At 55.9% G+C, this 56,233-nt stretch carries 55 protein-coding genes, 2 pseudogenes and 1 other annotated feature (1 of these 58 cut by a window edge); of the genes and pseudogenes, 35 read left to right on the top strand and 22 right to left on the bottom strand.

The genetic code is table 11. The features are described 5' to 3' along the window. The 3 genes in view from RRU01S_RS23250 to RRU01S_RS23240 are tightly spaced (at most 1 nt apart) and all read left to right on the top strand, a layout consistent with a single transcriptional unit that may run on beyond the window. Positions 1-1,162, top strand: the 3' portion of a protein-coding gene (locus RRU01S_RS23250) for a sugar ABC transporter ATP-binding protein (protein ID WP_045232608.1). 395 nt of this gene lie to the left of the window's left edge; the window shows 1,162 of its 1,557 coding nt (coding positions 396-1,557); the start codon falls outside the window, past its left edge; its stop codon occupies positions 1,160-1,162. Beyond that, a complete protein-coding gene (locus RRU01S_RS23245; protein ID WP_081880181.1) occupies positions 1,152-2,186 on the top strand; it encodes an ABC transporter permease in 1,035 nt (344 codons plus the stop codon). The genes RRU01S_RS23250 and RRU01S_RS23245 overlap by 11 nt, the downstream gene beginning before the upstream one ends. Before the next feature lies 1 nt (position 2,187). Continuing rightward, entirely contained in the window at positions 2,188-3,192 is a 1,005-nt protein-coding gene (locus RRU01S_RS23240; RefSeq protein WP_045232607.1) for an ABC transporter permease, read from the top strand. 58 nt (positions 3,193-3,250) lie between these two features. Here the strand turns inward: RRU01S_RS23240 and RRU01S_RS23235 are convergent. Next, positions 3,251-3,509 (bottom strand): annotated as a pseudogene (locus RRU01S_RS23235) (5,10-methylene tetrahydromethanopterin reductase); the annotation flags it as partial. A gap of 393 nt (positions 3,510-3,902) precedes the next feature. Here RRU01S_RS23235 and RRU01S_RS23230 point away from each other — a divergent pair. The 4 genes and pseudogenes from RRU01S_RS23230 to RRU01S_RS26585 form a co-directional block, all read left to right on the top strand. Beyond that, positions 3,903-5,852 (top strand): ABC transporter ATP-binding protein/permease, encoded by a 1,950-nt coding sequence (locus tag RRU01S_RS23230; protein WP_045232605.1) that lies wholly within the window; start codon positions 3,903-3,905, stop codon positions 5,850-5,852. A 575-nt stretch (positions 5,853-6,427) separates the two neighbouring features. Further along, positions 6,428-6,742 (top strand): helix-turn-helix domain-containing protein, encoded by a 315-nt coding sequence (locus tag RRU01S_RS23225; protein WP_045232604.1) that lies wholly within the window; start codon positions 6,428-6,430, stop codon positions 6,740-6,742. Further along, the gene (locus RRU01S_RS23220) at positions 6,735-7,988 is read left to right on the top strand and encodes a type II toxin-antitoxin system HipA family toxin (protein ID WP_045232603.1); all 1,254 of its coding nucleotides are present in this window, start codon (positions 6,735-6,737) and stop codon (positions 7,986-7,988) included. The genes RRU01S_RS23225 and RRU01S_RS23220 overlap by 8 nt, the downstream gene beginning before the upstream one ends. Before the next feature lie 325 nt (positions 7,989-8,313). Further along, positions 8,314-8,918: pseudogene (locus tag RRU01S_RS26585) on the top strand (HNH endonuclease); the annotation flags it as partial. Here the strand turns inward: RRU01S_RS26585 and RRU01S_RS23215 are convergent. From RRU01S_RS23215 to RRU01S_RS23205, 3 genes are all read right to left on the bottom strand, one after another. Further along, the gene (locus RRU01S_RS23215; RefSeq protein ID WP_234936199.1) at positions 8,908-10,416 is read right to left on the bottom strand and encodes an efflux transporter outer membrane subunit; all 1,509 of its coding nucleotides are present in this window, start codon (positions 10,414-10,416) and stop codon (positions 8,908-8,910) included. The pseudogene RRU01S_RS26585 and the gene RRU01S_RS23215 sit on opposite strands and share 11 nt — an antisense overlap. A 178-nt stretch (positions 10,417-10,594) precedes the next feature. Then, complete coding sequence (locus RRU01S_RS23210; RefSeq protein WP_045232602.1) at positions 10,595-11,860, bottom strand: HAMP domain-containing sensor histidine kinase; 1,266 nt, start codon at positions 11,858-11,860, stop codon at positions 10,595-10,597. 2 nt (positions 11,861-11,862) lie between these two features. Next, positions 11,863-12,549 (bottom strand): response regulator, encoded by a 687-nt coding sequence (locus RRU01S_RS23205; RefSeq protein ID WP_045232619.1) that lies wholly within the window; start codon positions 12,547-12,549, stop codon positions 11,863-11,865. Between the two features lie 148 nt (positions 12,550-12,697). On the opposite strand from RRU01S_RS23205, the gene RRU01S_RS23200 reads away from it, so the two are divergent. The 5 genes from RRU01S_RS23200 to RRU01S_RS23180 all read left to right on the top strand — a co-directional run bounded on the left by RRU01S_RS23200 (position 12,698) and on the right by RRU01S_RS23180 (position 20,319). Further along, a complete protein-coding gene (locus tag RRU01S_RS23200; protein WP_045232601.1) occupies positions 12,698-14,122 on the top strand; it encodes an efflux transporter outer membrane subunit in 1,425 nt (474 codons plus the stop codon). Then, the gene (locus RRU01S_RS23195; RefSeq protein WP_045232600.1) at positions 14,122-15,243 is read left to right on the top strand and encodes an efflux RND transporter periplasmic adaptor subunit; all 1,122 of its coding nucleotides are present in this window, start codon (positions 14,122-14,124) and stop codon (positions 15,241-15,243) included. The genes RRU01S_RS23200 and RRU01S_RS23195 overlap by 1 nt, the downstream gene beginning before the upstream one ends. Beyond that, the gene (locus tag RRU01S_RS23190) at positions 15,240-18,329 is read left to right on the top strand and encodes an efflux RND transporter permease subunit (RefSeq protein ID WP_045232599.1); all 3,090 of its coding nucleotides are present in this window, start codon (positions 15,240-15,242) and stop codon (positions 18,327-18,329) included. Before RRU01S_RS23195 ends, RRU01S_RS23190 begins: the two co-directional genes overlap by 4 nt. A 293-nt stretch (positions 18,330-18,622) precedes the next feature. Further along, entirely contained in the window at positions 18,623-19,606 is a 984-nt protein-coding gene (locus RRU01S_RS23185) for a patatin-like phospholipase family protein (protein WP_327787147.1), read from the top strand. Positions 19,607-20,010: 404 nt separating this feature from the next. Then, complete coding sequence (locus tag RRU01S_RS23180; protein ID WP_045232598.1) at positions 20,011-20,319, top strand: hypothetical protein; 309 nt, start codon at positions 20,011-20,013, stop codon at positions 20,317-20,319. 374 nt (positions 20,320-20,693) lie between these two features. Here RRU01S_RS23180 and arsH read toward each other — a convergent pair whose 3' ends face one another. The 6 genes from arsH to RRU01S_RS23150 all read right to left on the bottom strand — a co-directional run bounded on the left by arsH (position 20,694) and on the right by RRU01S_RS23150 (position 24,207). Further along, positions 20,694-21,380 carry an arsenical resistance protein ArsH gene (gene arsH / locus RRU01S_RS23175; protein WP_045232597.1) on the bottom strand — a complete coding sequence of 229 codons (687 nt, stop codon included), beginning with the start codon at positions 21,378-21,380 and terminating at the stop codon, positions 20,694-20,696. A gap of 10 nt (positions 21,381-21,390) precedes the next feature. Beyond that, on the bottom strand, positions 21,391-21,813 hold the full coding sequence (gene arsC, locus RRU01S_RS23170; RefSeq protein WP_045232596.1) for an arsenate reductase (glutaredoxin): 423 nt from the start codon (positions 21,811-21,813) through the stop codon (positions 21,391-21,393). A gap of 2 nt (positions 21,814-21,815) precedes the next feature. Next, positions 21,816-22,874 (bottom strand): ACR3 family arsenite efflux transporter, encoded by a 1,059-nt coding sequence (arsB, locus tag RRU01S_RS23165; RefSeq protein ID WP_045232595.1) that lies wholly within the window; start codon positions 22,872-22,874, stop codon positions 21,816-21,818. Continuing rightward, complete coding sequence (locus tag RRU01S_RS23160; protein WP_045232594.1) at positions 22,874-23,401, bottom strand: arsenate reductase ArsC; 528 nt, start codon at positions 23,399-23,401, stop codon at positions 22,874-22,876. The genes arsB and RRU01S_RS23160 overlap by 1 nt, the downstream gene beginning before the upstream one ends. Before the next feature lie 210 nt (positions 23,402-23,611). Next, a complete protein-coding gene (locus tag RRU01S_RS26580) occupies positions 23,612-23,857 on the bottom strand; it encodes a GNAT family N-acetyltransferase (RefSeq protein WP_234936198.1) in 246 nt (81 codons plus the stop codon). Further along, a complete protein-coding gene (locus RRU01S_RS23150; protein ID WP_045232593.1) occupies positions 23,854-24,207 on the bottom strand; it encodes an ArsR/SmtB family transcription factor in 354 nt (117 codons plus the stop codon). Before RRU01S_RS23150 ends, RRU01S_RS26580 begins: the two co-directional genes overlap by 4 nt. A gap of 168 nt (positions 24,208-24,375) precedes the next feature. Next, positions 24,376-24,426: a sequence feature (sul1 is cis-regulatory element that is thought to sense ions involved in sulfur or methionine metabolism; They are found in Alphaproteobacteria), on the top strand. A gap of 220 nt (positions 24,427-24,646) precedes the next feature. Here RRU01S_RS23150 and RRU01S_RS23145 point away from each other — a divergent pair. The 5 genes from RRU01S_RS23145 to RRU01S_RS23130 are packed head-to-tail and all read left to right on the top strand — an operon-like array spanning position 24,647 to position 28,438. Next, positions 24,647-26,137, top strand: a complete 1,491-nt coding sequence (locus RRU01S_RS23145) for a SulP family inorganic anion transporter (protein WP_045232592.1) — start codon at positions 24,647-24,649, stop codon at positions 26,135-26,137. Positions 26,138-26,147: 10 nt separating this feature from the next. Beyond that, on the top strand, positions 26,148-26,468 hold the full coding sequence (locus RRU01S_RS23140) for a hypothetical protein (RefSeq protein WP_045232591.1): 321 nt from the start codon (positions 26,148-26,150) through the stop codon (positions 26,466-26,468). Positions 26,469-26,497: 29 nt separating this feature from the next. Next, complete coding sequence (locus RRU01S_RS26800) at positions 26,498-26,632, top strand: universal stress protein (RefSeq protein ID WP_327787145.1); 135 nt, start codon at positions 26,498-26,500, stop codon at positions 26,630-26,632. 49 nt (positions 26,633-26,681) lie between these two features. Continuing rightward, positions 26,682-27,239 (top strand): NYN domain-containing protein, encoded by a 558-nt coding sequence (locus tag RRU01S_RS23135; protein ID WP_065699161.1) that lies wholly within the window; start codon positions 26,682-26,684, stop codon positions 27,237-27,239. Further along, positions 27,236-28,438, top strand: coding sequence for an MFS transporter (locus RRU01S_RS23130; protein WP_045232590.1), 1,203 nt, complete (start codon positions 27,236-27,238; stop codon positions 28,436-28,438). Before RRU01S_RS23135 ends, RRU01S_RS23130 begins: the two co-directional genes overlap by 4 nt. 416 nt (positions 28,439-28,854) lie before the next feature. On the opposite strand, the gene RRU01S_RS23125 is transcribed toward RRU01S_RS23130, so the two are convergent. Beyond that, positions 28,855-29,100, bottom strand: coding sequence for a SemiSWEET family sugar transporter (locus RRU01S_RS23125; RefSeq protein WP_045232589.1), 246 nt, complete (start codon positions 29,098-29,100; stop codon positions 28,855-28,857). Positions 29,101-29,463: 363 nt separating this feature from the next. Here RRU01S_RS23125 and RRU01S_RS23120 point away from each other — a divergent pair, with 363 nt between their 5' ends. Both RRU01S_RS23120 and RRU01S_RS23115 read left to right on the top strand, forming a co-directional pair. Then, entirely contained in the window at positions 29,464-29,913 is a 450-nt protein-coding gene (locus RRU01S_RS23120) for a MarR family winged helix-turn-helix transcriptional regulator (RefSeq protein ID WP_045232588.1), read from the top strand. A gap of 54 nt (positions 29,914-29,967) precedes the next feature. After that, on the top strand, positions 29,968-31,182 hold the full coding sequence (locus RRU01S_RS23115) for an FAD-dependent monooxygenase (protein ID WP_045232587.1): 1,215 nt from the start codon (positions 29,968-29,970) through the stop codon (positions 31,180-31,182). A 45-nt stretch (positions 31,183-31,227) separates the two neighbouring features. Here RRU01S_RS23115 and RRU01S_RS23110 read toward each other — a convergent pair whose 3' ends face one another. Beyond that, a complete protein-coding gene (locus RRU01S_RS23110; protein WP_045232586.1) occupies positions 31,228-31,950 on the bottom strand; it encodes an SDR family oxidoreductase in 723 nt (240 codons plus the stop codon). 121 nt (positions 31,951-32,071) lie between these two features. Between RRU01S_RS23110 and RRU01S_RS23105 the strand changes: the two genes are divergently transcribed. Beyond that, positions 32,072-32,983, top strand: coding sequence for a LysR family transcriptional regulator (locus RRU01S_RS23105; RefSeq protein WP_045232617.1), 912 nt, complete (start codon positions 32,072-32,074; stop codon positions 32,981-32,983). A gap of 101 nt (positions 32,984-33,084) precedes the next feature. Beyond that, a complete protein-coding gene (locus RRU01S_RS23100) occupies positions 33,085-33,672 on the top strand; it encodes a DUF1349 domain-containing protein (protein WP_045232585.1) in 588 nt (195 codons plus the stop codon). A 99-nt stretch (positions 33,673-33,771) separates the two neighbouring features. On the opposite strand, the gene RRU01S_RS23095 is transcribed toward RRU01S_RS23100, so the two are convergent. The 4 genes from RRU01S_RS23095 to RRU01S_RS23075 all read right to left on the bottom strand — a co-directional run bounded on the left by RRU01S_RS23095 (position 33,772) and on the right by RRU01S_RS23075 (position 39,118). Continuing rightward, complete coding sequence (locus RRU01S_RS23095) at positions 33,772-34,668, bottom strand: hypothetical protein (RefSeq protein ID WP_412674301.1); 897 nt, start codon at positions 34,666-34,668, stop codon at positions 33,772-33,774. Between the two features lie 542 nt (positions 34,669-35,210). Beyond that, positions 35,211-36,284 carry a DNA polymerase IV gene (gene dinB / locus RRU01S_RS23085; RefSeq protein WP_045232582.1) on the bottom strand — a complete coding sequence of 358 codons (1,074 nt, stop codon included), beginning with the start codon at positions 36,282-36,284 and terminating at the stop codon, positions 35,211-35,213. Positions 36,285-36,364: 80 nt separating this feature from the next. Beyond that, a complete protein-coding gene (locus tag RRU01S_RS23080) occupies positions 36,365-37,042 on the bottom strand; it encodes an SOS response-associated peptidase (protein WP_045232581.1) in 678 nt (225 codons plus the stop codon). Positions 37,043-37,051: 9 nt separating this feature from the next. Then, positions 37,052-39,118 carry an ATP-dependent helicase gene (locus tag RRU01S_RS23075; protein ID WP_045232580.1) on the bottom strand — a complete coding sequence of 689 codons (2,067 nt, stop codon included), beginning with the start codon at positions 39,116-39,118 and terminating at the stop codon, positions 37,052-37,054. A gap of 241 nt (positions 39,119-39,359) precedes the next feature. Here RRU01S_RS23075 and RRU01S_RS23070 point away from each other — a divergent pair, with 241 nt between their 5' ends. The 7 genes from RRU01S_RS23070 (at position 39,360) to ligD (ending at position 47,455) form a co-directional block, all read left to right on the top strand. Then, entirely contained in the window at positions 39,360-40,223 is an 864-nt protein-coding gene (locus RRU01S_RS23070) for a TIGR02587 family membrane protein (protein ID WP_045232616.1), read from the top strand. Positions 40,224-40,230: 7 nt separating this feature from the next. After that, positions 40,231-40,638, top strand: coding sequence for a TIGR02588 family protein (locus tag RRU01S_RS23065; protein ID WP_045232579.1), 408 nt, complete (start codon positions 40,231-40,233; stop codon positions 40,636-40,638). A 179-nt stretch (positions 40,639-40,817) separates the two neighbouring features. Beyond that, entirely contained in the window at positions 40,818-42,611 is a 1,794-nt protein-coding gene (locus RRU01S_RS23060; RefSeq protein ID WP_108722721.1) for a YbhB/YbcL family Raf kinase inhibitor-like protein, read from the top strand. 34 nt (positions 42,612-42,645) lie between these two features. Continuing rightward, entirely contained in the window at positions 42,646-43,740 is a 1,095-nt protein-coding gene (locus RRU01S_RS23055; protein WP_045232578.1) for an alpha/beta hydrolase, read from the top strand. A gap of 23 nt (positions 43,741-43,763) precedes the next feature. Continuing rightward, positions 43,764-44,309: a DUF4142 domain-containing protein gene (locus RRU01S_RS23050; RefSeq protein WP_045232614.1), complete on the top strand. Its 546-nt coding sequence runs from the start codon at positions 43,764-43,766 to the stop codon at positions 44,307-44,309. Positions 44,310-44,436: 127 nt separating this feature from the next. After that, positions 44,437-44,748, top strand: coding sequence for a hypothetical protein (locus tag RRU01S_RS23045; RefSeq protein ID WP_045232577.1), 312 nt, complete (start codon positions 44,437-44,439; stop codon positions 44,746-44,748). Between the two features lie 34 nt (positions 44,749-44,782). Continuing rightward, positions 44,783-47,455: a DNA ligase D gene (gene ligD, locus RRU01S_RS23040; RefSeq protein ID WP_045232576.1), complete on the top strand. Its 2,673-nt coding sequence runs from the start codon at positions 44,783-44,785 to the stop codon at positions 47,453-47,455. Positions 47,456-47,461: 6 nt separating this feature from the next. Here the strand turns inward: ligD and ku (RRU01S_RS23035) are convergent, their stop codons facing one another. Further along, on the bottom strand, positions 47,462-48,271 hold the full coding sequence (ku, locus tag RRU01S_RS23035) for a non-homologous end joining protein Ku (protein WP_045232575.1): 810 nt from the start codon (positions 48,269-48,271) through the stop codon (positions 47,462-47,464). Between the two features lie 12 nt (positions 48,272-48,283). Beyond that, positions 48,284-49,177: a non-homologous end joining protein Ku gene (gene ku / locus RRU01S_RS23030; RefSeq protein ID WP_045232574.1), complete on the bottom strand. Its 894-nt coding sequence runs from the start codon at positions 49,175-49,177 to the stop codon at positions 48,284-48,286. A 199-nt stretch (positions 49,178-49,376) separates the two neighbouring features. Here ku (RRU01S_RS23030) and RRU01S_RS23025 point away from each other — a divergent pair, with 199 nt between their 5' ends. From RRU01S_RS23025 to RRU01S_RS23015, 3 genes are read left to right on the top strand one after another with little or no spacing between them, the layout of a single operon-like run. Continuing rightward, entirely contained in the window at positions 49,377-49,553 is a 177-nt protein-coding gene (locus RRU01S_RS23025; protein ID WP_080803337.1) for a hypothetical protein, read from the top strand. Between the two features lie 9 nt (positions 49,554-49,562). After that, positions 49,563-50,363 carry an exodeoxyribonuclease III gene (gene xth, locus RRU01S_RS23020; RefSeq protein ID WP_045232572.1) on the top strand — a complete coding sequence of 267 codons (801 nt, stop codon included), beginning with the start codon at positions 49,563-49,565 and terminating at the stop codon, positions 50,361-50,363. Next, a complete protein-coding gene (locus tag RRU01S_RS23015; protein WP_045232571.1) occupies positions 50,360-50,584 on the top strand; it encodes a hypothetical protein in 225 nt (74 codons plus the stop codon). The genes xth and RRU01S_RS23015 overlap by 4 nt, the downstream gene beginning before the upstream one ends. Before the next feature lie 47 nt (positions 50,585-50,631). Here RRU01S_RS23015 and budC read toward each other — a convergent pair whose 3' ends face one another. Beyond that, positions 50,632-51,393, bottom strand: a complete 762-nt coding sequence (budC, locus tag RRU01S_RS23010; protein ID WP_045232613.1) for a meso-2,3-butanediol dehydrogenase — start codon at positions 51,391-51,393, stop codon at positions 50,632-50,634. Between the two features lie 186 nt (positions 51,394-51,579). Between budC and RRU01S_RS23005 the strand changes: the two genes are divergently transcribed. From RRU01S_RS23005 to RRU01S_RS23000, 3 genes are all read left to right on the top strand, one after another. Further along, positions 51,580-52,374, top strand: coding sequence for an alpha/beta hydrolase (locus RRU01S_RS23005; RefSeq protein WP_234936197.1), 795 nt, complete (start codon positions 51,580-51,582; stop codon positions 52,372-52,374). A gap of 184 nt (positions 52,375-52,558) precedes the next feature. Beyond that, positions 52,559-52,696, top strand: a complete 138-nt coding sequence (locus RRU01S_RS26795) for an SDR family NAD(P)-dependent oxidoreductase (RefSeq protein ID WP_327787144.1) — start codon at positions 52,559-52,561, stop codon at positions 52,694-52,696. Beyond that, entirely contained in the window at positions 52,693-53,247 is a 555-nt protein-coding gene (locus RRU01S_RS23000; RefSeq protein ID WP_369346780.1) for an SDR family NAD(P)-dependent oxidoreductase, read from the top strand. The genes RRU01S_RS26795 and RRU01S_RS23000 overlap by 4 nt, the downstream gene beginning before the upstream one ends. Here the strand turns inward: RRU01S_RS23000 and RRU01S_RS22995 are convergent. Then, the gene (locus RRU01S_RS22995; RefSeq protein WP_045232570.1) at positions 53,222-54,112 is read right to left on the bottom strand and encodes a LysR family transcriptional regulator; all 891 of its coding nucleotides are present in this window, start codon (positions 54,110-54,112) and stop codon (positions 53,222-53,224) included. The genes RRU01S_RS23000 and RRU01S_RS22995 overlap by 26 nt on opposite strands. A gap of 98 nt (positions 54,113-54,210) precedes the next feature. Here RRU01S_RS22995 and RRU01S_RS22990 point away from each other — a divergent pair, with 98 nt between their 5' ends. Further along, positions 54,211-55,314, top strand: coding sequence for an aldo/keto reductase (locus tag RRU01S_RS22990; protein WP_045232569.1), 1,104 nt, complete (start codon positions 54,211-54,213; stop codon positions 55,312-55,314). An 83-nt stretch (positions 55,315-55,397) separates the two neighbouring features. Here RRU01S_RS22990 and RRU01S_RS22985 read toward each other — a convergent pair whose 3' ends face one another. Both RRU01S_RS22985 and RRU01S_RS26570 read right to left on the bottom strand, forming a co-directional pair. After that, a complete protein-coding gene (locus tag RRU01S_RS22985; RefSeq protein ID WP_045232568.1) occupies positions 55,398-55,691 on the bottom strand; it encodes a PRC-barrel domain-containing protein in 294 nt (97 codons plus the stop codon). A gap of 144 nt (positions 55,692-55,835) precedes the next feature. After that, the gene (locus RRU01S_RS26570; RefSeq protein ID WP_081880177.1) at positions 55,836-56,147 is read right to left on the bottom strand and encodes a GCG_CRPN prefix-to-repeats domain-containing protein; all 312 of its coding nucleotides are present in this window, start codon (positions 56,145-56,147) and stop codon (positions 55,836-55,838) included. Positions 56,148-56,233 lie beyond the last annotated feature (86 nt).

Here is a 56,233-nt window from a genome sequence, read left to right as displayed (position 1 = left end):
GATGCGGCGGCGGGCAGCGCAGACGCTGGAACGCTATTTCGGCGTGAGATTGCCGACTTCCGCGTTGATCTTGGAACTGACTGCGGCGGAAAAGCAGATAGTTCAGATCACGCGTGCGCTTTTGGATAACCCCAAGGTTCTGGTGTTCGACGAGCCCACGGCAGCGCTGGTGCGGCAGGAGGCCGATCTTCTCTTCGGTCTCATTCGCAAGCTTCGCGCCGACGGGATCACCGTCATCTATATCTCGCATTATCTTGGCGAGATCATTGACATTTGCGACACCGTTACCGTGTTGCGCAATGGCCGCGATGTGGCGACGCTGCCTGTCTCAGAGACATCCGCTACCCATATCGGCACCCTCATGGTCAACCGGACGATCGATGAGCTTTACCCCAAGGCAGACGTGGCTTTTGGAGAAACACTGCTGAATGTCGAAGCGCTGGAGCTTACGGGCAAGTACTGCGATGTCTGCTTCGGTTTAAGGCGGGGCGAGGTTGTCGGTTTGACCGGTCTGGTGGGATCGGGTGCGAAAGACCTGATCCTCTCACTGTTTGGGCTTGAAAGGCCGTCCGCGGGGTCGATCCGGGTGCTGGGAGAAAGTGTGTCTCTATCATCGCCTGCAACAGCCACCACGCGCAGGATTGCCCTCGTGCCGGAAGATCGCAGGCGTGACGGCGTTGCGCTGGATATGACGGTTGGTGAAAACATGACGCTTGCCAGTCTGGTGCGTTTTTCGGGGCTGGGATTTTTAGACAGACGCAAAGAGCAAAAGCATGCCAATGATCTCATAGCGCGTTTGCACATCAAAGCCGATGGCACCGATGCGCTGGTCCGTACACTCTCTGGCGGCAACCAGCAGAAGGTCGCCCTGGCAAAGTGGCTCAGCCGCCAATCCGAAATTTATCTGCTCGATGAGCCCTCGGTGGGCGTCGATGTCGCCGCCAAGGTCGAGATTTACACGCTGATCAGCGAACTGGTGGGGCGCGGCGCGGGTGTTATTGTACTGTCGTCGGATATCGAGGAACTGCTCGGCATCACGGATCGAATTCTGGTGTTCTACCGCGGTCGGATCACGCGCGAGTTACAGTCATCGCAAGCAAGCCAGCAGCAGGTGCTAGCAGAAGTCACGGGCGCTTTGGAAGGGCATGACCATGGTCGCTGATACATCCTATCCGGCCACTGTCGCGCTCGATGGCGTTGGTGCGGGTCATTCAGATAAAATTCGTTTGTCGAAGCATTTCGAAATTCTGTTTCTGCGTGGTGGTGCGCTGGCCGTCTTCGGGCTTGTGTTCGGGTATTTCTCTGTCGCAACGCCGTTTTTTTTGTCTGTCGGAAACCTCGGCAATGTTCTGTCGCAGTCGGCCATTGCGGGTGTGCTTGCCATTGGGCTCACTGTCGTTTTGATCGCGGGGGGATCGAATGTCGTCAAAGGTGGCATAGATCTGTCGCTTGCTGCCAATATGGGGCTGAGTGCGGCCGTCTATGCCACGCTGTTGCAGAGCGGGCATGGCGATGGTGTTGCCGCAGCAGGTGCCTTGGGCGTGGGGCTGCTGATTGGTGCGGTCAACGCTTTCGCGGTGACGATCGCTGGAATAGCGCCTTTGCTTGCGACATTGGCGGTGATGAATATCGTTGCCGGTCTGGAACTCGTGCTCACCCAGAACACGGTCATCTCGGCGTCCTCGGATGTTCTCTCAGCCTTTTCCGGTTATGGTCCTCTGGACATTCCAGTCCTGGCCTACGTGCTTGTGATCGTTACCATTTTTGCAGCGGCAATCGTGCAATACACGCCGGTTGGTTTGCGGCTTTATGCGGTGGGAGAGTTCCCCGAGGCAGCAACGGCATCCGGCCTGCGGGTGAAACGCTTCGTTGCGGGTTCATTTCTGGCCAGCGGCTTTTGCGGTGGTGTGGCCGGTATTCTGTCGGTATCGTATTTGAGCGGAAGCACGACCGGTGCCGGGGAAATGCTGTTGCCGGTGGTCGTCATCGCACTGTTGGGTTCGGTATTTTCCCGCAGGCTCGTGCCGACAATAACCGGTACATTTCTGTCTGCGATCTTCATCGGATGCCTCATCAACGGCTTTCAGTTACTCAACATTTCCAGCACATTGGTCAATGGTATCCAGGGCGTTCTGATCCTGCTGGTGGTCTCTGCCACAACCATTCTGCGCAGGGAGAACCGCTAAGATGGCATTTCAATCCGCATCTCTTCCAAAGACGGAAACACCGGCGCAAAGCCGCTCTTCTTTCGTCACGCGATACGCATTGCCGATCATTCTGCTCGCCGTGTTCATCCTGTTTTCCTATGCAGCACCAGGATTTCTGACATCGGCCAATTTGACGAGCCTGCTTGTCAACAACTTCACGCTGCTGGCGATCACTGCAATCGCCATGACATTCGTGGTCGCGTCGGGTGGCATCGACCTTTCGGTTGGCACATCCATCGATTTCGCCAGCTTCTTTTTCGTCTCCCTCGTCGTTGCCGGCCAGCCTGTCTGGGTTGCTGCCTTGGCTGGGCTTTTAGGCGGCGGAATGGTCGGTGTGTTCAATGCCATTCTCATCTCCGGAATTGGCATTTCGCCGTTTCTGGCAACGCTTGGTACGCTGTTTGTGGGGCGCAGCATCCAGCAGCTTCTGACCAATGGCGGCAACCCTGTCTATCTGCCGCCTGCGACGATTCCGGATGCGTTCAAGGCCCTCGGTCACGGCAATCTTCTCGGCATTCCTGTCCCGCTTGTCATCGCCTTTGTCGTTATCGTGGCGGCATGGGCAGTGCTGTCGCGAAGCCGGTTCGGCAGGATGGTGATTGCCTCGGGTATTCAGGCGAGTGTGGTGCGCTATTCAGGAATTCGCTGGTCGCGGCAGATCGCCACGACCTACATCGTCGCAGCCCTGATCGCCGCACTGGCCGGGTTGATCGTCACCTCGACGGTCACCGTCTATATTCCTTCATCCGGCAACGCTTTCCTGCTCAATGCCATCGGCGCGACATTCATCGGCACGACCCTCAATCCCCATGGGCGACCAAACGTGGCTGGCACCGTGCTGGGTGTGCTGTTGCTGAGCATCGTTACCAACGGTCTCTTGTTGTCAGGCCTTAATTTCTACTGGCAACAGGTGGCCACCGGTGTGCTGATTTTTCTTGTGCTGGTGGCCGGTGCGGCCAATCGCAGGGCTTTGGAACGTCACTAGGCTTCACCGCCTTCACGAAAACGCGCCACCGCTCTTCAAGGCGGTGGCGCTCTGCTTTTCAGGCAACGGCAGCTCTCGGTGCTGACGCCATAAGGGCAGCCCCCTCGCGTTTGACCGCTTGAATGTCGCGATAACGGTGTGCCGGGTGGTTTGCGGGTAAATAGTTGCCCGCGCCGAACAGCTTTTCCCGCAATGTGCCCGGCTTGTAAGCCGTGGGATAAAAAAGCACGTTTTTGAAGTTCCGCCGCATTGGTGAGGTTGAGGTCAACATCGGTATCATCGACCCAACCTTGCAGAATACTGTGAACCGGCGGAGGGTGACTGTGCCGATACGCACGATAACGCCTTGATATTTTCACGTTGACGGGGTCATTTCTGTACGCCTCATCACAGCCGTTGGGCGGTGGCAGTTTAATGCTCACCTGCCGTCGAACGGAAATGTACAGGGATCAGGAAATCACGCCAGATTTCAAGATATTCGCCGTTTGCAACAGATACTGGCTCAAAGCGCCGACAGTCTAGGTGCCAATCGGCCATAATTGTTGACGCTTGCTGCGACGTGCCCCTGATCCAATTCTTTTGGTTGTTTTGACGCGTGCTCTGAATGTTGCAACCTACATCTCTTTGGTTCCACTATACCATTCTAAAGAATAATTCACGCACATTCACAAAGTCGTGAAACCTTTCCGATCTTTAGTCGTTCAGCGCCCATGAAAAATAATGAAATCGAACCGAAGCCGGCCCCTGGTGCCAATGAATCCGGCGAAAAAGCTGCATCTCCCCAAGATGTTCATGATGATGCTGAAGAGCTTCCTCCAGAGGAAGGGGAACCCACTGCCGGATTGACACCGGAAGAGGCTCAGGAAGCACGTCGAAAATACTTGCTTAAGCGTTTCTGGATCAGCGCTCGCGGCTTCTGGAGCCGCCGAGGCGATAAGCTGGCATGGCTATTCACGCTTGGCCTGCTGGCCATGATCGGGATCAATGTCGGCTTCCAATATGGGATCAATATCTGGAATCGTGGAATATTCGACGCGATCGAAAAACGGGACGCGTCAACGGTCTATTCCCTCGCCTCCATTTTCCCGCTTCTGGTTATCGGAAGCGTGTTCATCGTCACCTCACAGGTCTATGTCAGAATGCGCATTCAGCGGCGCTGGCGCTCTTGGCTGACCAAGTTGCTCGTTGGCAGATGGATTGCAAACGGCCGCTACTACCAGCTCAATTTGATCGATGGCGACCACAAAAATCCCGAGGCAAGGCTCTCGGAGGATATGCGCATCGCCACCGAAGCGCCGGTCGATTTCGTCTCTGGCGTCATCGCCGCCTTCGTGTCCGCCTCAACCTTCATCGTCGTCCTGTGGACGATTGGTGGGGCGCTAACGCTGTCCATTGGCGGTGTCTGGGTCACCATTCCTGGCTTCCTCGTCATAGCCGCCATCATTTACGCGGCAATTACCTCCACATCCATCGCCTTTATTGCCCGAAACTTCGTCAAGGTCTCCGAAGTTAAGAATCAGGTTGAAGCAGAATTCCGTTACACGCTGACCCGCGTTAGGGAAAATGGTGAGAGCATTGCCCTGCTTGGAGGGGAAGAGGAGGAGCGCAACGATCTCGACAAAAGGTTCGACACTGTCCGGAGACAATGGCGGCTTATGGCGCAGCAATATATGCGCACCACGGTCGTCTCCAACAGTTCAATGCTGATCGCACCAGTCGTGCCGGTTTTGCTGTGTGCACCGAAGTTTCTTGATGGCAGCATGTCACTGGGCGAGGTCATGCAGGCAGCGTCCGCATTTACCATCGTTCAGTCCGCATTTGGCTGGCTGGTCGATAACTATCCGCGCCTGGCCGACTGGAACGCTTGTGCTCGACGTGTCGCCTCACTTATGATGTCGCTTGATGGCCTTGAACGGGCTGAAAAAAGTGACAGTTTTGGCCGCATCGTTCGCGGTGAGACAGAAGGCGAGACCATGCTTAGCCTCAAGGATGTGTCCGTGTCCCTGGGAGATGGAACCGCCGTCGTAAAGGAAACGGATGTGAAAATTGGTGCGGGCGAGAGAGTTTTGGTGTCAGGAGAGTCGGGCTCGGGCAAAAGCACGCTGGTCCGCGCCATTTCCGGCCTCTGGCCCTGGGGCGGCGGCAGCGTGAATTTCCGCGTAGGCAGCCAGTTGTTTATGCTGCCACAGAGGCCATACATTCCAGCCGGGACGCTGCGCCGCGCGGTGTCTTATCCGCAACCGGCGGAAAGCTGGTCGGCGGAAGAGATCGGCGCCGCCCTAGACAAGGTCGGTCTTGGCCAACTCAAGGACAAGATCGAGGACGAGGCGCCTTGGGACCAGACACTGTCTGGCGGAGAAAAACAACGACTTACCTTTGCACGCCTGCTGCTCAACGCCCCCGATATCATTGTGATGGACGAAGCGACAGCAGCGCTGGACGAAAAAAGTCAGGACAAGATGATGCAGACTGTTATCGATGAGCTACCCGACGCCACGATTATCAGCGTGGCGCATCGTGCCGAGTTGGAAGCATTTCACAGCCGCAAGATTACGCTGGAGCGCCAGGACGGTGGCGCAAAGCTGGTTAGTGACATTGAGCTTATTCCACGTAAATCGAGAGCACGATCTATGCTTCGGCGGATGGTGAAGCGGAAGTAATTGGTACATGTCGTCAGCTATGGATGCATCGTAAAGCATTTACCGATATTAGTATTCCTTACGCACCTTTTTAATCAGATACCATTAAGAATGGCGTTCTTCTTGCCGTGTGCTGCCTGGTTATTGAAAAAATCAGTCACCCAACATGCGTAAGCTTTCGATCATAATCAGTGATTCAAAATATTCTTCTAGATCACCACTGTTATTCGGCGTTCTTTCTGCGTTGCAAGGATATTCTCCAACAACAGCTTTGCGGATATCTGTGCGATACGCACCTGACAGAATGCCGAGATTTTCCGCTGGACATGACGTGAGATAGAACGTGTTTGGGCATTCTCACTCCGTTTCTCTCTGGCACCAGTGTCGAGGGCGAGCGGGAATAGGGGGCTGCCTTCGACAAAGCATGTATGTTGGATACGGCTTGCTGACAGAGGGGCATCGGTTCCGAAAATCGGCTTGATAGGTAAATGGATCAATTGATGGGTAATGATCCGTATTTATTTCTTTTTGTTGACTGAGCTCGGGATGTTTGAGATAGCTTATCTCCTGCAATGAAAAACGTTTGGGTAGGTAAGATGGCACGGCCTGAGTCAGATGCCTTGTCGGAAATCGGGCAGTTGCTGAAGTCTACGCGAAAAGTCCGGCGACTGACGCAGGAGCAGGTTGCCGACATGGCGGGTATATCGCGTCCCCGTTATCGTGAGATAGAAGCTGGAAGTAGTGCTGCGCGCACGACGACCCTCATCAACATCGCCCGCGCGCTCGGCCTTGAATTGATGCTCATACCACAAGCTCTGGTTCCGGCCGTCGATGCGCTGTTGCGGCCGCATGACGATCTCGATGATCTTCCAGCATTCATGGCTCACCCAGATGGGAACGAGAATGTCTGAGGCATCCTCCGATCCGCGATCGATTTCGTCCCTCGACGTGCTGTTGAACGATGTGAGGGTCGGCACAATCGTTCGGACGCCTGGCGACTTCAACGCCTTCAGCTTCGAAGGCAGCTATCGCGCGACCGGCGGCTTCCCGGTGCTCAGCCTGTCTTTTCGCGCAGCCACCGGCGGCTTGCGCAAGGACCCGAAACCCATTGCCAGAGCGTTGCCGGCGTTCTTTGCCAATCTGCTCCCCGAAGACAAACTGCGTGAGGCGATGGAAAAACACCACGCGGGGGGTGTTCGTGCGGGCAACGACTTCGACCTGCTCGTCGCACTCGGCTCGGATCTGCCGGGGGCTGTCCGCGTCGTGCCAAGTGATGGAACGGTCGCGGGTCTCGAAAACCTGTCTGTTCCCAAGCCGAAAGTACGGTTTTCGCTCGCCGGTGTCCAGATGAAGCTTTCCGTAATCAAGAACACTGGGAAAGGGGGTGGACTGACGCTGCCGCTCGGTGACGACCAGGGATCATACATAGCCAAGTTTCCATCCACTTCGTTTCTTGGCGTATCGGAAAACGAATATGCCAATCTCGCATTGGCTGAAGCGATCGGAATGGAGGTTCCGGAACGCGAACTAGTCGAGCAATCGGAGTTCGAAGGTATTCCAAAGGAGTTCGAGACGCTGTCGGACGGAAAAGTCCTGCTCGTCAAACGTTTCGATCGCGGCGCAAACGGCGAGCGGATCCATATCGAGGATTTCGCGCAGGTGTTCGGCGTCAATCCCTCGCGAAAGTACGAAGGTGCGGCCTATCATGATATCGCCGCAGCCCTAAACGTTGCCGTTTCGTCTGCGGCCGCACTCGAATTCGTCCGCAGGCTGGCTCTCGCCGCGATCACCGGCAACGGCGATATGCACCTCAAGAACTGGTCGCTCATCTATCGCGAAGCTGGCGACACGCCGCAACTCGCGCCTGTCTACGACGTACTCTCGACAGTGCCTTACATCCCCGCGGATGCTATGGCGCTGTCGCTTGCCGGCGAGCGCCCCTTCAAGGCGATGACGGTGCAGCGCTGGAAAGCCTTCTCCAATCGCGCCCGCCTGCCGGAAGCAGCCGTCCTCAGGGCAGTTGCCGACACGGTCGAGCGTATCAACGAACTTTGGTGGTCATTGCCGGAACGGCAAGTCGTTCCGCATAAAGTTCTCGAGCGTGTCGATAAGCATGTCAGGCTGATGACACCGATCCTTAGCACCTGTGCGGATTGAAGCCGTCCGTCCGAACGGTGACAACTATATCCTAGACCGTGCGCCAGCTCTCGTGGCGCATCTTCACCCGTTGCCAAAGGGTATCTTCAAGGATTCTGAGCGAAGGCACCTCCTGCACGACATGTGCTCGGCTGCATTGTCCCGTGAGACCCGACGTGCTGTCGTGGGATTTTTTCGATAGGCAAGGTGATTGAAGGCGAGTAGCCCGATATAGGCCTGGTTGTTGAGAATATCTCTACCACGATTGCGATCCGCGAATGATCGATCTCTCTGGCTTAAATCGCGGTCACCATGATAGAGATCGACTACGGGATTCGGGGCTTTCATTCACCGCACAGATACGATCTACGAAGACAGCCCGGCTGAGCAATATCAGTTTCCGAGCCAGTATCTCGGTTGCGTCCAAGCCTGCGTCGGAGACTGGATCGTATACTATGAACCTCGGAAAGTGGCGGCGACGCGGGAATATTTTCCGGTGGCCGAAGTCGCACAGGTTATTCCGGATCCCAAAGCGCCTGGAATGTATCTGGCTCTCATCGAACCCAGTAGCTATCTCGATTTCGTCACCGCCGTTCCCTTCAGCGGGCCAGACGGTGTGACTGAGCGCGGAGTGCACAACGACGCAGGACGTATTTCGGGACGTGCACAGCTGCAGTTCGGTCAATCTAAGTTGCAGATTTCAATTGGATACTGTCGATTGGCCTGGCAGAAGATCACCCGGAACTGCCGCGATCGGGGGATTCCATTGAGGCGCTTAAACCCACCGGCTTCTCGGACAGCATCCAAGCTCTGTTCGTGTTCGAAGAGGAGAGGTTGCGCGTCACGAATCTTTCATCGCGTATCGTCCGCGATCGCTTGTTTCGCCGCTTGATCTTGCAGGCCTACGACAAACGATGCGCTGTAACAGGCTTGAAGCTGATCAATGGCGGCTGTGTTTCGGCGTGGAATGTGGCCCTTCATGAACGTCAGTGATACTGGGCTTTGATGAATCGATTTTACCACCCCAGCCACCGCCGAGAGCCTTATTCAGGGCGATATAGTAAGTTGCAACATCAGATCGCGTCTCGATCAAATCCTCTTCGACGGAGTACAGTGACCGCTCCGTATCCAACAAACTGAAGAGATCGCTATCGCCCGTTCTGTTAAGCTCAGTCGACATCTGTAAAGTGTGCCGATACCGTTGGACGGAGACAGCGAGTTTCGACTGCCGAATTCTCGATTGATTGATTGCAACGATGGCGTTCTGGACATCTTCCATCGCAGACAGAACGGTTGACTGGTAGGTAAAGTAAGTTTGGTCACGCTGGGCCTTTGTGACATCAACGGCCGCCTGCAGTTTTCCACCCTGAAACAGCGGTATGTTGATGTTAGGACCGATCGACCACCCGATGGTCGATTTTTTGCCGATATCGCCCAAACTCGCGCCGGAAGTATCAATCGAACCCGATAGCGAAATAGAGGGATATCGGTTGGCTTGCGCCTGACCGATCCGAGCCGTCGATTGTGCCAGTTTGCGCTCAGACTCTCGGACATCAGGGCGGTTAACCAGAAGATCTGCCGGAATGCCAGTGGAGGTCGACGTCGGAGGTACTGGTATCTTGCGTTTTTTGTTGAATGTAGCATCAAGCGCCGATGGTGCCTGCCCGGTTAGAACGCTCACCCGATGCACCGACTGTGCATAGGAAATTTTATAGGAGGGAATGTCGGCTTCGGTGTAAGCTGCCTGGGCCTCGGCCTTGGTTACATCACCCATGGTCGCATAGCCTTCCTTCAATAGTTCCTTCGTCAGCTTCACCGTTTGACGCTGTGATTTTGATGAGCGTTCAGCCAGATCGATCAGCTCTTGATATTCCCGTGCCTGCACGTAAGAGGCAGCAATGTCCCCAATTAGGGTCACAAGCGTATCTTCTAACTCTTCTTCAGTAGCCTGTTCGCCGTATCTCGCTGCTTCAACCCCACGTCTGTTTGCGCCAAACAAGTCGAGCTCCCAACTCGAATCGAAACCCGCCTGAAACTGATTTTGAGTTGATGAGCTTTGGTCATTGCCGGACTCGCTTCTGGCGCGGGTAGCGGAGCCTGATGAAGATACCGCTGGAAACAGACCCCCAATCTGCTCTCGAGTGGTCGCACGGGCCTCTCGGATTTTCGCCTTTGCGACTGCAACATCGAGATTGTCCTGCACGGCATGAGCAACAAGTTCGTTGAGCACCTGGTCATCGAGCTTCTTCCACCAATCGTTTAAGTCCGGTGCCTCAGCGCGTGCCTTATCCTTCGCATTCCACTTCGCGGGTAGTGAGAGAGACGGCGTTTCGTAATCAGGCCCCACAACGCATCCGCCAAGCATCGATGTGAAGATCAACAGAGAGACATGACGATATAGCGGAAAAAGATACGATTTGGGGAAAGCTTCATGATCAATGGCCGGCAAGGTAAAACTCCTTATAGACAATGATCAACATCCATAGAGAGCCAGACGTTAAGCGCTGTAAACGTCGTGTAAAGTTGGGTAAATTGTAAGCCTGGTTGCGAAGTCCATCTTAAACGAGGAGAGACCGCAGCTTTCATTTAACACCCACGATGGGCGGCTAAATCACCGCTCTAGCATCTCAGGAACTGGCCGGGATCGTGATTTCCACACGTAGTCCACCTGACGGTGTATTGCTGGCCGTTGCGCAACCGCCATGCCATTCGGCAGCGCGGCGGGTGATGGCGAGGCCGAGGCCAAAGCCTGAACGCGTCGTGACGGTGGAGCTCTGTGAGAACGGCTGGAAAATGGCGTCCAGTTCCGCGTCCGGTACGCCAGGTCCCGCATCCTGGATCGACAGTGAAAATTGCTGACCGCGTAGTTCCGAAGTGACGAGAACAGAAGTCTTGTCTCTGGTGTAGGCAATTGCATTGCGGATAACGTTTTCTAGCGCCCGGTAAATCAATTCACCGTTGACGGAAGCAACGAATGTGTCGACGCCTTCATATTGAACCGAAATATCGCGTGACTGACCTTCGAAACTCGCATCCTCAACAATCTCCCTCACGAGATCGACAACATCCAGTGTCTGTCGATCAAAGCGCGGAGCATTTCGTTCCGAAAGCCTGGCCAGAGTTAGAATTCCCCCAACCAATTCATCTAAGCGTTCGACTTCTCTTCCCATTCGCTCGATCATTGCGGTCAACCGCGCCGGGTTTTGTTGCAATACGCCGATAGCTGCCTGCAATCTTGACAGGGGTGAGCGTATCTCGTGAGAGACATCGTGAAACAACTGTTGCTGTGCAATCTGGAGTTCCTGAAGCCGTGCTGCCGTAGTGTCGAGGTCATGCGCCAAAGAGGCGACTTCGTCGCGCTTGCTGCCAATTGTATGTGCTATTCTGACGTCGAGTTGACCATTTGCTATGGCTCGCAGCCCATATCGCAGTTGCTCCACAGGTGTGATAAAGTACCGGGCGAGCCAGTAAGCAGCCGCTGCGGCTGCCATGAGTGCGGCCAACCATGGCACTGTCCGGGGCCAGGTTTTCGAAATCACACCCTGAGGCGATCCAGCAATCTCGACCTCGTAGCAATTGCCGTCTCTCACCGCATTTACAAATAAGTCATGTCCCGCCTTCACCACGCAGTCGATTGCTGGACCAACCGGGCTGATGCGAATGGATAATTCTCGACCGGTACGCTGCATGGCTGCTACCAGCTTCTGTGCAGCGTCCATTCCATCTGATTGCAAGACCTGGGCAGTTATGTCCAAGGCAAGCCTGTGTTCGCGGTTGGTGACTTCTTCTTCGAAAGGAGATTGGAACAGGGTGCTGATTGCAAACAACAGCGCTATTGACCCTGCCATGGCCAGCCAAACCACGGTGAAAAATTTCCAGAACAGTCGATGCATCGCTAGCCCTCTAACAGCTGATAGCCGCGTCCTCTTACGGCCTGAATCCAGGGCTGCCCGTCTTCGCGCGTTCCGAGCTTTTGGCGGATACTGCTGATATGGACGTCGATGCGGCGATCAAATGCGGTCAGGGGCTTGCCGAAGGCGCGCAACGAGATATCCTGTTTGGAAACCAACTGGCCGGAAGAACGGACAAGCACCTCGAGCAGACTGAACTCGGTGCCAGTCAGTTCAAGCTGGGTACCGGACCACTCGGCTCTGCGGGTTGAGGGATATAGCATCAGCGCGCCCGTTTTCAGCACCTCTAGTCCACCATCCCGTTCGGTTCGGCTGGATCGACGCAGAATCGCTCGAATTCGAGCAGCCAGTTCTCCCGGCGAACAGGGTTTGGCGACATAATCGTCCGCGCCGAGATTAAGTCCGGAAATACGATCAATGTCATCACCGCGGGCCGTCAACATCAGAACCGGGACATCGCTAACCTGCCGGATTTTCCGCAACACATCGAGGCCGTTCATACGGGGCATCATGATGTCGAGGACAATGAGATCGAGTGACGTCGTCGTTGCTACAGCGACACCGGTTCTGCCGTCGTCTGTGGTGTCAACCGTGAAACCTTCTTCGGTCAGGTATTCGCAGAGCAGATTTGTGAGCTCGATGTCATCATCGATTAAAAGCACCTTGGGCATGTCTTGCATCCGTCGCGTCGATGCTTCCACCTTTAAGGCCTAGCGCCTTCAAATACAGCACTTTTACATAACTTAACACGTTCTTGACCGACATTAACATCACCATCCCTATAGTGCAGGCGACAGCTCTCAAGGCAGCCTTAAACACATGCGCGCATTTTTGTCTTCCATATCTATCGTCACTATTTTTGTGTCGCTATCAAGCTGCACGACCCTTGGCGAACTCAAGCCTTCTAATGCCGACGTTGCTTTGTATTGGCATGAGACATTGCCACACGGTGGCCGCCCTGCCGATCTCATAGACTGGTGGGCCAGTTTTAAAGATCCTTCACTCACGGAATTGCTCGATCTGGCAGAGCGCGGAAATCCCTCCATCCAGGAGGCGGTCGCCAACATCGATAAGGCTCGCGCGTCGCTCGATTCGACCAGAGCCGGTCTTTTCCCATCACTCGATGGTTCCGCCTCCGTGTCGCGTGAGGGAAACAACGGGGATGACCTCAACAAAATCAGAGCTGGAACCAGCAAGAGTGGCGGACTTGACGCCTCCTGGGAGCTTGATCTGTTTGGAAAAACCAAGAAAGAGACACAAGCTGCGGCAGCGCGAGCTGAAGGCAAGGTCTGGTCATGGCATGACGCGCGCGTTTCCGTCGCAGCCGAACTGGGCGATTATTACGTTCAGTATCGCGCCTGCCGCCAGTTGGAGCAGCTCTACCGAGATGAGCTTGCGTCGCAAAGAGAAACGATACGGGCCACTGAAAAATCCGCAGATTCTGGCTTTACCTCGACCGCCGATCTGGCGCTCTCGCGTGCCAGCGCAGCAACATCGTCGTCCAGCCTGACGTCTCAACACGGGGACTGTGAAATCCTCGTCAAGTCGATTGTCCAGTTAACGGCCATCGACGAGCTTTCGGTTCGCAAGCTGCTGGATAAGGGAAAGAGCCGTATTCCACAGCCGTCAGTCGTGCGCATTGCCTCCGTCCCGGCAGAGGCTTTGCGGCAAAGGCCTGACGTCAATGCTCTGGAAGCCGAGGTCGCAGCGACGATTGCCGATGTCGGTGCAGCAAAAGCTGACCTCTACCCAAGTCTCAGCTTAAGTGGATCGATTTCCATCAGTGAGGCTACCGTAAGCGGTAGGTCGGTTCCCTGGTCATTTGGTCCTGCCTTATCGATACCGCTGTTTGATGGGGGCACGCGACGGGCGGCAGTGCGAAGTGCTGTCGCGGATTACGACGTTGCTGTCGCAAGCTACAAATCCGGCGTTCTGACCGCCGTCTCTGACGTCGAGACAGCGCTGATCAACGTCAATACCGCGCTAAAGCGTATTAACGACGCCAAAATTGCGGCCGACAATTACCAGAGCTATTTCCGATCGATCGATGAGAACTGGAAGTCTGGCGGGGCCAGTATTCTGGACCGCGAAGAAGCCCGCCGCTCTGCACAGTCTGCCGCCATAACACTCATCGAAATCAGGCGCGATGCGGTCCGATACTGGATCGCACTCTACAAGTCTCTGGGAGGCGGCTGGTCCGCTCCGGCTGGCGCCTCGAATGCTCTTAAGACTGGAACACACTGATGCGTAGATTCGCTTTTTCCCCTCTCGCCATGGCCCTTGCCATAACTGTCATGCCGCAGTCGGCCCGTAGCGAAGACGCCGCACAGACCGGCTCCCAAGCTGCAGCTTTGACAGTGACCGTATCCAACCCTGAGCTCTTGAACTGGCCGGTGACTATTCCCGCAAGCGGTCGGCTTGCCGCATGGGATGAAGCGGTCATCGCGGCTGAGGTGAGCGGCTTTAAAATCATCGACGTCAAAGCAGATATCGGTGCGACGGTTAAAAAGGGAGACCTGCTGGTGCAGTTTTCCGCTGACACTGCGCAGGCGGATCTGGAACAGCAGCAGGCGACAGTCGAAAAGCAGGAAGCGGCGCTCGATCAAGCGGTTGCGGATGCGGATCGCGCCCGAGGCCTGACGGGCTCCGGTGCGTTGTCGAAGCAGCAAACGACGGAGTATCTGATCAGCGAGCGCAAGGCGAAAGCCGACGTTCTCTCTGCGAAAGCTGCGCTGGCATCTTCGCAACTGACACTGGACCGGACAAAGGTTTACGCCGTCGATGACGGGATCATATCTGCGCGTTCGGCCTCTCTCGGGAACGTCGTGAATACCGGTGACGAACTGTTCAAGCTGATCCGCCAAAGCAAGGTCGAATGGCAGGCCGAGTTGCCGGTCAAGCGGTTGGCCGATGTAAAGCAGGGAACGAAAGCAGTTATACCGACCCCTGACGGCGATGTTGGTGGCGAGGTCAGGCTGGTTTCACCCACCACGTCGACAAATAATGGTCGGGTCACGGTGTACGTGACCCTCCAGCCTGACGCAGGAATGCAAACTCCGAAGACGGGTATACTCGCCAGCGGCTACTTCGAGTTCGAACACACCGATGCGCTGACAGTGCCGGCGACCGCCGTCACGCTCCGGGACGGGTTTTCCTATGTCTTCATTTTGAACGAGGGTGAGAAGGTGACCGTTGCGCGAAAGCGCGTCGAGACAGGTCGCCGACAGGGCGAACGTGTTGAGATCGTTTCTGGTATCGAAAAGGCTGACAAGGTCGTCACATCAGGCGGTGCTTTCCTCGCAGATGGCTCGGCGGTGCGCGTGTCTGACGGTGCTACGATTGCCAAAAAGGAGGAAGCAAAGTGAATTTCTCCTCATGGTCTATTCGCAATCCCGTCCCGCCCGTTCTGCTTTTCGTCCTGTTGACCGCCTGTGGTCTGTGGGCCTTCAATCGTCTCGACGTCCAGAATTTTCCCGATATGGACCTTCCAACGATTGAAATCAGTGCGTCGCTGGATGGCGCAGCAGCGTCTCAGCTCGAAACGGAAGTGGCCCGCAAGATCGAGGATAAACTGACGGGCCTCACCAAGCTGGACTCCGTTACAACAACGATCACGGATGGTTCTGTTAGCATCTCTGTTGCCTTCCAGGTTGGAAAGGACACCCAGGAAGCGCTGGATGAGGTCAAGAGTGCTGTCGACCAAGCAAAGAACGACCTGCCGGAAGAGATGAACGCGCCGACCGTTTCGAAACAGTCGTTGAACGCCTCGCCGCTCATCACCTATGTCGTCCATTCGGACAAACTGGATTCTGCAGAGCTTTCCTGGTTCATCGACAACGATCTGTCGCGCGCGCTGATGGCCGTGGACGGTGTTGGTGAAGTCGGTCGCCTTGGAGGTGTCGATAGAGAAGTAAGGGTAGAGCTTAACGCAAATCTTCTCGATGGCCTTGGTTTGACCGCTAATGATGTCAACAGCCAGGTCGAAGCTGTGCAGTCTGATCTGTCTGGAGGCAAGGGCCGAATTGGCGGTGAAAGTCAGTCTGTTCGGACGCTGGCTACGGCAAACAGTGTCGAACAGCTCCGGTCACTGCCCATCCCCCTGCCGGCCGGAAGCTGGGTTCGACTGGACGAACTTGGAACGGTGACAGATACCCACAACGATCTTACCTCGCTTGCCTACCTGAATGGCAAACCCGTGATTGCCGCTCAGATCAAGCGATCGAAAGGCTATTCGGATACGGCGGTTACCGACAAAGTTCGTGACGCGGTGAAGGTGTTTGCCGCAGCCAATCCGGGCGTGACAATCGAGGAAGCCTACAACACCATCGTGCCCACCGAGCAAAACTACGAATCCTCGATGCACATGGTCTATGAGGGCGCGCTCATCGCCGTTTTCGTCGTTTGGCTGTTTCTGCGCGACTGGCGTGCGACGCTTCTGGCGGCTGTTGCCCTGCCGCTGTCGATAATACCGACCTTCCTTGTGATGTATATGCTTGGCTATACGTTGAACACCATCACACTGCTGGCGATTTCACTGGTGGTCGGCATTCTCGTGGACGACGCGATTGTCGAGATAGAAAATATCGAGCGACATCTCAACATGGGCAAAACCCCCTTCGAGGCGGCGATGGAGGCCGCTGACGAAATCGGCCTGGCTGTTATTGCCACGACGTTTACCTTGGTCGCGGTCTTCCTCCCAACCGCTTTCATGGGCGGCATTCCCGGCATCATCTTCAAGCAGTTCGGTATTACGGCGTCGGTTGCCGTTCTCGCCTCGCTTCTGGTTGCGCGGTTGGTAACGCCAATGATGGCGGCCTATATGATGAAGGCAAGTGGCAAGACACACGAAGAGGACGGCCGCCTGATGCGCGGTTACCTCTGGCTTGTCAAAGGTGCATTACGCCGCCGCTGGATTCCAGTGCTCGGAACGGTCGGGTTTCTGGCATTCACGGTCCTGCTGTTGTCTCATTTGTCGACGGGCTTTTTCCCGGCCTCCGATGACAGCCAAACGCAGGTTACCCTCACCACGCCATATGGATCGACGATTGAAGCGACCGACGAAGCTGCGCGAAAAGCATCTGCGATCATCGCAGGCGTAGACCATGTCACCTCGGTGTTTCAGGCAACCGGCACAGCCTCTACGGGCGGCATGAACAGCACGTCGAACTCAAGCACCAACAGTGCCACGCTCGTCGTCAATCTGACACCGATTGACGACCGGGACATAAAACAGTCGCAGATCGAAAATGATTTGCGAAAAGCCCTGGAGCAGTTGCCCGGCGTTCGTCTGGAAATAGGCTCTGGAGGCAACGGTACGAAACTCACGCTGACGCTTGCTGGCGATGACTCTGATCTTCTTGATCAGGCGGCAGCGAGCCTTGAGGCCGATCTGCGCACTCTTCCAGGCATCGGCAACGTCACCTCATCAGCGGCAATGCAGACGCCAGAGGTCACCATCAAACCGGATCTTGCGCAAGCTGCCTCTCTTGGTGTTACGTCCAAGGCCATTGCCGAGGCTATTCGAGTGGCGACGGCGGGTGCCTATGATACAGCTCTGTCGAAGCTCAATCTGCCCGAACGCCAGATCGCCATTCGCGTCATGCTTGACAGCGCAAGCCGTCAGTCGCTTGACGCGATCTCACTCGTCCCGGTCGAAGGTAAGGACAGCAAGGTCGCGCTTGGTGCTATCGCCGACATCTCAATCGGCTCCAGCCCCAGCCAGATCGACCGACTTGACCGATCGCGCAACGTCTCGCTGTCAGTAGAGCTGAATGGCAGAAGCCTTTCTGAAGTGACCACAGAAGCCGAACAGTTGCCCAGCTATAAAAACCTGCCCCAGGGTGTGAAATTCGTTGAGCAGGGCGAGTTGAAACGTCAGAGCGAATTGTTCAGCAGTTTCGGCACATCCATGGCAATCGGCATTTTCTGTATCTATGCCGTTCTGGTCCTGCTGTTTCATGATTTCCTGCAACCCGTCACGATTTTGATGGCGCTGCCGCTGGCTCTTGGCGGCGCACTGTTGCCACTGGTGCTGACAGGAACAAGCTTTTCGATGCCAGCTGTTATCGGTTTGATCCTGCTGATGGGTATTGTGTCGAAAAACTCGATCCTTCTCGTGGAGTACGCCATCGAGGCGCGCCGGGCTGGCATGTCTCGCTACGATGCCCTTGTCGATGCCTGCCACAAGCGAGCACGACCCATTATCATGACGACCATCGCTATGGCCGGCGGCATGCTGCCCGCAGCGCTCAGTCTCGTCTCGGGAGACTCAAGCTTTCGCCAACCCATGGGCATTGTTGTCATAGGCGGATTGATTACCTCCACCTTCCTAAGCCTTCTGGTCATTCCAGTGGTCTTCACGTTCCTGGATGACGCCCTGCTGTGGCTCAAGGCGAGAATCGGCAAGGGCGAAGCCAAACAGGCAGAGGGACTTTCGACGTCACCAGTCTAACGCGTTGACCTGCCGGCGCTGCATTAGGTCGCCGGCAACTGCGTCCCCCAGATGGCGATATAGCGCGGCCAATTTTCAAGCGAGATAAGATGCAACGCTTAAACCCTGGAACCTCAGTTCGGCTGCGATCATACGCGATTTTGGCGGTCACGACTGTCATGATGCTGGTGACTGGTTGCACCTCTGTGCGGGAGCCGTATTCCCAAGCCGATGCAGACAAAGCTCAGATTGTCGGGTTCGAAAATGTGCGAGTGCCTCTGGATGCAAATATCAGTGCCTTTATAGAGAATTAAATTCAAAGACGGGCGGGGAAAGCCCGCTACAAATTTCTTGCCATTTCCGGTGGAGGCGCGGGAGGCGCCTTCTCAGTCGGCGTTCTCAAGGCATGGACCGAAAGGGGTGATCGCCCCACGTTTGATATCGTTACAGGTGTCAGCACTGGCGCATTGATTGCCCCCTTCGCATTCTTGGGCTCCAAGTATGACGATGTTTTGGAGCACCTGTATACGAGCGGTGTGGCAGCAGAGTTGATTGATAAGAAGTTCATCGTAAGAGGTCTGCTTGGCGAGAGCCTTTACTACCAGAAGCCATTGAAAAATATGGTGGAAAGATATGTTGATCGAGCTTTGCTAAATGAAATTTCGACGGAGTATCGAAAGGGTCGGGATCTGTTTGTCCTGACCACGAACCTCGACACTCAGCGTGCTGTCCTGTGGGATATGGGCGCTATAGCAAGCAGCCCCCGCAGCGATGCGCTTGATCTGTTTCGGACTGTCATGATCGCTTCCGCAAGCATACCTGGGGCGTTCCCAGCAGTTCAGATCAATGCGGTTGTCGACGGGCGTCAAATTATTGAGATGCATTCGGACGGAGGCCCCTCTGCGCAGATCATCACGGTGCCTGAGGCTCTTCTGTCAGACGTGAGTTTGCCCATACCGAAGGGGGTTGCGGGGTCTGATATGTATCTCTTGATCAACAATGCTCTCATGCCCGAGTTTTCGGCTACGACGAACTCGACGCTATCAGTAAGTACACGCGCATACTCGATTCTCGTAAAGTCCCAGACACGCCAGTCACTCTACGCGGCATATGAATATTGCCGCCGGGTTGGCATCGGCTTTCACATGGCTAGCATTGATGTCTCGGTGCCATACGACATCAACGATCCATTCAATAACACCTATATGCGAGCCGTTTACAAAGTCGGCCGCGAGAAAATACTCAGCGGCCAGGCGTGGCAGGACCGTCCGATATTTCCAGAGTTAACAAGCAAATAGGGCTTATGCTCGAGCAATAGTGACGTTCGCAAAGCCAATCGCGTTGTACAACATATATTCCCGGGTGTTCACTGCGTTTTGATACGGTGTCCAGCGGAACGGCTTTTCGAGCGCGGCAGTAGTCCTGAGTATCAATTAAATCTCGGCGTCATTGATTTACCTAATTTTACAATCTCTTCACAGCACTTAACATTGGTTCAAGTAGGCTGATTTGGGCCGACTTTGACAGGTGATTAGTTCGCTGTTCAAAGCCAGCGGCTGGCATGTTGCCAAGAGCCCTACGAGTGTCAAGACTTCCCCCAGCTGGTACTCGTAGGGCTTAAACATCATGTCCATATCGACAGACGGAATAGCGAGGGAGCTCTTCGGTTGTCGGTTCCCACAACCGCTGGAGGTTTGAGCCCGTGACATGTTTCGTTCCAGCAAAAGACGGCAAAGCCTATTGCGAAAAACGAACCAATCCTGTCAAAATCACCATAGTGGCGTTGACGCTAGTGACATTGGTCGCGGTTTTCTGGCCGTTCATCGTGGAGTTGACAGCAGTGCGGCTTCTTGGCTTGCTTGCCGGGGCAAATTTTCTGGCCTTGCAGTTTGGAATGCTGTTGTCGCTGCTGAAAAACAGCATGGTTCGCCATGTACTCCAGCCGCGGGCTAAGTCTCGGCGTTCGCTGTTGCGCGAACGCCATGAAGTAAGCACCGTTACACGGTTCTGATCGTGTGTCTTTCGTGGCACGCAGTCCGAAGTCGAAAATTTGTTCTTCACGAATAGGTTTTGCATTTTCGCATAGCTGCACTGCTGCAAAGTCTATTTAATGTGCGGCAATAATGGGTATCTTTGTGGCATCGACGCTATGCACTTCCTCCCGCAGAGCTTCGATTTAAGATGGCCCACACCTCCTCCCAAGGGACGTCTGTTAGATCAGCGGCACCTTCCTCCCAGTCGCTGTTCGTTTCTTTTAATAAAGCCTGCCGCACCTCCTCCCGCGGCAGGCTTTTTCGTTTTCAGGCCTTGGTGCATCAAAATCCTGGATTGAGCTACGGTTCTTGCCCGCTTGCCACTAAGCAGGTCCAAATAGTGTGGCGATTATCACATCGATTTCGGAGCGATCCGCTTTTCGAGTTCCTCAGCCTTTTCTTTCCTCTCGCTGTAGCGGTCGGTCAGGTAGGCCGACGCGTCCCTCGTGAGAATGGTGAACTTGACGAGTTCCTCGCAGACATCGACGACCCGGTCGTAGAAGGACGACGGCTTCATACGGCCCTCGGCGTCGAATTCCTGAAAAGCTTTGGGAACGGATGACTGGTTCGGGATCGTGATCATCCGCATCCATCGTCCCAGTATGCGCATCTGGTTGACCGCGTTGAAAGACTGGCTTCCACCCGACACTTCCATAACCGCGAGTGTCTTGCCCTGTGTCGGGCGAACGGACCCGATGGACAAAGGTATCCAGTCGATCTGGGCCTTCATGATTCCCGTCATCGCGCCATGACGCTCGGGGCTGACCCAAACCTGGCCCTCGGACCACTCGGACAGCAGGCGCAGTTCCTGCACCTTGGGATGGCTAACCGGAGCCTCGTCCGGCAATGGCAGCCCGCTGGGATCGAACACGTGGACCTCGCATCCGAGATGTTCGAGCAGGCGGCGGGCCTCGTGTGCCAGAAGCCTGCTATAAGAAACTTCCCGAAGGGACCCGTAGAGGATCAGGATACGCGGCTTGTGGGTCGAAAACTGCGGACGCAGCGCGTCGCGATCCGGTGCTGTCAAATGTTCGGTCATGGCTGGCAGATCAGACAACGCGCTTGGCCTCCTCGTTGAGGACCTGTTCTCCGTCCTCCTTCGTGAACGGACCGTTGAACGTGTTCGGCAGGATGTCGAGGGCGGCCTCTGAGGGCCTTGCGAGTCGGGTGCCGAGCGGTGTGACGACAAACGGACGGTTGATCAGGATCGGGGCCGTCAGCATCGCGTCGAGGAGCTGGTCATCGGTCAGTGCGGGGTCGCCAAGACCGAGGTCGGCGTAGGGCGTTCCCTTTTCACGGATGGCCTGTCTGACCGTCAGTCCGGCATCCGAGATCATTTTCGCGAGTTCCGCACGCGACGGCGGCGTCTTCAGATATTCGATGATGTCTGGCTCGATTCCCGCGTGCCGGATCAGGGCCAGCGTGTTGCGCGAAGTTCCGCATTCGGGATTATGATAGATGGTAACATCCATAGTCAGGTCCTTTTTGAGACTTTGTTTCGGGAGACGGCCGGCGCGGCCTCATACCAGCCCTTCGACCGGTTCACGATCCAGACGACCGAGAGCATGACGGGGACTTCGATGAGGACACCGACCACGGTGGCGAGTGCTGCACCCGACTGGAAACCGAAGAGCGAGATGGCGGCGGCGACGGCCAGCTCGAAGAAATTCGAGGCTCCGATAAGCGCCGATGGTCCGGCAACGCAGTGGCGTTCCCCGGCCATCCTGTTGAGGATGTAGGCAAGCCCCGAATTGAAGTAGACCTGGATCAGGATCGGGACGGCCAGCAGGGCGATGATCGTCGGTTGCGCGATGATCTGCTCGCCTTGGAAGCCAAACAGAAGGACCAGAGTCGCAAGAAGCGCGACAAGCGAAAGCGGCTGGAGTTTCGAAAGAACGCGATCAAGCGCGCGCTCAGTGCCGTTGGCCGTGAGGCGGACCCGGATCACCTGCGCGATTATGACCGGGACGACGATGTAAAGCGCGACCGATATCGCCAGGGTGTCCCATGGCACCGTGATCGCGGAGAGACCGAGGAGCAGTGCGACGACAGGCGCGAACGCTACGATCATGATCGCGTCGTTCAGCGCGACCTGCGACAGCGTGAACAGCGGTTCGCCTTTCGTCAGGTTGCTCCAGACGAACACCATCGCCGTGCAGGGCGCCGCAGCAAGGATGATCAGGCCCGCTATGTAGGAATCGATCTGGTCGGCGGGTAAATAGGGACGGAACATCCATCCGACAAACAGCCATCCAAGGAGAGCCATGGAGAAGGGCTTGATGGCCCAGTTGATGAGCAGGGTCACCCCGATCCCGCGCCAATAGCTGCCGACCTTCGACAGCGAACGGAAGTCGATCTTCAAGAGCATTGGGATGATCATCAGCCAGATCAGGATTGCCACGGAAATATTGACATTGGCGATCTCGGCAGAGCCGATTGTCTGGAAGACACCGGGCATCAGATGGCCGAGGGCAATCCCGACGATGATGCAGAGGAAGACCCAGATGGTGAGGTAGCGCTCGAACAAGGACATCAGGCACTTTCCTCCTGTGCGGAGGTCGAGCCTTCGATGCGACCGATCTGACGAAGCTTCTGTTCCAGCGCCATCCTGTCGATCGATGTCAGCGGAGGACTGAGGAATGCGGCAATGCGGTTCTTGAGGAGCCTTGTGGCCTGGGCGAAGGTGCGCTGTACCTCGACATCGGAGCCCTCGACGGCGGCCGGGTCTTCGACACCCCAGTGCGCGGTCATCGGATGTCCGATCCAAACGGGACATGCTTCGCCCGCGGCGCTGTCGCAGACGGTGAAGATGAAATCCATCTCGGGAGCGCCGGGTTCGGCGAAGACATCCCAGTTCTTCGACGAAAAGCCCGTGGACGGATAGCCGAGCGCTTCCAGTTCGCGCAGCGCATGCGGGTTGACCTCGCCCTTGGGTTGGCTCCCGGCGGAAAACGCCCGAAAGCGGCCTTTGCCTTCATTATTGAGGATGGATTCGCCAAGAATAGAGCGAGCGGAATTGCCCGTGCAGAGGAACAGCACGTTGTAGGTCTTGTTGGTCATCGTCGTGTTCCCTTGTTAGCTCGGTGGCCTGGTAAGTTTCATGACGGTCGCGGAGGCAGGGCAGATGCCCGAGAGCTGGCGGGTGGAGAGGAAGAGTTCGGGCACGGCGGATCGATCGACGACCGCGAACCCGAGGTCTTTGAAAAACTCAGAGGCTGTCGTCGTTGCGAGATAGATGTCTACGGCGCCCTCGGCTCGGTCGAGTGCCAGTCAAGTCACGATGCGACCAAAACCCTTGCCACGATGGTCGGGGAGAACGACAAGCGGCCTTAGAAGGCTGGCGTCGCCGCAGGCCTCTATGCCCGAGTACCCGACCGTGGCACCGTCCTCGGCGACAGCCTTGAAGAGCGAGCGGCCCTCGTCGCGGATGTCGTCCGTCGGAAGATGCGCCTCGATCAGCGTCGCCTTCAACTCCGGATCGTCGGCTCCGACAGGTTCAAGCCGGATTACCGTCATGACGGCCTCGGTTCGGGTGCGCAACAGGGGGTGAGTTCGGCGATCAGTGGCGCGCAGAGTTCTGCCGACCCGCCGCAACAATCCTTCAGCAGGAACAGTGTCAGGTCACGAAAACCGTCGAGGTCAGCCCGGTAAATGATCGATCGGCTCTGACGTTCGCTCTTGATAAGACCCGCCCTCGCCAGCGTGCCGAGGTGGGCCGACATCGTGTTTTGCGGAACGTCGAGCATCCTCGCTAGCTCCCCTGCTGGTACGCCGTCGGGTTCATGGCGGACCAGTGTTCTAAATGTCTCAAGCCGTGTTGTCTGAGCAAGAGCGGAGAGAGCGGTAATCGCCGTGCTGTTTTCCATATATCCAGAATAATGGATATTTAGTTGATGTCAACTTGATTTGGCGGGTGAGTGTGCAAGAGTGCTTGGATAAGTGTGAAGTGTCCAGGACATCGGTCGATGTTTTTTTTCGGCGACCGAGTTTTGTTCTTGATCATATCTCGATTTGCCGCGATATTAGCTGCAGCAACCGGACCCGCACGCGGGTGGCTTCTCCGAGCGCCTATCCCTCGGCAACCAGCTAACTCCTGCTCATCTTCCCCAAGATACCCGCAGTGAGTATTCCGATTGGACCTCCCTAATGACAGCGTTCGTCTGACCATGCTCTGAATTGACGCCTGTTGCTTTCTGCTGCCACGGTTCCGTGTTCTCAGATCAAGCAAATTCACAGGCGTATCTCCCCTTTTTTATCCACCCACACGCTGTTTGAAGACAGTGTGCGGCATAGGAGACCTGTAACTTGAACACAGATTTCATCGGCACTATAAAGGCCGAATGGTTTGGCAACGTCAAAGCTGAAGTCCTTGCCGGACTGGTTGTTGCGCTTGCTCTTATTCCGGAGGCTATCGCCTTCTCTATTATCGCTGGGGTCGATCCCAAGGTCGGCCTTTATGCATCGTTCTCGATTTCCATTCTGATCGCGATCGTCGGCGGCCGGCCGGGGATGATCTCGGCGGCGACCGCCGCGACCGCGATCCTTATGGTTACCCTCGTGCGCGACCACGGGCTCCAGTATCTGCTCGCCGCAACCGTGCTGGCTGGTATTCTTCAGATCGTGGCTGGCCTTTCGCGCCTCGGATACCTGATGCGGTTCGTGTCGCGTTCTGTCATGACCGGGTTCGTCAACGCACTGGCCATTCTCATATTCATGGCGCAGTTACCGGAACTCACGAATGTCCCGCTGCTCACCTATGTGCTTGTCGCGGCAGGCCTGGGCATTATCTATCTTTTCCCGTACGTCACGAAGGCGATCCCTTCGCCGCTGGTTTGTATCGTCACCCTGACGGCACTATCGATCTTCTTTGGGTTTGACATCCGCACCGTCGGCGACATGGGAGAACTGCCTTCGACGCTTCCCATTTTTCTGATCCCGCAGGTTCCCTTTAATCTGGAAACACTGCTGATTATCCTGCCCTATTCGGCGGCGGTCGCGGCAGTCGGACTGCTGGAGTCCCTGATGACGGCCCAGATCGTGGATGACCTGACGGACACTCCAAGTGACAAGAACCGCGAGTGCGTTGGTCAGGGTATTGCCAATACCGTGACGGGCTTCATCGGCGGCATGGCCGGCTGCGCCATGATTGGCCAGTCGATCATCAACGTAAAGTCGGGTGGGCGAGGTCGACTGTCGACACTCTCTGCAGGTGCATTCCTGCTATTCATGATCCTTGTTCTTGGCGATCTCGTCAGTCAGATACCCATGGCCGCATTGGTCGCCATCATGATCATGGTATCGATCGGTACCTTCTCGTGGTCTTCGATCCGCAACCTCAAGGATCATCCCCGGTCCTCGTCGGTGGTGATGCTGGCAACGGTCGCGGGCGTTGTCCTGACCCATAATCTCGCCATCGGTGTGCTGATAGGCGTGTTGATGTCGGCCGTCTTGTTTTCGTGGAAGATTTCCCAGATTTTCGAGGTCACGTCGCAGCTGTCGCAAGAGGGTAGACATCGAACCTACGTTGTCGAGGGACAGGTGTTCTTCGCCTCGGTAGACGACTTCAACAAGGCTTTCGACTTCAAAGAAGCGCTGGACAAAGTCACCATCGACGTCAGCCGCGCCCACATCTGGGACATCTCCAGCGTTGCGGCTCTGGACATGATCGTCCTGAAATTCCGTCGCGAAGGCGCCGACGTCGTTATTATCGGATTGAACCGGGCTAGTGAAACCATCGTCGACAAGCTGGCCATCCATGACAAGCCAGGCGCGATGGAACGTCTAATGGGCCATTGAGGAGAACGACATGACCAAGATCATCGCATTCATCGACGGCTCCCAGTATGCCAAAAACATCTGCGACCATATCGTCTGGATCAACCAGCGCGCACCGGTCTCTGTCGACCTGATCCATGTCATCGGTCGCCGCGACACATCGAGCGCGCCCTTCAACCTGAGTGGAAACATCGGGCTGGGTGCCCGCACGGCCCTCCTTGAAGAACTTGCCGACCTCGATGCCCGCAAGGCCAAAGCTGCGCACCAGCGGGGGCATCTTTTGCTCGACGAAGCCAAAGCACTGCTGAAGTCGGCTGGTATCCCTGATGTGGAAACGAAGCTCAGATCATAAAGGGAGAGACCCAGGAAGTAATCTCGGAAGTGATCGAGCGAGAAGGTTATGATCTACTGATCATGGGTGCGTTCAGCCATTCACGCCTGAGAAGCCTGTTTCTTGGCTCCTCGACAACGGAGATGATCCGCTCCTGCACGGTCCCCGTCGTGATTATCAGATGACCATTGGCGTTGCGCGGGTCTCAGATCCGCCATGCATGGGAGGACTACGATGACGGACAAGACGTTTTTCTTCGTGGATGGTAGTCACTATGATCGGCTGCGCCGCGTTTTCGACACAAGGCTCGATCTACCCAAGCTCGGTGCGATTGCAGCACACGGTGCGCCGATCGACCAGTCAGTCTACTTTCGCGACGAGCGGGACGACGCTGAAGCGAGCCGGCTTAACGGTCTGTTCGAGTGGCTACGCCGACATGGCTTCGAGGTCAGAGGACATGTTCACGCAAAAAGCGAGCCACGCGAGAGGTACGGCACCAATCTGGTGGAGATCGCCGTCGCCGCCTTGACTATGGCGACAGCAGGAGACCGTGTTCTGCTCTTGGCTGGTGACAGGAAGCTGGAGGCCATGTGTCGAGCTTTGAGGACGAAAGGAACAACGATAACATTGGTCTCGACGCTTCAGGCATCGGAGAAAATTGCTCCGCCTCGTATTTTGCTGAATGCCGTGGACAGGTTCATCGATGTGGCGCAGATACTTGATCAGGTTATCGACCCGAAACCGGACATAAACAATGAAGAGCATGGTAGGCAAAAGCGCGGGACGGTATGATTAGGGGCTACATCCAGTTTTCTCGGGCCAACTGGCCGTTGCTGCTATTCGGCGCGTCGTTGATGGCGCTCTCGAGCTTCGGTCAGACATTTTTCGTTTCCATGTCGGGTGCTCATTTCAGGTCGACGTTCGGCCTCAGCGACGGGGGACTAGGCACCGCCTATGCTGCAGGAACTTTCGCCAGCGCTTTGACACTGACTTGGGCAGGTCGACTGATCGATTACACAACTGTACGCCGGTTCACCTGGTCTGTTGCGTTTTTGCTGGCGTTTGCGTGCCTGCTCGTGTCGATCAGCCCGAATTACATCGTGCTTGCCATTGCATTTTACTTCCTTCGGCTCGGGGGCCAAGGGCTGATGACCCATACGGCCCTCATGGCGACGGCGCGGTCATTTCCGAATGATGCTGGCAAGGCATTGGGGCTCATCGCCCTCGGCCTGTCGGCAGCTCAGGGTATCTTGCCGTTTGCGACGGTGTTTGTGATGGACACCTGGGGTTGGCGCACAGGGTGGGCGGTCAACGCGACCATGGTTATCCTCGGAGTGGCCTTCGCCCTCAGGTTTCTGCCGGTTGCTGGCGATGAGCCTTTGCGGAGTCGGAGTGACCGAACGGAAAGCGATGGCATCAAGCCCAGGCCCCTGTGGCACGACAGAAGACTCCTACTCACCCTGCCTGCCGTTCTTGCAAGTCCGTTCATCGTCACTGGGTTCTTTTTCCATCAGGCAAGGCTCGCCGAACAGAAGGGGTGGAATATCGCGACGGTCGCAGGAAGTCTCGGAGCTTTTGCCGTCGTTCAGGCTGTCTCTCTAGTTGTTATAGGCCCAGTGATCGACCGCCTTGGCCCCAAAAGACTGCTTCCCTTTTTTCTTATTCCTCAAGCTCTCGGCATGGTTTTGCTCGGAACGGCGAGCAGCCCCATCGTCGCACCGCTCTACATGTTGTTTATGGCCGTGTCCGCTGCCTTTGGGTCGACGCTTGCAACAGCGCTTTGGGTTGAACTTTTCGGGACGAAAGACCTTGCACGGGTCAGGTCAGTTGTTGAGGCAGGAGCGGTGTTAGCTAGCGGAGCGTCTCCAGTGATCATGGGACTTTTAATAGATGCGGGCATCCCATTGGCTTCACAGGCCCTCGCTTGTTGCGGCTACAGCGTGGTGGCTTCGATAGCGGCTGTTGGTGTGATCCGGCAGCGTCGCGCTTAAAGTAAATTACAGTCGACCTTGAAAATGGGGTTGAATCCATTTCATCTATGGGAATAGCGAGGGGAAGGTTCATGTTAGTGCCTCGCCCGACATTCGGGTAGGGAAAAGAATGGTTTTTGCTTGGAACTTGCTCCAAGGCCATTTGCGGCTCTCTATTGAATATTGCTTTCCTTCTTTGTGAAGAGAGATGACAGCTGTCTCTCACTAGAATTTGAGTGACGATCCAGAGACTCACATGACATTTGCATCGTCGAATGCTGGTTTCTACCAGAAACTATGTCACGACTCTGACTAGTAGTCACACATCAACGACTATTTTATGGGTCAAAACAACCAATTCTCACTGTTTTTCCAATTGCGAACACAACTTCTTCTTTACACGTATACGCCAATGACGGGTCGGTTTTACGAGTCACCTAAGACGACAATTTCTTCATCAATATAAACGCTGATAAGAAAAAACACGTAGAATTGGTCACAATAATTGGCCACTCGGTCTGCAAAATCCCAAACGCCGTCCAAAGAATAAAGCCCGTTACGGTGAGGCAATACATTTTCGCCGAAATCGCTTGCGTGTCACCGGTTTGAATGACCTTCCAAACCTGCGGGATGAAGCTGAAGACGGAACAAAATGAAGCAGCATAGCCAACGAAGAGAGTCATATCCAAAACGTCAAGTCCTTATTAAACTGTGGTTTTCTGCTTAGCCATCCAAGAGTGGTGATCTCAGCAATGGCAGCGGACGCACTACAGTGTGTCGTAAGCTTATGGTATGTGCGAAGAGGTCGCGCACTAAACTCCAAGCCGCTACCGCGACGTGATACTCTAATCGTAAATGCTATCCAGGGTTCCGAGTGACAACCGGTCTGTACGGAACCAGACCTACACAAACAGATTGACGGCATCCGCAGCACAGACTGATTATCGATTGCGCTTGCCAGTCAGTGTCGACGTTCAATGCCGAGGATCAATACTCTTCAGCTACGCCGCAGCGAACGAAATCCAATCAATACATCAAGGAAAGTTATGTCGGATCAGGACGATCACATTCATCCGGAAGCGGCGGTGGCCCCCGGCTATCTTGCGAACCACGCCGCGCGCGTGTTCAACCGCGGGGTCGATTCATTACTACGCCCATATGGTCTCTCCCTGCCTCTCATCGGTCCCATCATGCTGTTGTCCTGGAAAGGGCCGATGCTTCAGCGCGACCTCGTCCGCTCTTCTGCAATAAAGCAGCCGGCTATGGTGGCGCTGCTCGACAAACTCGAAGCGATGGTTTTGATCAGCCGCACGCCTACTCAAACAGATCGGCGGGCTGCAATGGTAGAACTCACGGCCCAAGGGGTAGAAGCTGCAGCCATCGGGCGCGATGCATTGCTTGCGGCAAATGCGAAAGGTATCGAGGGCTTCTCCGCTGAAGAGGCGGCTCTGGTCGTGAAGCTCTTCCAACGTCTGATCGACAATTTAGAAGCGTGACGCCGGAACAAATACATCATTGATGATGTTGTTTGTGCAAAGGAGATCATTGCCATGGCAAATCGCATTCTCATCACAGGCGCCAGTATCGCAGGCACTACGGCAGCCTGGTGGCTGAGCCGTTACGGATTTGATGTTACCGTTGTCGAGCGTACGCCAGAGTTTCGTGATGGCGGGCAAAACATCGACGTCCGAGGGGTTGGTCGTGACGTCCTGCGAAGAATGGGACTTGAGCAGTCGGCACTTGAGCGCGGTACGGGCGAGGAGGGTACGGTCTGGGTCGATGAGGACGGTGAATCCGTCGCGCGTTTCGTAACTGATGAGCTCGGCAGTGACGGACCGACTGCAGAAATGGAAATCCTGCGTGGCGACCTCGCACGCTTGCTTTATGAGCCAGCGCAGGAGCAGGCAGTGTTTCGCTTCGGCGATCACATAAAGCGGATCGAGGACGGTTTCGATTCTGTAACCGTGACTTTCGCAAGCGGAAAGGCTGAGAAATACGACGCTGTCATCATCGCAGAAGGAGTGGGCTCGTCGACACGTAAGCTGGTTTTTCCAAACGAAAACGAACCGCGCTGGATGGACCTTACCATCGCTTATTTCACCATTCCAAGGCAGGCGGACGACGATCGGATGTGGCGATGGTACAACGCGACTGAAGGACGCAGCATATCTCTCAGGCCTGACATGCATGGGACCACGCGGGCCATGCTGTCGATCCAGCAACCTGCGAATGGCGAACAAGACTGGAGCGTCGAGGAGCAGAAAGCCTATCTGCATAAGCGCTTTGAAGACGCCGGATGGCAAGCTCCACGCGTGCTTTCACACATGCAAGACACTACTGACTTTTATTTCGATGTCTTACGCCAGATCCATATGAAGCGATGGTCGACAGGACGCATTGTGCTCACGGGCGATGCTGCTTGGTGCGCAACTCCCCTCGCAGGCATAGGCGCAACGCTTGCTGTTACCGGGGCTTATGTGCTGGCAAGCGAAATAAAACTCAGGTCTACGAAGATGGTGGAGGCTTTTTCATCGTACGAAAAAGCAATGCGCCCCATGGTCAAGAACGGGCAGGGCGTTCCAAAGATCGCTCCCCGTATTATGAATCCAAAAACCCAACTTGGCATCAACTTGTTGCACGGCGTGCTTAATGTCGCCAGCAAGCCAGGTATCCGAGATGTGGCAGCGAAGCTTTTTGCCAGCGAGCCTGAAGGCCCCGCTTTTTCACCCTATGACGCCTTGGTGAATGATGGCAACCCCTTATGATTGCAAAGAGGCGCGTCCAGAAAATCGACCATTGGCGTCCGAATCCTACCAAGGTGCTGACGTCCGCTCGAAAAAGAACCCTCCTGTCGGTCCCGAAGCATCTTGACCAGCAAGCCAGACGATGGTGTCTGCAGCCTGTTCAACACTACGATATCCCGAGTGGTTGTTGAAATCCGTTTTTGTATAGCCCGGATCGGCAGCATTGACGCTTATGCCTTCTTTCGCCAGGTCCTTGGCCAAAGACACAGTGATCGCGTTTAATGCTGTCTTTGAGGTATTGTAACCGAGGATATTCACAGCATGATATGGGTGCGCAGGATCTGAGAGCCATGTCAGTGATCCCAGTCCGCTGCTTACCATAACCACGTTGGCTTGACCTGAAGCACGCAGCAGAGGCAAAAATGCCTGGGTCACCCTGATCGGCCCGAACACGTTGGTCTGATACACGGCTTCGATGTCGCTCAAGGCCTGTGTGCTCGGCGAGCCAGACCTACCTGGGATGCCGGCGTTGTTGATCAACACATCCAGTTTGCCATCGGCATCATGGACAGTTGAGGCCGCGTCCTCAACACTTTTCTGGTCAGCCACGTCGATAGTGACCATGCGAACGTCGATCCCTTCCGAGGTCAGGGTTTTCGCTGCGGCTAAACCTCGACCTTTGTCACGGCTCCCAAGCCAGATGCGGTATCCGCGCCGGCCAAGCTCGCGGGCGGTCGCGAAGCCGATGCTTTTGTTCGCACCCGTGATCAGTACGGTTTTTTTTGCCATGTGATTTTCCTGTCCAGTTTAAACGGCGAGTGTGTTCGACCGTCGATCTTTCCTCACAAAGGCAAGACTAGCAGCTATGGATTGTTTGATAAGCGCGCCGAAAGCGGATAGAGTGATCGTTATGGCGAACAGTGATGCATCGTTAGACGACATTTCTATTTTTCTTTCTCTATGCGAAACGGGCGGGTTTCGGAAAACAGCCACGCAGCTTGGGCTCTCGCCATCGACTGTTAGCGAGAAAATCACATCGTTGGAGCAGCGATTAGGAGTGCCTCTCGTCATACGCACGACGCGCAGCGTCAGCCTGACGGAGACGGGACGGACACTCGCTGCACGTTTGGCACCTCTCATGCGGGAAACACGCGTTGCATTGCAGGACGCCGCCAGTTCGCACGATAAAGTGCGGGGGCTTTTGAAGCTCAATGTCACCGGCGCTGTGATGGTGGATATTCTGCCACCTCTACTCGATCGCTTTCTCATCAGCTTTCCAGATGTGAGGGTTGAGGTGGTCGTCGAAGACAGGCTGGTTGATATCACGGCCGCTGGCTGCGACGCGGGGATCCGCTACGGCGAGCACCTGGCACAGGATATGATTGCTGTGCCGATTGGGCCGCGATTTCAGCAGTTAGCTCTCGCAGCGTCGCCAGCGTATTTAGCGGAACGCGGTACGCCTTTGCATCCAAGCGATCTTCTCACCCACGACTGCATACGCCTTCGCTTTTCAAGTGGCGCCCTTGTCGCCTGGGAGCTGGAATCTGGTGAACAATCCATGACGATCGATCCACCAGGTCGTATTACCATTGGTGTCGATGCCGCACCTGCGGCGATTGAAATGGCATGCGCAGGCCGTGGTGTCATCTGCACATTTGAAAACTGGCTGAGCCCGGCACTGGACGCCGGAGATTTAAGTCCTGTTTTGCCAGAGTGGTGGAGCCGCTTTGAGGGTCCAAAGCTTTATTTCTCCAGTAGACTGATGTCGTCTCCTCTCAGAGCATTCATTGACTTAATTGGTGATGACAAGCGATTCTCATGACTATAGGTGCAGCAACATGCGGCCAGATGGACTGAAATTCACGCGTGAAGTGACGGCTCACCTATTTACCCCAGAAAACTTCAGCTTCGGAGAATGACCCTGTGAAAGTTAATCTTAAAGAAGCTATTTGGCTCAACGAGCCGGCAGTGTGGGAGGCGACGGAAACTGCGCTTACCGTGACGACGGATGCGAACACCGATTTCTGGCGCAAGACCCATTATGGGTTTACGCGCGATAGTGGGCACTTCCTCGGTATAGCCGTTGATGATGGCTTTACAGCGCATGTTCGCGTGCAGGGGAAGTTCCGGTCCCTTTATGATCAGGCCGGTCTTATGGTGCGCATCGATGAAAATCGATGGGTCAAGACGGGTGTCGAATTTACCGACGGGGAACGTTTCCTGAGTGCCGTCATAACCGATGGGAAGTCCGATTGGTCAGTATCCCAGCCGTTCAAAGGACTGGAGGATTTCTACATCCGGGTTACTCTGAAGAGTGGCGCGATGCGCATCCAGGCATCGTCAGATGGTAGAACGTGGCCATTGCTGCGTCTTGCCCCGTTTCCAGAGGTATCTCATTATCTCGTCGGGCTGACAGCATGTACACCGGAGCGAGGCGGATTGGATGTCCGGTTCTCAGAGTTTTCAGTCGGCCCGCCGATAACGACCGATCTTCACGACCTCACGGCTTGACAAAACCACGAACCGTTTTACGGAATAGATCGAACGGTTCACAGACGTTCGAAAAAGCAATGGGGTGCCAAAGGCACCCCAAACATTTTCAAGCACTGATTAACCGCGTGAGATCAATAAGTCTTCTTCATCATCACGCTGCTTGCCGCCAAGTGCTGCAGCGGCTGAAGCAATAAATGCCCCGACCAGCAGTGAGATTGCACCCACGAGAGCGGTGGTCGCCGCTGCCTTGCGTGCGGTATCGGCTGCGTCCTGTGTCTTCACCTTGGCCGTTTCGATCTGGCCGAGCACTCTATCGACACGCGCACGAGCGTCCGTTTCATTCAGACCTGTTCTGGCCGATACGATAGCGGCGACGTACGCACGATCGGGATCGGTTATTTCACCATTCGCGGCGCCCTGGAGGAGAATCCGGGACACCTCAGACACTGCTGCGGCGTTGTCTGTTGTCGCTTCTGCCGTGACCCGTTCCGGCCGCAGAAGTGTGTCGGTGAAATACGAAGTCGATAGATCAGCTCCGCTAGCCGAAGACGCGGCCGATGCAGCTCCAGCCATGGTAGCAGTCGAGGCCGCAGAGCCCACGGCAGAAGCACTGGCTCCGGCGAGAGACGTCAGCGACGACGCGAGAAAACCTATGACCAGAACTGTGGCGAGAGCCCAGCTCAGGAAGCCATGCGCGGTATCTCGGAAGAACACTTCGTCCGTATGGACGGCTGCCCACTTAGTCCGCAGTCGCCCGGTCAGATATCCGCCGACCGCTGAAGAGAGCCATTGAACGACTATCAGCCAAATCGCCGCTGTGACACCTAGAGTGGCAGCCGAACTGCTCTCGCCCGACCAGGGCGATACCATGGTGAGGCCAAATCCCGAGCCTAGGAGCAGTAGTATCAAAGTGACGCCTGTCGCAGCGACAGCTCCACCGATGATAGGGCCCCACGACATCGCAGTCTGGGATGATTCGACGGGTATTGCACCCGTAGCGCCAGATAATGACATCGCCATTCCTATCGTAGAAAAATGGCGAGGAGGATGATGATCGGAAGGGGAATACCCAGCATCCAGAGTAATATGCCACGGCCCATTTGAAAGTCTCCTTATAAAATTTATGGTTGTAGAGACTGTCTAACTGTATGTGCGTGTATTAGTTCCTTCTGCAGAACCCAGGAGTATGCCGATCGTGTTTTGGAGGAGGACCGCCCTCGATGCCAACCAAATTTGAGTGCGGTGGTGCACGATCGGTTTGCGAAAGCTCCTACGACGGTTTAGCCACCGCCTGGAGAGACACTTTCGTCTTCGCGGTCAGACAACGCTCCAGTGCCCGGTGTCTTACTCTCGTCAGTCAAACGTTTCTTCGCGTGAGGTCCGGCCGCGGGGTAGTCTCGGCGATCGACTGGCTTCTTGTCAGTCTCTTCGATTGCTCGTTGAGCTTTTGTGTCTTTGTTCATACACGGCCTCCTGTGGGGTGACGTATGAAATCCAACATAGGGCCTTTGGTTCCTTTAGAGACCAATGCAGTGCTACTTCTTGAATCGTCTCAATCACAATCCGAGATCAAGCTGTGGTGTTTGGATACCCTCTTCGGTGGTGAGGGAGGAAAGAGTGATACCCAAAAGCCGGACCGGCCTTTTGAACGGGAAGACAGACGCTAGCAGTGCATCAGCGATCTCATGGATCATCTCCACGCTTGGAACACTTGAACCGGACGTCTTGCTTCGTGTCGCCTGGGTAAAGTCCGAATATTTGATTTTGACGGTCACGGTTTTTCCGCTGATGTCGTGCGCTTCGCAGTACCGCCAGACCTTTTCGGCCAAGGGTCGTAATTCGGCCTGGGCAAGATCGAGCGCGTCGATGTCCTCGACGAAAGTATCTTCGGCGCCGACGGATTTTCGGACGCGGTTGGCCTTGACCTGCCGCTCATCAATGCCGCGGGCGATACCGTAGAAGTACGGACCTGATTTCCCGAAATGTTGTTGCAGGAACGAAAGGGGTTTTGATTTTAGATCCCAACCCGTTTCGATGCCATGTCGTTTCATCCGCTCTGCCGTGGCAGGGCCAACACCGTGGAATTTCTTGACGGGCAGGGCCTCGACAAAGCCCGGGCCGTTCTTCGGCGTGATCACGGCCTGACCATTGGGCTTGTTCAGGTCGCTCGCCATTTTCGCCAGAAACTTGTTGTATGAGATTCCAGCCGATGCGTTTAGGCCCGTGACTTCCTTAATCTTTGCGCGGATTTCCAAAGCAATTTCAGTAGCGATCTCCATGCGTTTCAGGTTCTCGGTGACATCAAGATAAGCTTCGTCTAGCGACAGCGGTTCGATGACGGGGGTGTACTCCGCAAAAATCTCGCGGATTTGCTGTGACACCTGGCGATAGACCTCAAAGCGAGGGGGCACGAAAATCAGATCAGGGCATTTTCGTTTGGCAGTGATCGATGGCATGGCTGAATAGACGCCGAAGGCTCTTGCCTCATAACTCGCGGCCGCCACAACGCCGCGGGCAGCAGATCCCCCGACCGCCAGCGGCTTGCCACGGAGCTCTGGATTGTCACGTTGTTCGACGGAGGCGTAGAAGGCATCCATATCCACGTGAATGATCTTGCGAACGGGGTGCATGTCAGGGCCTTACCGATTGACCTTGTGCTTCCCAGAGAAGTCGACTCGCTCCCGAGCCAGGTAGATACACCACGATGTTCTCACAACAACAGCCCTTCTTCCTGCAGGTCGGGCTTTGTCTCCGGAGGCACGATGACAAGCATGTTGCCGGGCAGGGGCCTTTGGAGGTGACGCGCCGCGTCCCAAGGGGCCGTCAGCCACGTCTCGACTTCTTCTGGCGTCGTCAGAATTGCAGGCATGGCCTTTTCGTGGATGGGTGAAACGATCTCGTTGGGCAACGTCGTCAGGAATCCAAACAGCTCGTACTCCTGCTCTCCGTCTCTGACTTTGCGGATGCCTTTCCAAGGCGTCCAAAAGCCTGCAAAGAACATTAGGGGTTTGGTCTCATCCTTGGCAAACCAGGCATTCGGCACGCGTCCGCCGCCGACTTTGCTTGCAGGATCCGGTTCCGCAAAAGACGTGAAGGGAACGACGCACCGACTGGTCGGTCCGAGCCACCGACGCCAGTGCGGCGACGCGACATTGCGGATATTGGTGACGCCGGGATCGTAGTTCTTCACATAAGCCGGAGGCGAGGGCATGCCCCATGTCGCGCGGACGATCTCTCTTTGACCATCCTCGGCGATGCGAACAATGGGAGCCTGGTAGCCGGGATAGACATCAAAGCTCGCCTCGTTCCACCCTGCCAGATCACGGAACGCCTTGGTGAACTGCAGGACGGCGTCACGGGTTGTGGTTACGTTGTAGAGGTTACACATCCGTCGCTCCTATTTCCACATGCCGCGCATGCGTGCGCCGACATCGATGCGGATCTGCTGGGCACTACGCTCAGATGCTGCGGCCGAGACTTTAGGCCACGCCGTCGGTTCGAAATACTGTAGCAGCGTCGCCGGGATGAACCGCGAACGCGATGCATAGACGTGCCTGTCGCCCTGCGAGTTCTGACCGTGCGTGAAAAACCGCTGCGGGGTGATGAGCGACAGGCTATCCTTGGCCCGCGTCATGCCGACATAGAGCAGACGCCGTTCCTCCTCGAGCTCCTGCGTCGTTCCTGTCCCCAGGTCCGATGGTATGCAGCCATCGACAACATTCAGCATAAACACGGAACGCCATTCCTGCCCCTTGGCGGAATGGATGGTCGATAGGATGAGATAGTCTTCATCGAGCAGCGGTACGCCCGCCTGATCGCTTGTGGCATCCGGTGGGTCGAGTGTCAGTTCGGTCAGGAAACGTTCGCGCGAAGGATAGCCGCCGGCGATCTGCTCTAGCTGCAGGAGGTCGGCCTTACGAGTATCGGCATCCTCATGGATGCGATCGAGATGGGGTTCGTACCACAGGCGAGCTCGCGCGATATCCGATGGCCAGCCTTCCTGCGTTTTGCGAAGCCCTGCCAGCAATTGAACGAACGACGTCCAGTCCTCGCCAGTCTTCGGTGGTGGTGGAATTTCAGCAAGCGCCAGGAGAGGTTCGGGATCGGACGCGATCGTGTCGAGAATGGTGCCGGCTTTCTTTGGTCCAATGCCGGGCAACATTTGCAGAAGACGAAAACCAGCGACCCGATCACGAGGGTTTTGGGCGAAACGCAGCACGGCCAGCATGTCCTTCACATGGGCGCTGTCGAGAAACTTCAAACCGCCGAATTTGACGAACGGAATATTGCGACGGGTGAGTTCGACTTCAAGCGTGCCGCTGTGACTGGAGGTGCGAAACAAGACAGCCTGCTGTTTCAGCATCATGCCAGTCTCACGATTGGCCAGCACCTGCTCGACAATGAAATTGGCCTGTTCGGTCTCGTCCTTGACGGTCACGAGTTTGGGTCGCTCGAGCGACTCCCGTTCGGTCCACAGGTTCTTGGTGAAACGTTCGCGCGCCAGTTCGATCACGCCATTGGCTGCCGCCAGAATGGGTTGGGTTGAACGATAATTTCGATCGAGTGTGATAACGTCCGCCGCCGGACTGAAAGATGTTGGAAAGTCGAGAATGTTGCGAACCGTCGCTGCCCGGAACGAGTAGATCGATTGGGCATCGTCACCGACGACGGTCAAGCCACGCCCGCCGGGCTTGAGCGCCATCAGGACTGACGACTGGAGCTTGTTGGTATCCTGATATTCATCGACCATGACATGATCGAAGCGATTGCCGATATCGTCGGCGAGATCGGGATCGCTGACCATCTGTGCCCAATAGAGCAGAAGATCATCGTAATCGAGCACGTTCTGCGACTGCTTGGCCCCGACATAAGCTCCGAACAATTCCTTCAACTGTTCTTCCCATGTGGCGACCCATGGATAGTGCTGGCGCAGGATCTCGTTCAGCGGCGTCTCCGAGTTGACTGCGCGTGAATAGATCGCAAGACAGGTGCCCTTGGTCGGGAAACGGCTCTCTGTCTTGGAAAATCCGAGCTCGTGCCGCACGAGGTTCATAAGATCAGCGCTGTCTTCCCGGTCGTGAATGGTGAAGTCCAGGTTGAGCCCGATCTGCTCGGCATACATCCGCAGCAGTCTCGCGCCGATGCCATGGAACGTGCCGGACCAGGCAAGGGCGTCTGTCATGATGCCAGCATTGGCACCCAGCACATTGCGGCAGATGCGCTCGACGCGGCGGGCCATTTCAGACGCGGCTCTGCGCGAAAAGGTCATCAGCAGAATGCGGCGCGGGTCCGCACCATTGACGATAAGATGGGCCACGCGGTGAGCCAGCGTATTGGTCTTACCAGAGCCGGCACCTGCAATGATCAGCAGAGGCCCTACCGTGTTGCCCTCAGCGAGCCCGACGCCATGCTCGACGGCTTTGCGCTGCTGCTCGTTCAGTTTTTCCAGATAGGCAACCGCCATGCCGTTATCCTTGATGTGCGCCTACTTTAAATTCGGTATGGACGAAGCTCCATAAGCCGCGATGGACGCGTCAAAAATGACCGCGAACAAAGTGAGAACCTATCAGGTGGGTTGGATATTGAAAAGTCCTTGATTAGCGTGACGTGATTGTCGTCGCGCGCACCCTTCGATGCTGCTAAGGTTCGGCATTGCGACGATCCGGTCCTCGCGCATGAACAGAGTCATTCTGTGGAGAACGAGATTGGGTTCGAAAGACGGCGCAAGTGGTGGATTCGATACAAGCAAATTTCTCGCTGGAATCGCGCGCGGCGTTGCGGGCGCTCTTCTGTTCGCCCTGCCGATGTTTATGACGATGGAAATGTGGGAGCTTGGCTTCTACATGGATCGCACCCGGCTTTTGCTCCTTCTTTTGATCAATCTGCCTCTATTGATCGGCTTGTCTCGCCGGATAGGGTTCGAGGAGACCTCGGGTTTGCGACAATCTATCCGAGATGCCATCATCGCTTACGCTTTGGGCATGGTTGCCAGCACCCTGATTTTGCCATCCATAGGCGTGTTGCAGGCGGGTCAGACGCCCCATGAGATCGTGGGTATGATTGCTCTGCTGGCGGTGCCGGCGAGCATTGGTGCGATGTTGGGCCGTAGCCAACTGGGTGGCAAATCTGACGATGAAGAAACTGAGGATGACGATGATCCAGTTCAAAATCGCGAGACGAGTTACGGCGGCGAACTTTTTCTGATGGCGGTCGGTGCGCTGTTTTTGAATCTGAACGTGGCGCCCACCGAGGAGATGATCTTGCTTTCATTTAAGATGACGCCCTGGCACGGCCTTGTCATTATCGCAGTGTCGCTGATCGTCATGCATGGGTTCGTTTACGCGCTTTCATTTCATGGAAGCCACGATCTCGCGGAGGGTACGCCAAGCTGGCATGCTTTTGTGCGCTTTACCTTACCTGGCTATGTGATAGCAGGATCCATCAGCGCCTACTGTCTCTGGTCGTTCCATCGCATTGACGACCTGGGTTCCACGCAGGTGCTTATGGCGATCGTCATCCTGAGTTTTCCCGGTGCGATCGGAGCGGCTGCCGCTCGACTTATCCTTTGAGGGTTTCATGACCAAAACAATCGGCGGCAAAAGTCTCGAGGCAAAAAATCCGCACTGGGTCGAGTGGGTCACCGGACTGGTATCCGCAGTCATCGTACTCGTGGTGATTTTCTGGATCGCAAACGACGCGTTTAAAGATCAGGATACATCACCCGACCTCGCCGCAACCGTAGTCATCTCTGAACAGCGCAGCAACGGGTTTCAGGTATCTTTCGAGGTGTCGAACGTTGCAAGCGCGACGGCTTCGCAGGTCACTGTCCTCGGAGAAATCCGTGATGGGTCCGATGTCGTCGAGAGAGCCAGCACCGTACTCGACTATGTTCCTGGAAGATCAAAGGCGCGAGGAGGCCTGATTTTCAGAAATGATCCCGAAGGCAGGATCATTCTCCATGTGTCAGCCTTCAACGAGCCTTGAACGTCGCTTTACAAGGGTCGGGGCCGCAAATGCCGCATCGCGGTAACTACGGTCGCTGTTATCTATTCAGGCCGCGTTGCTTGGTGACGCGTGCGCATACTTAATGCAGGCAGCGTCAAGAAGGGGAACTTTGGAGAGTCTCGCATGTTCGGCGTGTGAATTCTTTGGAGGAGCACCTAATGATACGTCGTGTTACTGGCGCTGCGTCTGTTGTCGCGGCACTTTTTGCTTGCAGTACGTCCTATGCCCAGCAGGGCGATGGAACTGAAGTTCAAGTCACCACCAACGTGTTCAAGCCCAACAAGGTCGCACCGACAAGCGAGCGGGTAGGACAATTGAAGGTGCCCGATGGCTTCTCCGTGAAGCCCTTCGCCCAAGGACTTGGCAACAGCCGCATCATCGCCGTGTCCGACAAAGGTTTCATTTATGTCAGCCGCCGGGAAGAAGGCGATGTGCTGCTTCTCAAGGACGAAAACAACGATGGCAAGGCTGATGGCGCGCCCATCCAGGTGGTGTCTCGCGCGCAGGCTCATGGTTTGGCAATCAAGGGTGACAGGCTCTATCTCGCCACGGTGAAAGAGGTTTTTGTTGCCGACATCAAGGCCGATGGGACCCTTGGCGAGCTCGAGATGATCATCGGCGATCTTCCGGATTCCGGCCAGCATCCGAACCGTGTCCTCGAATTCGGCCCTGACGGGATGCTTTACATCAGCGTTGGCTCCACCTGCAATGCATGCAACGAAAGCAACCCCGAAAATGCAACGATCATTCGCGCGACGCCGGACGGCAAGAGCCGGACGATCTTCGCATCCGGCCTGCGCAACACGATTGGTTACGACTGGCAGCCGCAGACCGGGGAACTCTGGGGGCTGGACCACGGCATCGACCTGATGGGCGACGAGGTTCAGGCCGAGGAACTCAACAAGATCGAGCAGGGCAAGCAATATGGCTGGCCGCACGTCTATGGCGCGGGTGACATCTATCCACAATCCACGCCGGTTGGCGGCGTGACGAAAGAGCAATGGCGCGACCAGAGCCGGCCAATGGTAATCGGCTACACCGCTCATGCTGCTCCAATGCAGATGAAGTTCTATAAAGGCACTGCGTTTCCTGAAGAATTTGCAGGAGATGCTTTTGCAACCATGCGGGGGTCATGGAACCGTAACCCCGCGTCGGGTTATGAAATCGTCCGTATTCATTTCGAGAGCGGCCAGCCCAAAACCATCGAGCCATTCCTGACTGGCTTTCTATCAGATGGTGGAAAGACGCATTTTGCTCGCCCTGTCGGTCTTGCCGTCGCCAAGGACGGTTCGCTGCTGATGGCGGATGATGCCAATGGTGTCATTTATCGCGTTGCCTATACGGGTGATGCGAAAAAGGCTGAGACGGCGGCGATGACACCGTCAGATGTCATGGAGGCACAGGCAAAAAAAGGCGCAGATGTGCCGTTGGCTTTGAAGCGTTCCGAGACCGACACACAAGGCAAAATCACGGTTTCCACAGAGGCGTTCCCTAACAATCAGGCGATCCCAGCAAAATATAGCGAATATGCCGACGGCGTCTCACCCGCCCTTAAATGGAGTGCTGTACCAAAGGCTGCGTCCTACGCCCTCATCATGGAGGACCCTGACTCCTCACCGCTCAAGCCCTTCGTTCATTGGTTGGCATGGAACATCCCCGCGACGGTGACGACGCTTCCAGAAGGCTTACAGGAGCAGCTTCGCCTGGTCGAGCCGGAAGGCGTTTTGCAGGGTCGCAACACGTCTGGAACACACGGCTATTTCGGACCGAAGCCACCTCCGGGCGACAAGCCGCATCACTATCATATCCAGATCGTCGCTCTCGATTCCATGATCGATCTGCCACCGACATCTGACCGTGACGCGCTCCTGGCTGCCATGTCGGGCCATGTCATCGGAAAGGGCGAACTCGTTGGGACCTACCAGCAGAAGATCGAACCACCCAAGCAATAACGAAATGTCACACCATAGTTTCGAAGGAAGTCTCATGCCTATCTCACGTTCTACCATTCGCGCCGCGAGCCTAGCGGTCGTGTTACTTTCGTCTTCGGCAACCGTATGGGCGCAGCAACCGGCTCCAGCACAGCCGTCCCAACAATCGCAGCAAACTGAGCAGGCAAAGCCCGATGCGCAGATGCAGGCTGTCCTAGACGCTTTGAAAGGGCTCGACGTAAAGCCCTTTTCCGGACTGACTGTGCCACAAGCGCGCACGCAGGCAAGTGCTGCCGATGCCGCACGCACAGTTCAGCGAGACAAGAAGATTTCGCCGATGCCAGAGGCGGGCCTAGCCACGAAGGATATCGCCATTCCAAGTGCAGCCGGGGCGTTACCCGCCCGCGTCTATATCCCCGAAGGTAAGGGGCCATTTCCTGTCGTGCTGTACTTCCATGGCGGCGGTTGGGTTGTTGCGGATATCAACACCTATGACGCAACACCAAGAGCGCTTGCGCTGGGATCGAAAGCCATCGTCGTGTCTGCCGATTATCACCATGCGCCGGAAAGCAAGTTCCCGGCTCAGCATGATGATGCCTGGGCTGCATATACATGGACAGTTGAAAACATTCACACTTTGAATGGCGACGCCAAGCGGATTGCCGTTGCGGGTGAAAGCGCTGGTGCCAATCTGGCGGCCAACGTCGCATTGATGGCAAAAGAGAAGAAGACAACGATGCCGGTGCACCAGTTGCTGGTCTATCCCATCGCTGGCAACGACATGAACACGCCATCCTATCAGGAAAATGCCAATGCAGCGCCTCTTGGCAAAGCCGATATGGAGTGGTTCGTCTCGAATGTGTTCACGTCAAAAAACGAGACCGCAGATCCCCGGATCAATCTCGTCGGTCGCAATGACCTTGAGGGACTGCCATCTGCAACAGTGATCACTGCGCAGATCGATCCGCTACGCTCAGAAGGTGAAGCTTACGCTGACAAGCTCAAGGCTGCTGGCGTGATGGTGAATGCGCTGAATTATGAAGGCGTGACCCACGAATTCTTCGGAATGGCCAAGGTGGTGGATAAGGCCAAGGACGCTGTCGATGCTGCCAATGCCGACCTCACAAAAGCATTTTCCAAAACGAAGTGATCGCCCCACAAAGGACCATGAATATGAAATTCTCAAACCTATCCTACTTGGCATTATCCGTCGCCATGCTCGCCCAGCCTGTTATGGCGCAAGAACAGAAAGCCAAGCCTGCTGGCGATGCCGCACCCATGATGGTCATGGATCGGCCTACCTTCGTCAGCGTTGTCTCAAGCGCCAACGAGTTCGAGATCAAGTCCAGCGAATTGGCTTTGCAGAACGCGGAGTCAGCCGATCTCAAGGATGCGGCAAAGATGATCATCGCCGACCACCAGAAGGCAGGCGAGAAGCTGAAGGGGATATTGGATAAGAAGGGTGAGCCACTGCCGTCCCCAATCGTTCTTGCACCCAGGCAGCAGAAAATGATGGATCAGTTGCAGACTGCCAAAGGCAAGGACTTCGACATGCTTTACCTCGACATGCAGGTGCAAGCGCATATGGAGGCGATTGCACTGTTTCGGACCTACGCGGGGTCCGGTGATGATCAGACCGTCGTTGGCTTCGCGAAGGAAACGTTGCCCAGCCTTGAGACGCATCTGTCCCACGTGAAGATGTTAAGCATCGAGCACTAGGACGCATCGCCAAAGCGCCAATCATTTTGCCTTCGGCGGCCTATCTATCCGCTTGAAGGCATTTTTTTGGAAACTAACCTGGCGGCGACGGGTTAGGCCTTCAACCATCCTATTAGGAGATATCAACATGGCCGACGACAGCACCACCACAATCCGTGCGACATTCAATACGCGCGCTGCCTCCAATCTAGCGGTTGATCATCTCGTTCAGCAGCACGGGATTTCGCGTCCTGACATTTGTATTCAATCAGCTACCGCAGAGAACACATCAGGGTCAGTTGCATCTGGTGGCGATGTCTCGAAAAGCGCTTCGGTGCGCGGCGATGCTCCTCTCGAGGGTGAGATCGAAGCGTCCGCCGACATTCCGTCCGACAAGATTTCCGCGGTTCAGCGTGGGCTCGGCGAGGCTGGGGCATTTCGGGTATCGGGCGCCGCCTAAAGCGGTCCCGCATTGGTGATTAGGGGTGGATGCCATGGCCGACAATCTCAGCAAGTACCGGTCCAAGCGCGATTTCAAGCAGACGTCAGAGCCAAGCGGAGAGGTCGAAGTCAAGGCGTCCAGCCGTCGCCGCTTCATCATCCAGAAGCATGATGCGACACGACTGCACTACGATCTTCGTATCGAGCTCGATGGAGTGTTCAAATCCTGGGCAGTGACCAGAGGTCCTTCTCTTAATCCTCATGACAAGCGGCTTGCAGTTGAGGTCGAAGACCATCCCCTAGACTATGGCGATTTCGAGGGAACGATACCGAAGGGTCAATATGGCGGCGGCACAGTTATGCTGTGGGATCGCGGCTACTGGGAGCCCGAGGGCAACAAGACCCCCGAGGAGGCACTGGCGAAGGGTGATTTCAAGTTCACTTTGGAAGGTGAACGACTGCATGGAAGCTTTGTTTTAGTGAGGATGCGCAACGACCGCGACGGTGGCAAGCGTACCAACTGGTTGCTGATCAAACACCGCGACGACTATGCGGTCGACGACAACGGATCAGCGGTACTGGATGACAATCTGACGTCGGTCGCTTCCGATAGAACCATGGAGGCAATCGCCGCTGGCAAAGGGAAAAAGCCCAAGCCATTTATGACGCAAGGCGATACAGTTAAGGCAGACGCGGTGTGGGACAGCAATGAGGGTCTTGCCGCCGAGGAGCGCAAGGCTGGCACGAAGACGTTGCCGAAGAAGAGGTCGGCTCGACCAAAGGCAGCCAAGTCAAACAACACTGAAACGGCGATGCCGAACTTTATCGCCCCGCAGCTCTGCGAAAGCCTAACACGTCCACCCGCGGGCAAAGGCTGGATCCACGAGATCAAATTCGACGGCTACCGGGTGCAGATGCGTGTCGTTGGCGGTGAGGTGACGCTGAAGACCCGCAAAGGTCTGGTTTGGACATCCAAATGGCCTGCGATTGCGGAGGCGGCGTCGGCGCTTCCGGACTGCATCATTGATGGTGAGATCTGCGCGCTCGACGAGCGAGGTGCACCCGACTTCGCGGCTTTGCAGGCAGCACTGTCTGAGGGGACGACCGACGATCTTGTCTATTTCGCGTTCGATCTGCTGTTTACTGGTGATGAAGATCTGAGAGAGCTCCCCCTGACGGAGCGCAAATCCCGTTTGGAAACACTGATGTCCGATGCGGGCGAGGACGCACGCCTGCGTTTCGTCGAACACTTCGAGACGGGCGGCGACGCCGTGCTGAAGTCAGCATGCCGTCTATCGCTCGAGGGTATCGTCTCCAAGGAGGCAGATGCTCCTTATGCGTCCGGCCGGACGAAGACATGGGCGAAATCCAAATGTCGCGCTGGTCATGAAGTGGTCATCGGCGCCTACGCCAAGTCCAATGGAAAATTTCGATCGCTGCTGGTTGGCGTCTTCAGCGGCAAGCACTTCGTCTATGTCGGGCGTGTCGGTACAGGGTATAGCGCGAAGACGGTCCAACAACTTCTGCCGAAGCTTCAAGAGATAGAAGCGGCCAAATCTCCATTCACAGGAATAGGGGCACCGAAGACGTCAGACGATATCGTCTGGCTCAAGCCCGAGCTCGTCGCCGAGATCGAATTCGCCGGATGGACCGCGGACGGCCAAGTTCGACAGGGTGCGTTCAAGGGGCTGCGCGAAGACAAGCCTGCTGCGGAGGTGGAAGCCGAAGAGCCCGCAACGCCATCGGATGTGGATGTCCCTGATCCCGAGACCGACAAGCCACCACCCAAGCGTTCCCGCAGAGGCGCAAAGGAAGAGGTCATGGGCGTTATGATCTCAAGCCCCGACAAGGCGCTCTGGCCAGACGCGGGTGACAAAAAGCCTGTCACCAAGGTTGACCTCGCCCATTACCACGAGGCCGTCGGAGCGTGGATGATTGATCACATCAAAGGTCGGCCATGCTCGATCCTTCGTAGCCCTGATGGCATTGGTGGTGAGCAATTCTTCCAGCGCCACGCTATGCCTGGAACGTCGAACCTTCTGGAGCTCGTTACGGTCTTTGGTGACAAGAAGCCCTATCTACAGACTGATCGTGTTGAAGGACTTGCCGCCATTGCCCAGATCGGCGGGATCGAACTTCACCCCTGGAATTGCCTGCCCGATCAGCCCGAAGTTCCGGGCAGGCTGGTATTCGATCTTGATCCAGGCCCGGACGTTGAGTTTCCAGCAGTCGTCGACGCCGCGCGCGAGATACGCGACCGGCTAGAAGAACTGGGCCTTGTCAGTTTCTGCAAGACGACAGGTGGAAAGGGATTACACGTCGTGACGCCGCTTGTCGCGCCCAGGGGAAAGGAGCTGAGCTGGGACGAAGCGAAGGGGTTTGCGCATGACGTCTGTCAGGATATGGCGCGCGATAATCCGGACCTCTATCTTATCAAGATGGCGAAGAACCAGCGGGAAGGCCGAATATTCCTCGACTACCTGCGCAACGACCGAATGGCGACGGCTGTCGCTCCGTTGTCTCCAAGAGCACGTCCAGGTGCTACGGTGTCGATGCCTTTAACCTGGTCGCAGGTCAAGGCTAACCTCGATCCAACACGCTTCACGGTTAGGACCGTGCCGGGTCTTTTGAAGCAAAGCACCGCTTGGCAGGATTACAGTGAGGGCCACAGGTCGCTGGATCAGGCTATCAAGCGGCTGAGCAAAGCCCGGAAGGCGTCTGCCTGACGGGCCTTATTTTGCGCGTGTTTCTGCGGCGACCGATTTTTTGAGCGCGTCCATGATGTTGATGACGTTGCTTGGCTTGGCAGGGGAAGCAGGCGCTTTCGTCGTGCCTCGGCTCGGCTTTTTCTGCTGTTTCCTTTTTGCCTTTATGATGTCGAGCAGACGGTCCTGCACAGGATCCACGACCATCTTCGCGTCCCATGGCTTCGTCTGCTTTTTGATCATCTTTTGGATAAGTGGCATCATGACGACGTCGGGCTCTTCATCGGCGATGCTGTCGAAGTAGCTATCCTCGTCCCTGACTTCGTCACCATACCGTAGCGTCCACAAGACAATTCCCTTGCCGCGCGGCTCCAGCATGACGGCGCGTTCCCGGCGCGAGATCACCAGCCTCGAAATTCCGACCATGTCCTGCGACGCCATAGCGTCGCGGATCACAGAGAAAGCTTCCTGCGCGATTTTCTCATTCGGAGACAGGTAATATGGTGTGTCGAGCCATATCCATTCGATGGTGTTACGTTTGGTGAACGTCGAAATATCAATCGTCCGGGTGCTATCGAGTGCAACATTTTCGAGCTCTTCGTCTTCAAGGATGACGTAGTCGTTTTCGCCACGTTCGTAACCCTTGACCTCGTTTTCTTCCTTCATGTCCTTGCCTGTGACGGAATCCACGTAGTGACTGACCACGCGATTGTTGGTGGCGCGGTTGAGCGTGTGAAACCGCACTTTCTCGCTTTCCGACGTCGCGGGCATCATCTGAACGGCACAGTTGACGAGGGAGAGCTTCAGGTAACCCTTCCAATAGGGGCGGACAGCCATGATGATCTCCTCTTAACCAGCGCGACGGGTCGGTGCGGCCGTTGCCTTTGCTTTGGTCGCCTTTTTTGGTTTTGCAGTTTCTTCGCCGGCGTTGGCGTTGGCAGCGGTCCGTTTGGACTTGGTTTTCTTGGTCTCCAGGCCCGCGCTCTGACGCAGGGCCTGCAACAGATCGACGGCCTTGGCGGCCGGTGCAGCTTTCTTCTTTGGAAGCGACCGCCCCTCAATCTTAGCCTTGACGAGTTCTGCTACAGCCTCCTCATACCGGTCGTCGAAGGTGCTGGCGTCGAAGCTGCCCTTCTTTTTTGCAATGATCAGTTCGGCAATCTCGAGCAATTCGGGATCGCTTTTGACATCCGGCTGATCCTCGAAGGCTTCCTGCGACGATCGAACCTCGTAGTCGAAGTTGAGAGTGGAAGCGATGAGGCCCTTGCCATGTGGGCGGATGAGGACAGTGCGGAGGCGGCGGAACAGCACGGTCCGTGCGATAGCCGCAACCTTGGCCTCCTTCATGCCGTCGCGAAGCAGGACGTATGCTTCCGTACCCATCTTGTCTGGTGTCAGATAATAGGGCTTGTCGAAATACACGGTGTCGATGTCAGAACAGGGAACGAAGGATTCGATCGTCAGCGTCTTGTCGCTGTCGGGGACGGCGGCTGCGACTTCTTCCGGTTCAAGAACGATGTATTGTCCGTTCTCGGTCTCGTAGCCTTTGACCTGGTCTTCCCGTTCGACAGGGTCTCCGGTTTCGCCATCGATGAACTCGCGCTTGACCCGATTTCCGGTCTCTCTGTTGAGCGTGTTGAAAGCGATCCGCTCCGATGCTGAGGCTGCGGTGTAAAGCGCCACCGCGCAGGACACTTCGCCGAACTTGATGAAGCCTTTCCAGTTTGCTCTCGGGGAACCCATGATACGCGCACTCCTCACACAACCAACGCGATTCAACCGAATCAGTGCGCGAATCGTTCCTTGCTAAAACGAATCGTTTTTCAATGACTTAGGCGCATGCGGCCTCCCGTTTTGCGAGTCTGTCTTAGGTCGCTGATTCGAATGCATCTTTTGACAGCGGGGCGCGTTTTCCTTGCACAGCAACCAAAAGGAAGATTTGATGACCAAGCGAGAATTGATCGATACCGGCACTGACAAGCGTTACGTCCGCCGCGATGAAGACGGGAAGTTCAAGGAGAGCGTCGATGTCTCCCGTTCGCTTTCGGCCGATGCGCGCCATGACGCAAAGAATGATACGAAGTCAGGCGAGGGCGACAAAGGTGATCGCAAGCGCTGACATATTTCGGTGAAGCTCGCCACTTATAACGTCAATGGTATCAATGGTCGCCTCGACATCCTCCTTCGTTGGTTGGATGAGGCACGACCTGATGTCGTTTGTCTGCAAGAACTGAAAGCACCGCCCAACAAATTTCCACGCAAAGAGCTGGAACGCGCAGGATATGGTGCGATCTGGCACGGCCAAAAATCATGGAATGGTGTCGCTATCCTTGCACGAGGTCAGGAGCCGCTTGAGACAAGGCGGGGGCTGCCCGGTGATCCGGAAGACAGCCAAAGTCGCTACATCGAGGCTGTCATCGACGGAATGGTTGTTGGATGCCTCTACCTACCCAACGGCAATCCAGTCCCAGGGCCGAAGTTCCAATACAAACTAGACTGGTTTCAGCGACTGCATTCCTACGCGGACGAACTGCTCGAGCTCGAGGTTCCCGTAGCTCTCGTCGGCGATTTCAACGTCATGCCGACCGATCTCGATGTCTACAAACCTGAGCGGTGGATAGACGACGCGCTGTTCCGGCCCGAGGTCAAAGCAGCTTATACGAATCTGGTGGCCCAAGGCTGGACGGATGCGGTTCGGCATTTCCATCCGAACGAACGCGTCTACACCTTCTGGGCATATTTTAGGAATGCATTCGTCCGTGACGCCGGACTTCGGATTGACCACTTTCTACTAAGTCCTGACCTCGCAAAGAAGCTGACAAAAGCCGTCGTTGACAAGCATGTCCGTGGCTGGGAGCACACCAGCGATCACGCGCCAGTCTGGATTGAACTTACTGAAAAACCCGTCAAACAAAGGAGAGAGAAATGACCGATGATTGGAAACGTGAGGTTCGCTCCAAGCTCGAAGAGCTGGTCGATGGTCTCGTTGTGAACGGCGTCAGTTATGAGGACGCTTGCAGTGTCATTGTCGTGGAGATCAACAGCATGTTGGTCGCTCATGAGCATGATCCAGATCCTGCAGATGATGATATTATCGAGGAGCCAGCCAACGACTGGCCCGCGGCAGAAGACAAACGACCTGCCGATTGAAGGTTGTGACGGCCCCAAAGGGAATGCCCTAGGGTCCGTTCTATATCTTACTGGGGTGGCTGACCGTTCGACGCCGACATTCCACCGTCGACAGGCAGGTTGACGCCTGTCACGAACCGAGCGTCGTCACTTGCGAGGAATGCGATCACCGCCGCAACGTCTTCTGGTTCGCCAGGTCCCCTAAGCGCGAAGCGTTCGTTGAATTTCGCGATCAGCTTGTCGTCGCCCATCATCTCCTCGGTCATTCCGGTGCGCGTCAGGCTCGGGCACACTGCGTTAACCCTGATGCCGTCCTTGCCATGATCCATGGCCATCGCCCGCGTGAGGTTGGTAATGGCACCCTTGGCGGCATTGTATGCCGCCATACCCCAGTCACCACCCGTGCCGGAAACCGAGCTGACGTTGATGATGGAGCCGCGCGACGACTTCAGATGTGGGATGGCCGCACGGGAGGCGTAGAAGACGCCATCTACATCTGTCGCCATAACCTTGCGCCAATCATCTGTGGTGAGTGTGCTGACATCGCCTTGCGCGACAACGCCTGCATTGTTGACGAGAACGTCCAGAAGCCCAAATCTTTCGACCGTCCGAGAAATCAAATCTCTTACGTCACCGTCATTCGAAATGTCGGCCTCGGCGAGCAGAACCCGATCTTCAGGATAGGGCTTGGCGACGCCCTCAAGCTTTTCCTTCGTGCGGCCGACCAGGGCCACCATTGCGCCCTCGCTGAGGAAACGCTCCGCCGTTGCCTTGCCTATTCCTGAACCAGCGCCAGTCACGACGACAACCTTGTCTGCAAATCGCTGCATTGAAATCTCCATGAGTGTGCAGTGCTGCCTCGTTCTGAAACGGGACATGTGCGAGGTTGTTCCCGGCGCAGCGGCCTGGTGATTGGAGCAGGCAGGTGGCAATAACGAGATTGTCAGTGGCGGCGTAGCTGTGGACCGGAACGAACGTTCCGGGTGAAAGTTGAGGGGATGCAACAGGAAAGTCCCATGACGCCCTCCAATCTCGCCCCCATCTTCTCCCTATTCGTCATATTCATTGGCGCAATCTACGTTGCGGCAAGTCCAGGTGTTGTGATGGCTGCGGAAACAGGACCCCAAATGGTGTCGCCTAAGGTCGACCCTGCTGCCAAACCCTTGCACATGGTACAGGCGGAAAGCGCCTCCAAATCGACCGCTTCTCGAGTAGGAACGCGTGCGGATCATCTCGTGATCCTGTTCCACGGCATCCGAGGACGAGGGTCGGTGATGGAAGCGCTCGGGAACTCCTGGCAGGCGACGCTGCCGGACACAGTATTTGTTGCGCCAGACGCGCCGTTTGCGCACAAGTCAGGTGGTCGTCAATGGTTTGCAGTCGATGACCAGATCATGCGCCCCGAGCGGATAGACGCCGCGCGTCGAGCGTTCGACAGGGTGGTCTCTGAGATCGTCAAACGTGAGGGGTTCGAAGACGCGCTGGACCGGGTGGCGTTCGTCGGGGTCTCGCAAGGCGCCATCATGGCGCTGGATGGAGTGGCGTCGGGTCGTTGGAAGGTCGGCGCTCTCGTCACTTTTGCAGGGCTGTTGCCTCTGCCGCCTGCGTCATCTTCGACACGAACAGATATTCTGATGATGCATGGTGCAGAGGATGAGACAATTCCGCCGGCGGCGACAACAGTCGCGTCTGGCCAACTGCGATCGGCAGGCTTCACGGTGACTTCCAAAATCTATCCTGGGGTCGGTCACACTATATCGTCAGAGGAGGCAAGGGATGCCGTCATCTTCCTTCGCGACGGCTTCAAATAGCAAGCATGGCGATGTACGTTGGACCTCCATTCTTAACTGGTTAATCGGGCACGGGTAGACAGGATGGGCCAACAGGAGTGTAAGACCATGAACACTGCTGACCTATAGTCTGGACCAGCACCATTGATGTCGCATTTTAGAACATCGCGCATCTTGAGTTGTCATTCGCAATAAGGGTTCACTTATGCCCAGACCCGAGGGGAAAACCGCACTCGTAACCGGGGCTGTGCGCGGCATCGGCACCGCTATCTCACGAGCTTTCGCTGACGAAGCGGCGAATGTCATTGTCACTGACAGAGACGTTGAGGCGGTCAGAATATAGCAAAAGCAATCGGAGCGACGTTCGTCAGACTTGATGTTTCCTCGGAAAACGATTGGATGGAGATTGCCTGTCAGTTCCGGAGGATTGATGTGATTGTCAACAATGCCGGGATCACGGGGTGTGCGGGACCAGTCGACAGCACTCCGCATGCTCATGATCCGGAAAACACTGAACTTTCCGATTGGCGTGCCGTCAATGCTGTCAATTCAGATGGGACTTTCCTCGGTTGCCGTTGTGCTATGAGGGCAATGCGGGAAAATGGTGGAGGCTCGATCATCAATATCTCGTCCCGCTCGGGCTTGGTTGGATCCCGATGCTGCGGCCTATGCCTCATCCAAAGCGGCAGTTCGCAACCACACCAAGAGCGTCGCTCTCTATTGCGCCAGTCAGATCTGAACATCCGCTGCAACTCTATCCACCCGGCTGCTGTGATGACCCCCATGTGGAAGCCGATGCTAGGCACGGGCCCGGATCATGAGGACCGCGAGGCCGCATTGGTCAGGGACACGCCTAGATATGCAAATTTCATCCGACCTTCAGCGCAGCGATAAGTGCCCTTAAGGCTGATGGCGATTGCCTGCGACTGGGATGGTAAAGGTAAAATCCGGGGTAGCTGGGACACCAGTCCTTCAAGACCTGGACGAGGGTCCCCGCAGCGATCTCCTCAGCGACGTCATGCTCCATGATATAACCCAGTCCCGCACCTGCACGAACGGCCGCCGCCGGCAGATCGCCATCATTGGCGACCAAAGGGCCGCTGGTGCGGATATTGATTTCCTTGCCGTCCTTCTGGAACTCCCAAGGCAGTAGTCCGCCTGAGGTTGTCAGCCGGTATCCGATACAGGCGTGGCGTTCGAGGTCATAGGGGGTCAACGGCGGAGGGTAGCGGCCGAAATAGGACGGCGTTCCGACCACCACCGTTCTCAAATCCGGCCCAAGCTTCACAGCGACCATATCTTTGGCGACGGCTTCTCCCAGTCTAATACCGGCATCGAAGCCAGCCGCGACGATATCCGTCAGGCCATCATCGATATTGACCTCAACCCGGACATCCGGATTGGCCAGCAGGAAGGCAGGCAGTTTGGGTAGAAGGACCATGCGCGCCGCGTAGGCGAACGTGGTGATCCTGACTGTGCCGGACGGGTTGTCACGCCACTCCGCCAGCGCTTCCAGCCCGCTTTCGATATTGGCAAGGGCCGGATTGAGCGATTGCAGCAACCTCTCACCCGGTTCGGTCGGCGCCACACTGCGCGTCGTGCGCGACAAGAGCCGGACCCCCAGCCGCTCCTCCAGTCCGCGCATCGCGTGGCTCAAAGCAGAGGGTGACATGCCGAGAATGGCCGCGGCGCGGGTGAAGCTGCGCTCGCGTGCCACCGCCGCGAAGGCGAGCAGATCATTGAGTTCGTTTCGTTCCATTCATGCACTGTGTTCACAAGTTCATGCCGTGATCAACGGCTAATCCTGAGGCAGGCTTGACGATACATGCTCTTGTATCACAACGATGGAGAACACCGATGGATCTCACTAGTTACCGCACGCTAGGCAAGTCCGGCCTGATTGTCAGCCCGCTGGCACTCGGCACCATGACCTTTGGTGCAGAGCGCTGGGGTGCTGGAGACAAAACCTCGCGCGCGTTATTCGATGCCTATGTTGAAGCGGGCGGCAATTTCATCGATACCGCGGATGTCTATTCTGCTGGCCGCAGCGAGGAAATGCTTGGCACGTTCGTTTCCGACAGCGGCACACGTGATCGATTGGTGATCGCTACTAAATCCGGCTTTCCGCGCGGGCAGGGCACGCCTTTATGGGGTGGTAACGGTGCCAAGAACGTCCGCATGGGCATAGAAGGCTCGTTGATGCGGCTAAAGACCGATTACATCGACATGTACTGGATGCATGTGTGGGACCGCACGACGCCAGCAGAAGAGGTTCTGCAGACGTTGGCCAATGCGGTTCGCGCAGGCAAAATCCTGCATTACGGTTTCTCCAACACGCCCGCGTGGTATGTCGCAAAGGTCGCGACGCTTGCCGAAGCGCACGGCCTACCCAAGCCAATCGGTTTGCAATACGCCTATTCGCTGATCGACCGTGGCGTAGAGCTGGACCTTGTTCCGGCAGGTGCCGAATTTGGTTTAGGTGTGGTGCCATGGAGCCCGCTTGCGGCTGGCTTGCTGACGGGTAAATATGACCGCGAAAAAATCAGCGACTCTAACCGTGTCCCCGGTCTGCCAGACAAGGCCGGATTTGTGGCAGAAAGTGAAAACGATGGACGCCTTAACGGTGACAATCCGTTCGGCGGCATGCTGTTCACAAACCGTAACTTCGATGTCGTCGATGTTCTGAAGACTGTGGCGTCAGAGGTTGGTCGTTCGCCTGCGGAAGTGGCGCTTGCCTGGGTAGCGAAACGCCCTGGCGTCTCCTCAGTGCTGATCGGCGCCAGCCGGATAGAGCAACTCACCCAAAACATCGCCTCGCTCGACATTGTGCTGAAGGATGAACATATGCGACGGCTGGAAAAAGCGACGGCGCTACCCGTGCTCAATCCCTATTTTATTTTTCAGATGCCGACTGAAATGGTCTTTGGTGGACAGCAGGTGCGTGGGTGGGGAGCGAGCTAAGCAGGTACGGCGTCTTGTAATCTTCTGATATTCGGAGGGAGTTAGATTTAGGGCCCGGTCTTTGCGACCGAGCCCTGGCTACATTAGTGATGATGTTCCGGCATGTCTTTCAATTGGTCTTTCGTCCAGGAAGTGACGGCATGAACATCGCCGTCCTCATCTCGCATGAAATCGAGGTCGCTGAGGGATACCGCTACCGGCTTTGCGCCAATTCCGAGGAACCCGCCGACGTCGATAATGACCTGGCCGCTTGTTCCGCCATGCACGTGATCAACCTTTCCAACCTTATGGTCATCTGCGCCATATACGGTTGCACCTTCCAGAATCTCTGGGGTCAGCTCTGTCGTGGACAGGCGAACGTGATTTGTATGATCCATTGGTTTTCCTCCTTGCTGGATGATCACGTAACGGCATCACAGGCCTCTGGTTCCTTAATTAGGAAAAGCTTTAACTGACCCCTGACTAACGGCTCTTCTGACGCTCTCACGGGATGTGTTTATATTCGCGAGAGGATACAGGCATTACCATCTGTAGTCGCGATACTCATGTCGCCCACGCCATTCGCGTTGGTCATAGTAATCGCGGCGTTCTCGCCATTCGCGTCTGGCTTCCCAGCGGTCACGTCGATCCCACCGATCGCGATACTCGCGTGGAGGGCCGTTTGGTCGGCAATAGCCACGTGGGGAAAGGTGGAAGCCGCGTCCGCAAGCGTAGTCTACCTTCTGCACGTCTGAGGCCGAGGGGACAGATGGTTGGACCGACGGCATCGCGTTGGCGACGTTGGCAAGCAGACTACCTAGAATTATTCCCGCGCTGAAAATTATCTTGCGCATCTCGCGTCACTCCGTTGAGGGTGATGTGATTTAGCGACCTGCACCGTGAACCATGCCTGAATGAACTTTGACGTTTTCGTGGCGTT

The sequence above is a fragment of the Agrobacterium rubi TR3 = NBRC 13261 genome (assembly GCF_000739935.1).
GTDB lineage: Bacteria > Pseudomonadota > Alphaproteobacteria > Rhizobiales > Rhizobiaceae > Agrobacterium > Agrobacterium rubi.
Note: the sequence above shows the minus strand (reverse complement) of the source record. Positions and strands in the feature narration are given on the sequence as shown.

What these genes read in the sequence shown, in the direction of transcription:
- RRU01S_RS22985 (WP_045232568.1), bottom strand. Translation starts at nt 55,691, where the DNA reads ATGGATCATACAAATCACGTTCGCCTGTCCACGACAGAGCTGACCCCA.
- RRU01S_RS26570 (WP_081880177.1), bottom strand. Translation starts at nt 56,147, where the DNA reads ATGCGCAAGATAATTTTCAGCGCGGGAATAATTCTAGGTAGTCTGCTT.
- RRU01S_RS23160 (WP_045232594.1), bottom strand. Translation starts at nt 23,401, where the DNA reads ATGACCAACAAGACCTACAACGTGCTGTTCCTCTGCACGGGCAATTCC.
- ku (WP_045232575.1), bottom strand. Translation starts at nt 48,271, where the DNA reads ATGGCTGTCCGCCCCTATTGGAAGGGTTACCTGAAGCTCTCCCTCGTC.
- RRU01S_RS23065 (WP_045232579.1), top strand. Translation starts at nt 40,231, where the DNA reads ATGACCAAAACAATCGGCGGCAAAAGTCTCGAGGCAAAAAATCCGCAC.
- RRU01S_RS23225 (WP_045232604.1), top strand. Translation starts at nt 6,428, where the DNA reads ATGGCACGGCCTGAGTCAGATGCCTTGTCGGAAATCGGGCAGTTGCTG.
- RRU01S_RS23220 (WP_045232603.1), top strand. Translation starts at nt 6,735, where the DNA reads ATGTCTGAGGCATCCTCCGATCCGCGATCGATTTCGTCCCTCGACGTG.
- RRU01S_RS26580 (WP_234936198.1), bottom strand. Translation starts at nt 23,857, where the DNA reads ATGACGGTAATCCGGCTTGAACCTGTCGGAGCCGACGATCCGGAGTTG.
- RRU01S_RS23205 (WP_045232619.1), bottom strand. Translation starts at nt 12,549, where the DNA reads ATGCCCAAGGTGCTTTTAATCGATGATGACATCGAGCTCACAAATCTG.
- RRU01S_RS23245 (WP_081880181.1), top strand. Translation starts at nt 1,152, where the DNA reads ATGGTCGCTGATACATCCTATCCGGCCACTGTCGCGCTCGATGGCGTT.
- RRU01S_RS23110 (WP_045232586.1), bottom strand. Translation starts at nt 31,950, where the DNA reads ATGGCAAAAAAAACCGTACTGATCACGGGTGCGAACAAAAGCATCGGC.
- RRU01S_RS26795 (WP_327787144.1), top strand. Translation starts at nt 52,559, where the DNA reads ATGCCCAGACCCGAGGGGAAAACCGCACTCGTAACCGGGGCTGTGCGC.
- RRU01S_RS23130 (WP_045232590.1), top strand. Translation starts at nt 27,236, where the DNA reads ATGATTAGGGGCTACATCCAGTTTTCTCGGGCCAACTGGCCGTTGCTG.
- arsC (WP_045232596.1), bottom strand. Translation starts at nt 21,813, where the DNA reads ATGGATGTTACCATCTATCATAATCCCGAATGCGGAACTTCGCGCAAC.
- RRU01S_RS23230 (WP_045232605.1), top strand. Translation starts at nt 3,903, where the DNA reads ATGAAAAATAATGAAATCGAACCGAAGCCGGCCCCTGGTGCCAATGAA.
- RRU01S_RS23075 (WP_045232580.1), bottom strand. Translation starts at nt 39,118, where the DNA reads ATGGCGGTTGCCTATCTGGAAAAACTGAACGAGCAGCAGCGCAAAGCC.
- dinB (WP_045232582.1), bottom strand. Translation starts at nt 36,284, where the DNA reads ATGCACCCCGTTCGCAAGATCATTCACGTGGATATGGATGCCTTCTAC.
- RRU01S_RS23080 (WP_045232581.1), bottom strand. Translation starts at nt 37,042, where the DNA reads ATGTGTAACCTCTACAACGTAACCACAACCCGTGACGCCGTCCTGCAG.
- ligD (WP_045232576.1), top strand. Translation starts at nt 44,783, where the DNA reads ATGGCCGACAATCTCAGCAAGTACCGGTCCAAGCGCGATTTCAAGCAG.
- RRU01S_RS22995 (WP_045232570.1), bottom strand. Translation starts at nt 54,112, where the DNA reads ATGGAACGAAACGAACTCAATGATCTGCTCGCCTTCGCGGCGGTGGCA.
- RRU01S_RS23195 (WP_045232600.1), top strand. Translation starts at nt 14,122, where the DNA reads ATGCGTAGATTCGCTTTTTCCCCTCTCGCCATGGCCCTTGCCATAACT.
- RRU01S_RS23105 (WP_045232617.1), top strand. Translation starts at nt 32,072, where the DNA reads ATGGCGAACAGTGATGCATCGTTAGACGACATTTCTATTTTTCTTTCT.
- RRU01S_RS23015 (WP_045232571.1), top strand. Translation starts at nt 50,360, where the DNA reads ATGACCGATGATTGGAAACGTGAGGTTCGCTCCAAGCTCGAAGAGCTG.
- RRU01S_RS23115 (WP_045232587.1), top strand. Translation starts at nt 29,968, where the DNA reads ATGGCAAATCGCATTCTCATCACAGGCGCCAGTATCGCAGGCACTACG.
- RRU01S_RS23045 (WP_045232577.1), top strand. Translation starts at nt 44,437, where the DNA reads ATGGCCGACGACAGCACCACCACAATCCGTGCGACATTCAATACGCGC.
- RRU01S_RS23005 (WP_234936197.1), top strand. Translation starts at nt 51,580, where the DNA reads ATGACGCCCTCCAATCTCGCCCCCATCTTCTCCCTATTCGTCATATTC.
- RRU01S_RS23120 (WP_045232588.1), top strand. Translation starts at nt 29,464, where the DNA reads ATGTCGGATCAGGACGATCACATTCATCCGGAAGCGGCGGTGGCCCCC.
- arsB (WP_045232595.1), bottom strand. Translation starts at nt 22,874, where the DNA reads ATGTCCTTGTTCGAGCGCTACCTCACCATCTGGGTCTTCCTCTGCATC.
- RRU01S_RS23055 (WP_045232578.1), top strand. Translation starts at nt 42,646, where the DNA reads ATGCCTATCTCACGTTCTACCATTCGCGCCGCGAGCCTAGCGGTCGTG.
- RRU01S_RS23150 (WP_045232593.1), bottom strand. Translation starts at nt 24,207, where the DNA reads ATGGAAAACAGCACGGCGATTACCGCTCTCTCCGCTCTTGCTCAGACA.
- RRU01S_RS23095 (WP_412674301.1), bottom strand. Translation starts at nt 34,668, where the DNA reads ATGTCATTATCTGGCGCTACGGGTGCAATACCCGTCGAATCATCCCAG.
- arsH (WP_045232597.1), bottom strand. Translation starts at nt 21,380, where the DNA reads ATGACCGAACATTTGACAGCACCGGATCGCGACGCGCTGCGTCCGCAG.
- RRU01S_RS23135 (WP_065699161.1), top strand. Translation starts at nt 26,682, where the DNA reads ATGACGGACAAGACGTTTTTCTTCGTGGATGGTAGTCACTATGATCGG.
- RRU01S_RS23140 (WP_045232591.1), top strand. Translation starts at nt 26,148, where the DNA reads ATGACCAAGATCATCGCATTCATCGACGGCTCCCAGTATGCCAAAAAC.
- RRU01S_RS22990 (WP_045232569.1), top strand. Translation starts at nt 54,211, where the DNA reads ATGGATCTCACTAGTTACCGCACGCTAGGCAAGTCCGGCCTGATTGTC.
- RRU01S_RS23240 (WP_045232607.1), top strand. Translation starts at nt 2,188, where the DNA reads ATGGCATTTCAATCCGCATCTCTTCCAAAGACGGAAACACCGGCGCAA.
- RRU01S_RS23210 (WP_045232602.1), bottom strand. Translation starts at nt 11,860, where the DNA reads ATGCATCGACTGTTCTGGAAATTTTTCACCGTGGTTTGGCTGGCCATG.
- RRU01S_RS23200 (WP_045232601.1), top strand. Translation starts at nt 12,698, where the DNA reads ATGCGCGCATTTTTGTCTTCCATATCTATCGTCACTATTTTTGTGTCG.
- budC (WP_045232613.1), bottom strand. Translation starts at nt 51,393, where the DNA reads ATGCAGCGATTTGCAGACAAGGTTGTCGTCGTGACTGGCGCTGGTTCA.
- RRU01S_RS23025 (WP_080803337.1), top strand. Translation starts at nt 49,377, where the DNA reads ATGACCAAGCGAGAATTGATCGATACCGGCACTGACAAGCGTTACGTC.
- RRU01S_RS23060 (WP_108722721.1), top strand. Translation starts at nt 40,818, where the DNA reads ATGATACGTCGTGTTACTGGCGCTGCGTCTGTTGTCGCGGCACTTTTT.
- RRU01S_RS23125 (WP_045232589.1), bottom strand. Translation starts at nt 29,100, where the DNA reads ATGACTCTCTTCGTTGGCTATGCTGCTTCATTTTGTTCCGTCTTCAGC.
- RRU01S_RS23050 (WP_045232614.1), top strand. Translation starts at nt 43,764, where the DNA reads ATGAAATTCTCAAACCTATCCTACTTGGCATTATCCGTCGCCATGCTC.
- ku (WP_045232574.1), bottom strand. Translation starts at nt 49,177, where the DNA reads ATGGGTTCCCCGAGAGCAAACTGGAAAGGCTTCATCAAGTTCGGCGAA.